Source organism: Hyphomicrobium sp. (assembly GCF_036780825.1).
GTDB lineage: Bacteria > Pseudomonadota > Alphaproteobacteria > Rhizobiales > Hyphomicrobiaceae > Hyphomicrobium_C.
Map to the genome: position 1 here is coordinate 1 of NZ_DAIQCD010000016.1, position 41,001 is coordinate 41,001.

Sequence of the window (41,001 nt, forward strand, 5' to 3'; positions counted from 1 at the left end):
CGTGCGACATGCCGCCCATGGAGCCCGCGGCGATGGTGGAGCCGTGATAGGCGTTTTTGCGTGAGATGATGATGCGGCGGCGAGGCTCGCCCTTGAGTGCCCAATAGTGGCGGATGAGCCGGATGGCGGTGTCGTTCGACTCCGAGCCCGAGGAACCGAAGAAGACCTGGTTGATGTGCGGAGGCGCAAGCTCGGCGAGCCGCTGCGAAAGTGCGATCACCGGTGGATGCGTGGTCTTGAAGAATGTATTGTAGAATGGCAGCTCGAGCATCTGCTCGCGCGCCGCCTCGGCGAGTTCGGCGCGTCCATAGCCGACGTTGGTCGTCCAGAGGCCGGCCATGCCGTCGAGGATGCGGTTGCCCTCGCTGTCCCAGATATAAGGACCATCGGACCTGACGATCACACGGGCGCCGCTTGCCCGCAGAGACTTGTGATCGCTGAAGGGATGCAGATGGTGCAGGGCATCGAGATCCCGCCACACGGTGGTGCTGTTCTTCAGTCGGCTGGTCGCCATGGATGTCTCCGGTGGAGCGGGCGTGGTCTCGAACGGTGCGGTGGGAACCGGCCTGGAAGCCGATGGCTTGCAAAGGGCTCGCGGCGGAGCGTGCGAGCTCAATCCGACGCTGGCGGCGTGAAGCCCACACGGGCGCAGAGCTCGAGAAGCTCCGTCTTGCGCGTCTTGGCGATGCGGCCGGTCGATGTCACTTCGGTCTTCCAGAACGATCGGGCGGCTGGGCGCCGCCTGCGGTAAGCCGCCTCAGACGCTGAGTAGGAGATGCTCGCGCTCCCAGGGGCTGATCACGCGCATGAACTCTTCAAACTCACTGCGCTTGAGTGAAAGGTAAACGTGGCAGAAGCGCCGGCCGAGGATCTCGTGCAGCTCGGCCGAATCCTCGAACGCAGTGAGCGACTCGAGAAGGCCGCGCGGAAGCTGATGGTCGTTGCGGTAAGCATTGCCGATCACGGCTCCCCGCGGCTCGAGCCCCATCTTGATGCCGAGATAGCCACAGGCGAGGCTTGCGGCGATGGCGAGGTAGGGGTTGGCATCGGAGCCTGCGATGCGGTTCTCGATCCGCCGCGCGGACGTAGGCGAGAATGGCACGCGCAGGCCGGCGGAACGGTTGTCCGGTCCCCATTCGACGTTGATCGGCGCGGCCCCTCCCGGCACGAGGCGGCGGTAGGAATTGACATAGGGGGCGAGCAGGCAAGCCGCTTGCGGCAGGAAGCGCTGCTGGCCGGCAAGAAACTGGTAGAAGTATCGGGTCGGCTCGCCGCTCTCGTCGGTGAAGATGTTCCGCCCGGTCTCTGCATCCACCACGCTCTGGTGGATGTGCATGGCGCTGCCCGGCTCGTTGGCGAGCGGCTTGGCCATGAACGTGGCGTAGCAATTGTGCGTGAACGCTGCTTCGCGGATCGTGCGCTTGAACAAGAACACCTGGTCGGCGAGGTCGATGGGATCGCCGTGCAGGAGATTGATCTCGAGCTGTGCGGCGCCGCCTTCCTGGATGATGGTGTCGATCTTGAGATACTGGCGCTCGGCATAGTCGTAGATGTCGTCGACGATCTTATCATACTCGTCGACCGCGCCGAGGCTGTAGGCCTGCCGTCCCGCGCCCGCGCGGCCGGAGCGTCCCGTCGGCGGTTCCAGCGGATAGTCAGGATCCGGATTGGCCTTGGTCAGATAGAATTCGAGCTCGGGCGCGATCACGGGCGTCCAGCCTTCCTTGCGGTAGAGCGCAAGGATGCGTTTCAGGACCGAGCGGGGTGCGATTTCGACGGGCTCGCCGTTCTGCCACGTGGCATCGTGGATGACTTGCGCCGTCGGGCTCGAGGCCCAGGGCGCCGGGCGGATGGTCGAGAGATCCGGCACCATGAGAAGGTCGCTCTCGGCATAGAGGATCTGCTGGTCGCCTTCCTCGAAGCCCACATAGTCGCCGGTGATGGTCTGGTGGAAGATCGAGATCGGAAGGTGCACGGGGTCAAGTCGGGCAAACTTCTCGGCCGGCATGGTCTTGCCACGGGCGACGCCGGCGATATCCGGGACCGCGCAGTCGACCTCTTCGATGCGATGATGCGTCAGCCAGGCGCGCACCGTGTCCGGCGTTGTGCCGGCGCCGAACGTTCCGCTCGTCAGGCTGGCCATCGCTCCCGTGTCGGCTGACATTATCCACCTTGTTGACTAGAGTGCTTCCGGAAAAGTGGGAACCGGTTTTCCGGTAAGAAGCACGAAGAAACAAAAGCGTAGAGCCGTTCCCCGATTCCACTTAAAGCGGAACGGCTCTAGGCCCGGCGCTGGCCTGGAAAAACCGGGTGCGGCAGCCTTGATGCTCTGCATGCCAGTGCGCCACCTGTCCGCCGCGGCGGCAAGTATACCCGGCAAAAAACCTCTGCAATGTGATCACAAAAGGCGTGTAAACTCAAGCATCGGCTGGCTTTGCTTCGCGCCGGGCATCCGTTTGCCCGGAGCACAAAATGAGCTTCGGTGGGCGGTTCGCGTCCCTGCAGCGGCGTCGCCGGTGAGCCCATGGCTTGGCTCGCCTGAGCTGAGGCCGAATGCCCGCCACGAGCGCCAGGAGGGGGTTCGCTCGGATGCGGGAGCAAAGGCGCGTCGGGGGCGCGCATCGTACGAAGCGGCGCCCCATCCGGGAGGATCCGCACCGGGGCCTTTCCAAGCTCCGGCTTTTCAACTTAGAACACGGCCATGGCGGCCCCGCACATCAGCTCCTATTACGCAGCCACGATCAATGACGACACGCAGTATCCGGCGCTCGAAGGCACGGTTTCGGCGGACGTCTGCGTCGTTGGCGGCGGCTTCTCCGGCATTTCGACGGCGCTCTCGCTCGCCGAGCGCGGCTATCGTGTCGTCGTGCTCGAGGCGCAGCGCGTCGGCTGGGGCGCCTCGGGGCGCAACGGCGGGCAGGTGATCGCCGGCATCAGCGGGGAGCACCGCCTCGAGGCCCAGCTTGGCGATGCTGGGCGGCGTCTCCTCCGCGACATCCGCTATCGCGGCCATGACATCATCGAAGAGCGCATCGCGCGCCATGGCATTCAATGTGATCTGAAGCACGGGTGGATGGAGGTCGCCGCACGCTCGCGCCATATGGCGGCGATGCGCGCCTATGTGGAAGCGCGCCGCGCGGACGGGGACGGCGCTCACCTCGAGATTGTCGAGCCGGGCGGTATGGACCGCGTGATCGGCTCGCGCCTTTACCATGGCGCGGTGATCGATCGCCGCAGCGGGCATCTGCATCCGCTGAACCTCTGCCTCGGCGAGGCGCGGGCGGCGGCCGCGATCGGCGTGCAGATCTTTGAGGGCTCGCCCGTGACGGCGCTGGGCGGCGGCGCGAAGCCCTTTGCTAAGACAGCGAGGGGGCGTGTCACGGCCGCATCCATCGTCATCGCCGGAGCCATGGACCGGGCCGTGCAGATGGGGCCGCTGCGCGGGCTCGTGTTTCCGACCGGAAGCTACATCGTCGCCACCGAACCGCTGCCCGAGCCCGTCGCCCGTGAGATCAGCCCGCAGGATCTGGCCGTCGCCGACAGCAACGTTGTCGTCGATTACTTCCGCCTCTCCGCCGACCGGCGGCTGCTTTTCGGCGGCCGGTGCAATTATTCGAACCGTGATCCGCGCGACATCCGCGCCACGCTGAGGCCGCGGATGGTGAAGGTCTTCCCGCAACTCAAGGGCATCGGCCTCGACTACGCGTGGGGCGGCAAGATCGATATCGTGCTCACGCGCGTGCCAGCTATCGGGCGGGCCGAAACCAACGTCTACTACATGCAAGGCTACTGCGGCCACGGCGTCAACGTCACGCACTTCGCTGGCGAGGTCGTGGCGGACGCCATTGCCGGGACAATGGAGAAGCTCGATCTATTCGAGCGGATCCGGCATGTGCGGCTTCCGATCGGGCAATTCCTCGGCAACCAGCTTCTGGCGCTTGGAATGCTGTATTACCGCCTCAAGGATCTCCTGTGAGACCCGAACTTAGCGTTTGACGTCTCCCGTCGCGTATTCTTCGGGAGGCCAGAACGCCAGCGGGGGGATCCGGGTGTTCCCGATATCCGCCCCGCCTCATTCCACACGCATCACGCTGCGGCGGCAACCTTTTCGAGAATCCTGGAGATCGCCTGCTCGATCTTGGCGATCGCTTCGTCGCACGCGATGTAGGCCGGGGTCGCGGCGCTCCAGTTCTGGCTGCGCACCTCGTCGATCATCTTCGCGGCTTGCGTCTGCGCGGCTGAGAGCGCCGATGAGAGGTCTGCCGCCAGCGCCGAGCTTCCTGCCGCGCGGCAGGTGGCTTCGGCCTCAGCCATCACGCCCGCCTGGGGAAGCTGGGGCGCGGTCGCAGGGGCCGGAACGGCGCCGAGAAGGATCTGGGCGAGCTGGCGCTTCCAGGAAATGGCTTCCGCGCCGAAGCGGATCAGGGCCGGGCAGCGCACTGGCAACTCCGCCGTATCGAACGCCTTGCGCAGCAGGCCTTCGCAATCCTCGAGGCGCTTGCCAATCTTATGGACCTCGTCCTTGCTCTTCGTCGCCTTCTCCGAGATGCGCACCACGTTATGGGTGATCTCGGCCGTTGCGGCGCGCTGCTGCTCGAGCACGTTCGAAAGGCCGCGGATGCGCTCGGCCACTTCCGCCACCTCGTCGCCCATGCTCTCAATGATGGTCCCGACCTGCGTCACGACTGAGCTGCCGGAGGTGACGGACTTGAGGCTGTCGGTCACGGCATTGCGGATCTCGCGCATCTCGCGGGTCAGCGCTTCAACGCGGGAGCGGATCTCCTGGGTCGCCTTGCCGGTCTCGACCGAAAGTGTCTTGACCTCGGCGGCTACGACAGCGAAGCCGCGGCCGGCCTCTCCTGCGCGTGCTGCCTCGATGGTGGCATTGAGCGCCAGCAGGTTGGTCTGCCGGGCGATGGAATCGATCGAGGTCGCCATCTCCCCGATCTGGTCCACGGCCGCCTGCAGCAGGGAGACCTGATCCCCGATCTTGCTCGACTGGCTCTGGATATTGGTCATGGCTTCGACGGCGGCGCGGCTGTCGTTGATGCAGCTCCGCATAGTGTCGCGCGCGTTCTCGGTCTGGTTGGCGCTCTGCGCCGAGACGGTGGACAGCTCGGCGATGGAGGTCGCCATCTCCTCGACCGCGCTCGAGATCGAGACCGTCGATTGCGCGACCTCGCTGAAGTCGTGCGACAGCCAGCCGATGTTGACGGCCGCCTCGCAGGCTTCCTTGCCGAGGTCGTCCATCAGCATCATCTGCTTCGTGTTGGCTTGCGTGACGAGCCCGACGAGACGGGTGAGGGCGTCACCCAGAGCGCCTTCGACTGCAACCCCGGCCTGGAGCTTGCTCTGGATCAGGGCTTCGAGCGCGGCGACGAGCTCTCGCTCAGAAGCGGGCGGAGTCGTCTGGGTGGCGGCGACGCTCGTTTGCGGGCTGCCCGCATGGCGCATGGCAAACACTGGTATCCTCCTTGGCGACGGGATAGTCCGCCCGTTTGCCGCCCTTCGCCTCAAAAGAAGAGCAAAGCGGCCCCGGACGTTAGTTTGTGAGTTCACTGTTTCCCAAAGTTAGAAAGAAATGCGTTAAAAGCGGCTTAAGGGTCCTCTATCGTGTACAATCCATCCTATTGCGGAAGGGTTGCCGGCGCCTTTTTAGGGCTTGGGCGGCCGTTGCGGCCGGCTGCTAAAGAGAGCCTCGGCCCGCCGGGCCACGCGGCCGGATGCGCGCATCCGCTTCTTGACTCCGCGCCGCCTTCGAGCGCATGAACCGCCTCATAAATTCTTACGCCGCTTCGTACGTGGCGAGTGAGAGGAGACAGTATTATGCACGCACCCCAGCCAATTTCCGCGTCCTCCGAGATCACGCTGACATTTCCCGACGGTAACAGCCGCCGCATTCCGGCCGGCACGACGGGCCTCGAGGTCGCCAAATCCATCTCGCCTTCGCTCGCCAAGCGCACGGTGGCCATGAGCCTTGACGGTGTCCTGGCCGACCTGGCGGATCCGATCACCAAGGATGCCGCCATCAAGTTCGTCTCGCGCACGGATCCCGAAGCCCTTGAGCTCATTCGTCACGACGCGGCCCACGTCATGGCCGAGGCCGTGCAGGAGCTCTGGCCCGGCACGCAGGTGACGATCGGCCCGGTCATTGAGAACGGCTTCTTCTACGATTTCGCGAAGGAGGAGCCTTTCGAGCCGGACGATGTGCCGAAGATCGAAAAGAAGATGGCGGAGATCATCGCCCGCAACGCGCCCTTCACGAAGGAAGTGTGGGATCGCGAGGAGACGAAGCGCTTCTTCCGCGATAAGGGCGAGCTGTTTAAGGTTGAGCTGGTGGACGCGATCCCCGCCGACCAGCAGATCAAGATCTACAAGCAAGGCGAGTGGCTTGATCTCTGCCGCGGCCCCCACATGGCCTCGACGGGGCAGATCGGCAACGCCTTCAAGCTGATGAAATTCGCGGGCGCCTACTGGCGCGGCGATTCCAACAACCCGCAGCTTCAGCGCATCTACGGCACGGCTTGGGCCACGCAGGACGAGCTCAAGGCCTATCTCCACCAGATCGAGGAAGCGGAAAAGCGCGACCACCGGAAACTCGGCCGCGAGATGGACCTGTTCCATTTCCAAGAGGAGGCGCCGGGCTCGGTGTTCTGGCACCCGAAGGGCTGGAGTCTCTTCCGGACGCTCATCGACTACATGCGCCGCGCCCAGCAGAATGCCGGCTATATGGAAGTGAACTCTCCCGACATGATGGAGAAGCACTTCTGGGAGCTCTCCGGCCACTGGGAGAACTACGGCGAGAACATGTTCACGACCGTCCTTCCGGACGAGCGCGTGTACTGCTGCAAGCCGATGAACTGCCCCGGCCACGTGCAGATCTACAAGAACGGCCTTAAGAGCTATCGCGACCTGCCCTTGAAGATCGCCGAGTTCGGCAAGGTGCACCGCTACGAGCCGTCGGGCGCGCTGCACGGGCTTTTGCGCGTGCGCCATTTCACGCAGGACGACGCCCACATCTTCATCACCGAAGATCAGATCATGGAGGAATGCCTCAAGATCAACGATCTGATGCTGGCGATCTACAAGGACTTCGGCTTCGAGGACATCTTCATCAAGCTCTCGACGCGGCCCGAAAAGCGCGTCGGTTCGGATGACCTGTGGGACAAGGCCGAGAAGGCGCTGGGCGATGTGCTCGACGAGGTGAAGCGCCGCTCGAACGGCCGCATCAAGACGGCGCTGCAGCCGGGCGAGGGCGCGTTCTACGGCCCCAAGCTCGAATATGTGTTGAAGGATGCCATCGGCCGCGAGTGGCAGTGCGGCACGACGCAGGTGGACTTCAACCTCGCGGGCCGGCTCGGCGCGTTCTACATCGACGAGCATTCGCAGAAGAAGACGCCGGTGATGATCCACCGCGCCATGTTCGGCTCTCTGGAGCGCTTCACGGGCATCCTGATCGAGAACTATGCCGGTCATTTCCCGCTGTGGCTCTCGCCGGTGCAGATCGTCGTGGCGCCGATCGTCTCGGACGCCAACGACTACGCGCTCGAGGTGGTGCAGAAGGCGGAAGCCGCGGGCTTGCGCGTCGAAAGCGACCTTCGGAACGAGAAGATCAACCTCAAGGTCCGCGAGCATTCGCTGGCCAAGGTCCCGGTGATCCTCGTCGTCGGCAAGCGAGAGGCGGAGGAGCGCAAGGTTTCGGTCCGCCGCCTCGGCTCGCAGGCGCAGACGGTGCTGAGCCTTGACGAGGCTCTCGCATCGCTTGCTGCGGAAGCGATGCCTCCCGATCTGCGCTGAGCTGCCGCTGGCTGAGCCATTGCTACCTGTTCGCTCTGCGTCTCTCCTTCCGTGAGGGCGCAGAGCGGCTGCTGCAACCTGTGGCCAGCAGCTTGCGCTTTCGCATCAAATTGTCAGCACGCTGTAATGCCGGCCTTAAGCGGGGCTAGGCATACTCCGCTTCAGAGGCCAGCGTCCGTCTGGGTCTCGAAATCGAGCTATGCAGGTCCTGAGGGAGACACCAGAATGTCGTTTGCCAAATCCGCACTCGTCGCCGTGCTCGTCGCCGCGACCGGGCTGGGGGCCACCATGACGACGGCCGCCGCCGGCAGCAAGAAGCACAAATACTACGGCCATCACCACCACCATCATCATCATCGTCACAGCAAGGCTCGCAACTTCGCCTATGGAGCGATTGTCGGCGCTGCTGTGGTGGGCGCGATGAGCTACGAGAGCTGCAAAAAGTGGAAGCATCGCTACAATCGTACCGGCAACCCGGCGTTCCTGGACCGCTATTACGCCTGCCGCTACTAGAGCCTGGTCATTCGAGATACGGGCACGCTTTTTTGCTTGCTGCGAAAGCGTGACCCAGCCTCTCTAGAGCCTGATCGTTTGAGGCGGATGCGGACACGCATTCACCGAGAACGTGAATCAGTCTCTCAAATAAAGACTTAGAGCGCGGTCACGCCGCACAATCCGATTCCAATAACAGTGAACGCGCTCTAACAGCACGACATAGTAAAGGCCCGGCCCCCGTGAAGGGACCGGGCCTTTGCTGCTTCGGAGACCGCCGAGGCAGCGCGACGTGGCTCAACGCCGCTTCTTATTCCAACGCTTGTGGTGATGATGGCGGTTGTGGTGCCGATAGTTCGGCGGTGCGCAGCGCTGACGGCCCCAGATGTAGGAGCGATGCCAGCCGCGATGGTCGCGCTTGCAAGACGCATGCAGGCCGTGAACCTGAATGACCTCGGAGGTAAGGCCGGCGGTCGCAGCGGATCCTGCCGCACCGAGCGGAGCGGCTTGTGCGCCGGATGCGAGAAGTGCGAAAGAGAGCGCGCCGGCCAGACCGGCGAGAGTTCTTTTCATGGTCGTCACCTCCAAGAAACATGGGCCGGCTGGGCAGACCTATGATCGCTGCTTTCGCCTGGGCCGGTTGAGCAACATGGCCGAGCACGCCGAAATCATTGCTAATGGCTGGCGTGCCGCACGGTTGTTGTTTGCCAAAGTCCATATTAATCGGAGATGAATGTCGATCTCGAGCCGCCAGGATGCCAAGTGGAACAGAGCAATCTCCGAGCCGCCGTCATTGGAGGAGGCCCTGCGGGTCTCATGGCTGCGGAGACGCTGGCCAGCGGCGGCGTTTCCGTCGCGCTCTATGAGCGCATGCCCCGCGTCGCGCGCAAGCTTCTGCTTGCGGGCCGTGGCGGTCTGAACCTCACCCACAGCGAGCCGCTGCCGGCGTTCCTCTCGCGCTACCATGCGGACGGGCCGCAGTTTCTCTCCGCGATCGAAGCCTTTCCGCCCGCGGCGCTGAGAGCTTGGTGCGAGGCGTTGGGACAGGAGACGTTCGTCGGCTCGAGCGGTCGCGTCTTTCCGCGCGCGATGAAGACTTCCCCCCTGTTGCGGGCGTGGCTCAGGCGCTTGGAAGGCCTGGGGGTCGAGGTCAGGCTCGGGCATCTCTGGCGCGGCTGGGATGCCGAAGGCCGGCTTATGTTCGACACGCCCGAGGGACAGGTCGCCGTCGCGGCGTCATGCACCGTCCTGGCACTCGGCGGTGCGAGCTGGCCGCGCCTCGGCGCCGATGGCAGCTGGACCGCACCCCTTGAGAGAGACGGCGTCCGCATCGCGCCTCTTGCGCCTTCCAATTGCGGCGTGCACGTGTCTTGGAGCGAGATGTTTGCCTCGCGGTTCGCAGGCACGCCCTTGAAGCGGATCGCTGTGACGATCGGCCAGAAGACGGCCCGCGGCGAAGCCTTGATCACCGCCGACGGTCTCGAGGGCGGCGTGCTCTATGCGCTCTCCGCGCCGATCCGGAAGGCTCTAGCTGCGAGCGGCAGCGCCGATCTCCTTCTCGATTTGCGCCCCGACCAGACGTTGGATGAACTCACGCAGCGTCTCGGCAAGCTGCGCGGCAAGCAGTCGCTCGCCACATGGCTTCGCAAATCGCTGCGTCTCGACGCTGCCGCGGTAGGCCTCCTTCAGGAGGCCGCGCACAAGGCAGAGGCTCCGCTCGCAGGCATGAGCGCCGAGGATCTCGCCAGCCTGATCAAGGCTGTTACGATCCCTGTTACAGGGCTCGCGTCCATCGAGCGGGCCATTTCGACGGCCGGCGGTGTTCGGCTCGACGAACTGGACGAAACCTTCATGCTGCGCGCGCGGCCAGGAACCTTCATGGCCGGAGAGATGCTCGACTGGGATGCCCCTACGGGCGGTTATCTTCTGCAGGGCTGCTTCGCTACCGGTCGCGCTGCCGCGCTCGGCGCGCAAGCCTACGTCGTCCAGAGGCAGCGTGATGCGTTGCCAGCCGGCTTGAACGCGGAGACTTCGTAAGCCACTGCGAAAGAGGCGCGCCGAGGCGCTGCTCTAGCTCTTTGTTTGAGAGACTGATGCACGTTCTCGGTGGGTGCGTGTCCGTGCCCACCGAGAACGATCAGGCTCTATCCTTCGATCTCATTGCGCAGGATCTCGAGCTCGAGCCATCGCTCCTCGGCGGCCGCGAGTTTCGCCTGCACGTCGGCAAGCGCATCGGAAAGCTCCGTGAACGCCTGGCGGTCGCGGGTGTAGAGGTCGGGCGCCTCGAGCGTCTTCGAGATTTCGCTTTGCTTTGCCTCGAGCGCCTCGATCTCGCGCGGCAGCGTCACGAGCGCGTGCTTGTCCTTGTACGACATCCGCCGCCGGGCGGCCGGTGGCGGCTCCTCGATCCTGTCCGCCTTAGGCTTCGGATCGGGCGCCGCTTTCGCGCGCGCCTCGCGGGCGAGATCGCCGCCGCGCTGCGCCAGCATGTCCTGATAGCCGCCGGCATATTCCGTCCAGCGCCCGTCGCCCTCCGGCACGATCACGCTCGTCACGATGCGGTCGAGAAAATCACGGTCATGGCTGATGAGGAGCACCGTGCCCTTGTAGTCCGCAAGCGTCTCCTCAAGCACGTCGAGCGTCTCGAGGTCGAGGTCGTTCGTCGGCTCGTCGAGCACGAGAACGTTCGACGGTGTCGCGAGCGCCCGCGCCAGCATCAGCCGCCCCCGCTCGCCGCCCGAGAGCGCGCTGATCGGCGTCAGGCGCTGCTCGGGCGCGAACAGGAAGTCCTTCATGTAGGCGACGACATGCTTCCGTTCGCCGCCGATCGAGACCGTATCTCCGCGCCCCCGCGTCAGCGCCTCCGCGAGTGTCCAGGCGGGATCCAGGCTCTCGCGACCCTGGTCGAGCGACGCCATCTCGACGCTGGCGCCGCGGCGGACCTCGCCAGCATCCGGCTCGAGCGTGCCCGCGAGCAGCGAGACGAGCGTTGTCTTGCCGGAGCCGTTGGGCCCGATGATGCCGAGGCGGTCGCCGCGCATGAGGCGGAGCGAGAGATCGCGCACGATGGCGCGCTCGCCGAACGATTTCGAGATGCCTTTGGCCTCGATGACGAGCGCGCTCGAGGTCTCCGCCTCGGCGATCGATAGCGTTGCTTTGCCCTGGACGCCGCGATAGTCGCGCCGCTGCTGGCGAAGTTGCCGAAGCTCCGCCATGCGCCGCACGTTGCGTTTGCGCCGCGCGGTCACGCCGCCGTGCACCCACTGCTCTTCTGCGACGATCTTGCGGTCGAGCTTGTGTTGGCGGGTCTCCTCGTCGGCGAGCTCCTGGTCACGCCAGGCCTCGAAGTCGCGGAAGGGCAGCTCCACACGCCGCGCGCGCCCCCTGTCGAGCCACACCGTGGTACGCGAGAGCTTTTCGAGGAAACGCCGGTCGTGGCTGATGATCACCATGGCCGACCGCGACTGCATAAGCCGCTCTTCGAGCCATTCGATGGTGGGAAGGTCGAGGTGGTTCGTCGGCTCGTCGAGCAGCAGGATGCCAGGGTCGGACGCGAGCACGTGCGCCAGCGCCGCGCGCCGCGCTTCCCCGCCGGAGAGATGCTCGGGTGCCTCGCTGCCATCGAGGCCAAGTTCCTCCAGAAGCTGGCGCGCCTGATAGGTATCGTCGCTCGCGGCGAGGCCGGCCTCCACATAGGCGAGCGTCGTCGCATAGCGCGAAAGATCCGGCTCCTGCGGCAGATACCGCACCAGCACGCCCGGCTGCACGAAGCGCCGCCCCCTGTCAGGCTCGACCGTTCCGGCGGCAATACGCAGCAGCGTTGATTTTCCGGATCCGTTGCGGCCGACGAGGCAGATGCGCTCGCCCGCGCCGACCGCGAGATCGACGCCGTCGAGCAGCGGTGCGCCGCCGAACGTGAGCGCAATGTCGGCAAGCTGGAGGAGGGGAGGGGACATGGTGAGGCGGCGAGGAGTTTCCGGTTATGAGGGTGCAAAGACCATGATCGCTTCGGACCCTATCAGTCCGAAGCGTGAATCATCGGTCTCATCAAAGACCATGATCGCTTCGGACCCTATCAGTCCGGAGCGTGAATCATCGGTCTCACCAAATAGCTAGCGCGTCTATACAAGGTTCGCGCCGCCGATGGCCAGAGGCATCCCGGAAACCGCTTCTCTGAACGCCCGCTACCACGAGCGGCCGCGTGGCGCCCTCGCTCTCTCGCTCGCGTGTGCTAGCTCGAAACTGTCTTGCCACCGAGCAGGCGAACCATCCTGCGGCGGAGATCTGCCGGCAGGATTGCGAACCCTTGCTTCAGGGCCGCCCGGGCATGCCCGAGATAAAGCATCGCATACACACGCCCGAGCGTCGATCGCGCGACGGCCCAGTCGCGCACCGGCATCGCGCCATCGGCCCACTCCATCTTGTAGCTGTCGCCGGGAGCCAGGAGATCGAAAACGGCCGTGCCGTTGTCCGTCGCCTGCCGGATGCTGTCCTCCAGCAGCAGGGCGCCGACGGAGATCTTCTCGAAGCCGAGATCGTAGGCGATGACGTGTGCGGCGGCCCGCCCTTTGCAATGCATGCAGATCATGGTCGCGGCGGGACGATCGCCGCATGAGAGACCGATCACGTAGCAGCCGGCTGGACGGGTCGCGTCGCGTAGGACGTCGGCGAAGAACTGAGCCGTTCTCGGGTCGGTAAGGGCAGGGGCCAGAATTCCGCGCGTCTTGAGCCAGTGACGTTTGAGGCGGAACGTCTCGGCTGCAAGCGCTTCGGCTTCGGCGCCCTGCGTAGGCGAGACGAGCGTGACCGCGCCACGCTCGGCGAGCTTGCGCCGCAGCCGCCCGCGCTTACGGCGCGCGCTCCCCGAGTAACGCGTTTCATACACGGCGAAGGAAGGCGCGCTCGCGAGATCGAGGAATGGTGCCGTCTGCTCCGCCGTCACCGCGGCGCCGATGGATGCGAGAAATGGATGCACGACCGCATCCTCCCGCACCCGGCGCAATCGTACGGCGGCGGCTCCGCTTTGCATGGTCACGAGGTGCCACGCCTGCTGGAGTATGGCTAGGCCGTCAGGGCGCTCCTCCATGAGCACGTCGCCATACTGGCTCACGGGATCGCCCATCCAGCTCAGCACTTTCATCGGGCCGGCGCGCTCGACCACAAGCGGCCAGACCATGACCAGGCGGTCGCCCGCGTGCGCTGTGACGATGGCCAACTCGGGGCCGGAGGCGCCTGGCGTGCCCAGGAAGTGATTGGCCCAGTGCCAGAGCCAGTTGAAGGCCTGGAAGAGCTGTGTGTTGCGGCCGCTGCGTGCGAAAAGGTCGTTCCACGATGCTTCCAATGCATCGAAGCCTTCGCGGGTCGTGATCAAGTCGAGCGTGACCTCGTCCGTCGAGACAGACGGAAGCCGCGGTCGCACGTCGGCGCATTCGGGTAGAAACATAGAAAACGATCTCTAACGCACGGGGGAAAATGCCACCGAAAGCGGATCTTCAGTGCTCCGGCGCCATCCTCACAGAAAAAGGATAACGATTTGTCAGGCCAGGGGAGATGCCGAGCCGAGTGCCGGTCCGTCCACTGACAGGACCGCCTTGGGCAGACAGTTGACGCCCGGTGCCGGGGTTGGGGGCGTCGCTCAAGCCGAGCGGTAGCCCGCTGCTTTGCCTAGCTTCAGTCTACATTGTACCTTATCTGAGCACGGTACCGGGCCGCTGAAAGGTAGGCGTCACTGCGTATGGGGAGGGGGATCACGTGGCCACCGTCGTCACCGTCCATGGCACGTTCGCCAATACGGGTGGAACCGCTGAAGCGCTCAATATAGCGGAAGCCGATCCGCAATGGTGGCAGCTGCAAAGCGAATTTGACGCCGATCTCAAAGCGCTGGTCGGCAGCGCCGATGGCGGCCCCGTCACCCTCGCGCCATTCTCCTGGAGTTCCCTCAACAGCGAGCTAGACCGGCGCGCGGCAGGCTCAGAGCTGCTCAAGATGCTGCGCCGCCTCGATGAGCAGGGCGAGCCCTACTGCGTCGTCGGCCACAGCCACGGCGGGTCCGTGGTCGCCTCGGCGCTGATCGAGAGCGCCGCGAAGAAAAAGCCGCTGAGGCATCTCAAGCGCTGGATCACGGTCGGCACGCCGTTCGTCGGCATGCGCAAGGAGCGCTTTCTCTTCACGCGGCTCACCTTGGCGCGCAAGGTCGTCTTCGTCGCGTCGTTCATGCTCTTCATGATGTTCCTGTTCTATGTCGGCGCCGAAGTCATCGACGGTCCGCGCCGCTTTGCAAGCGAGCGCTTCTTCACCGCGCTGCTGTTCTCCGGCACCATGATGTCGCTGCCGATGGCGTTCTTCTACATCGTGTTCCGCTATCTCGACCGGCGCGAACTCCTGGGATATGGCCGCGGGGCGATCGCACGCGCCCGGGAGCACTACGCCGACAAATGGCTGCCGCTCGTCCATAAGGATGATGAGGCCGTGCAGGGTCTGCGCTATCTGCCGAAGATCGATCTGCGCTTCTTCGAGAAGGATTTCGCCGCCTCCACGCTGACCAAAGCCTCGATCATCGCGCTGCCGCTGCTCTACCTGTTCGCCGTTACGTCGCCGCCGGTCATGCTCGCGATCTCGGATTTCCTGCAGACTCGGGTTTACGGGGTGCAGGAGTTCGCCGGCGACGAGGCCGCCGTGACCCGCTCCCGTGAGGAGTTGCGCACGCTCGGCCAGCGTCTGCGTGAGGCGCGGGAGGAGGCGGATAGCGAAGGCCTCGAGCCGCTCGTTGCGGAGGATGCGCGCCGGCGGGTGGGCGAGATCCGCCGCGAGCTGGCTGCGAAGCGCCGTCAGCTCGACGAAGCCTTTCCCCGCTTCGCCGACGCCGAGCGCGCTCAGCGCTTCAAGCGGCGCTTCCTGATGCGCGACCGGAAGCTGTGCGAGGGGGGCCGGCTATGCGGCGGCGGGCATGATTACGCGCTGAACAGCAAGCTTCTCTTCCACGTCGTCACCGACGAACTGTCGGCGGCTGTGGTCGATGAGGAGTTTCTGGGCGGCGTGTTCGGCGGCGTGCTCCGCCTCATCGTGCCCATCGTGCTCGTGCCGGTGGTCTTCGCACTCATCGCCCTCGGCACGCTCGCCGTCATTCAGTACATCGCTGCGCTTCTCAGCGCGCTGCTCAGTCGGCTCCTTAATTGGCTGACGCTCGCCGAGGTGAAACGGTCGACGTTCGGCAACGATACCGAGGGCGAGATCGTCGTCGGCGCGGACTATGCTCCATCATGGCTCGATCCGGTGACATGTCTGCTCCCCGCCGAGGTGAGCGATGCGATCACCGATCATAGCAATGCCATGGCCGCGCAATCGCTCTCCAAATTCCGTAATGCCATCAGCACGTTCGCTTTCTCTGAAGGCGAGGCTGAAAAAGGCGGGCTGATTTCGAACTACCTGTCGTGGAAGGAGCTGGTGCACACCTGCTATTTCGATGTGCCCGCGTTCCGCAAGATTGTCGCGCTGGCGGTCAGCGAAGCCGAAGGTTTCGCTCCAACGTCGGCCTTCCTGCGCGACGCGGCCTTCGCCCGCACGGCGCAGTGGGTGGCCGTGCTCGGGCAGCGGGCCGAGAACGGGCTTGCGGCCGATATCGCCGGCGCGGCGCATCCGCCCCCCGAGCGGCCGCTGGTGCTTCCGGCGTAGAATGCTTGGCGTGTGCGGCGCCATTGTCACGCGACACGCCAACGTAGAAGAAGTGGATATTTGCGTGGGTCCCGGCCTTCGCCGGGATGACGCTGCGGGGAGGCCGCCGCAGGGTGCACAACAGTAGTCTCACAAAAAAACGTCATCCCGACGGAGGTCGGGATCCACGCCAGCCTCCACAACCGCGACGTTTGCGAGATCTCGTACAACAGCCGCAAACGAGCCGAGCTAGCGCAGATCCCATTTGGGCGGTATCGCCCGAATGGGTGAAGATGCTCACTCAAACAAAAAACTAGAGAATTTGCAGTGAGCGCAAGCGAACGGAAAACGCGCCAGTTTGCGCCCACCCGATCGCTTACGTCTTGATCTCGAGAAACTCGATCTCGGGATTGCGCCCCGCGTTGTAGTTGAGCGTGAACACGGAGGACGGCAGGTAGACATGATCGCCGTCGAGATCGGTCGCGATCGACGAGCGGTTGGCTTCGACGAAGCGCTTGAGGGCGGCCGGATCCTTGGAGCGGATCCAGCGAACCGCTTCGCAGGGCGCCGGATCGAAGTCCGTTTTCAAGCCGTACTCGTGAACCAGGCGATCGGCCAGAACGTCGAGCTGCAGCGCACCGATAACGCCCACCACCGGCTGGGTGCCGTCGAGCGGGTTGAACACCTGCACCACGCCTTCCTCAGCCATCTCGCGGATGGCGTCCTTGAGCTTCTTGGCCTTGATCGCATCCTCGAGGCGGATGCGCCGCAGGATTTCCGGCGCGAAGCTCGGGATGCCGAGGAACGTCACGTCCTCGCCTTCGGTGAGCGCGTCTCCGATCCGAAGGGCGCCGCGATTCGGAATACCGACCACGTCGCCCGCAAACGCCTCTTCCGCGATCGAACGGTCCTGGGCGAAGAAGAACTGCGGGGCGTTGACCGCCATGGTCTTGCCCGAGCGCACGTGCTTCACCTTCATGCCGCGCGTGAGCCGGCCCGAGCAGACGCGCATGAAGGCCATGCGGTCCCGATGGTTGGGATCCATGTTCGCCTGGATCTTGAACACGATGCCCGTCATGGCAGGCTCGCTCGCCTCGATCTCACGCGTTGAAGCGCGCTGGGAGAGCGGCGGCGGAGCGAAGACGCGAAGTGCATCGAGCACGTCGCGGACGCCGAAATTCTTCAGCGCCGAGCCGAAATAGACCGGCGTCAGTGCGCCGTGCCGGAACTTTTCGAGATCGAAGCGGCCGCAGGCTTCGGCAACGAGATCGATCTCCTCGCGCCAGCGGGCGTAGTGGTCGGGCTCCATCAAGCTCGCGATCAGCGGATCGTCGGGGCCGGAGACGGGTTGGCCGCCCGCATCCTCGTCGAGACGGCGCACGCGCGGATGATAAAGGTCATAGGTGCCACGGAAATCGCGCCCCTGTCCGATAGGCCACACCATGGGTGCCGTATCGAGCGCCAGGGTCTTTTCGATTTCGTCCAGGATGTCGAGCGGCTCGCGCGTCTCGCGGTCGAGCTTGTTGACGAAGGTGACGATTGGGATGTCGCGCAGGCGGCAGATCTCGAAGAGCTTCCGCGTCCGCGCCTCGATACCGCGCGCTCCGTCGATGACCATGATCGCCGAGTCGACGGCCGTGAGCGTGCGGTAGGTGTCGTCTGAGAAGTCCTCGTGGCCTGGCGTGTCGAGCAGGTTGAACACGGCGCCGCCGTAGGCGAACGTCATGACGGAGGTGGCGACGGAGATGCCGCGCGCCTTTTCGATCGCCATCCAGTCGGAGCGCGTGGCGCGTCCGTCCTTCTTGGCCTTGATCTGGCCGGCGAGCTGGATGGCGCCGCCGAAAAGCAGAAGTTTCTCGGTGAGCGTCGTCTTGCCGGCGTCAGGGTGGGCGATGATGGCGAACGTGCGCCGCCGCGCGATCTCGTCGGCGAGCTTGCCCTCGGATGGCACAGCGGATTTTGCGGCGGATGCTGGGGTGGTCTCCGCAGCCGCCTCCGCCAAGCTTTCGTTGCTCATGATGTGGTCCGGAATGTCGTTTTGCCGGGTCTATACCACCGTTTGGCGGGGGCGTAACTACCCTGACCGCCGCCTCAGGCGCTCCAGACTTAAATTTTGGTCTCGTGTGAGGGATGTAAAGAGGGCCAGGGGAAACCCGTGAGTGGACCCTATGCCAGCTCCGCGAGAAGGCATTTCAGCACGCCGTAGCCGAAGCGGCCGTCCAAGGCCGCATGGGCGGGGCCGAGCTTGCCGGACTCGAGCGTCCCCAGTCGCTCGAACGTGGCGTGAATCTCATCCAGGTCAACAGGGTCCAGATCGAGCACGTCATCGGCCGCGACGAGGCCCGCCTCGATCGCCTCCGCGAAATGCGTATAGACGGTCGAGATGTCGAGGTTGCGCTCGGTGGCGATGTCCTCCGCCGCGACGCCTGCAAAATGCAGCGCCAGCGTCTGGTTGACGGTCGGCGAAAGGCGGTTGTCGAGGGCCGGATGCGGCACGAAACGGGCGATGGTTTCTAGAAACGCCTTCCCGTAACGGCGGATTTTGCTGGCACCCAGCCCGGTGATGCCGTGCAGCCCGGCTTCGTCCGCGGGACGCTGGGTCGCGAGCTCGGCCAGAGTCTTGTCGTGGCAGATGACATAGGGTGGCAGGCTGGCGGCCGTGGCAAGCTCCAGGCGCAGCGCGCGCAGCCCATCGTAAAGCGGACGGTCGGCACTGGCGACGCTGCTTGCGGCCGTAGCGGCGCCCTTGGCCTTGCTCTTCTTCTCGCGAGGCGGCGCGAGGCGCAGCATGAACCGTTCCTCGCCGCGCAGCAGTGGGCGAGCCTTTTCGGTAAGGTGCACGGTGCCGTGCCCCTCGTCGTCGGTCGCGAGATATCCGAGCGCCGTGAGTTGGCGGAACAGGCTGCGCCACAGGGTGGCCTCGGTGTCCTTGCCGATCCCCCAAACGGAAAGCCGGTCGTGGCCGTTGCGGCAGGCGCGCTCGCTGTCCTTCGCGTGCAGGACGTCGATCAGGGTGCCGATGCCGAAGCGCTCCCCCGTGCGGTAGGCTGTGGAGAGCGCCTTTTGCGCCAGCACCGTGCCGTCCACCGTCTTGGGGGGCTCAAGGCAGTTGTCGCAGTTGCCGCACGGCTCGCCCAGCGTCTCGCCGAAATAGGCGAGGAGGAGCTGGCGCCGGCACGTGGCCGCCTCGCAAAGGCCGACGAGGGCGTCGAGCTTCTGGCGCTGCGTGCGCTTGAACAGCTCCGAGCCGTCGCTCTGGCTGATCCATTGCGTCTGCTGCACGATGTCGGAAAGCCCATAGGCAAGCCATGCGGCCGCGGGCTCGCCGTCGCGTCCGGCGCGGCCCGTCTCCTGGTAGTAGGCTTCCATCGAGCGCGGCAGGTTCAGGTGCGCGACGAAGCGCACGTCAGGCTTATCGATGCCCATGCCGAAGGCGATAGTCGCCACCATGACGACGCCGTCCTCCTTGAGGAAGCGCTCCTGGGCCGCGCGGCGCACCTCGGGATCCAGCCCGGCGTGGTAGGCAAGCGCCGTGCGCCCCTTGCGCGCGAGCCACGCCGCCGTCTCCTCGACCGACTTGCGCGACAGGCAATAGACGATGCCGGCGTCGCTCGGATGCTCGGCTGAGATGAACTGCCAGAGCCGCTCGCGCGCGCTCATGGAGCCCATCTCCGCAATCGTGTAGCGGATATTCGGGCGGTCGAAGCTCGCCACGAACCGGCGCGCGTTTTCGAGCGAGAGCTCGGTTGCGATCTCCTCACGCGTGCGATCGTCGGCGGTGGCCGTCAGCGCGATGCGCGGGATCTTGGGGAAGCGCTCGGCGAGAACCTTGAGCTGGCGATATTCGGGGCGGAAATCATGTCCCCACTGGGAGACGCAGTGCGCCTCGTCGATGGCGAAGAGCGCGATCGAGGTGCGCTCGAGGAGCCGCAGCGTGCGCTCCTGGACGAGCCGTTCCGGCGCGACATAGAGAAGATCGAGATCGCCGGTGACAAGCCGGTGCTCGATGGTTTCCTGCTCGCGCCTGTCCTGGGACGAGTTGAGGAACGCGGCGCGCACGCCGGCCTCCTTGAGCGCGTCCACCTGGTCCTGCATCAGCGCGATGAGAGGCGAGACGACGAGACCGGTGCCATGGCGCACGAGCGCCGGGATCTGGTAGCAGAGCGACTTGCCGCCACCCGTCGGCATCAGGGCCAGCACGTCGCCGCCCGTGATCAGCGTCTCGATGATGTCGGCCTGGTGCGGACGGAAGCGCGTGTACCCGAATACCTCCTCGAGCACCTTCTGCGCTTCGGCAAGGCTTGGCGCAGGCGCAAGTGGGAGCAGGGCGGCTGATGTCCGCAAGGCGGCAGGCGACATTTGAAACCCTCGGCCGGCATCCGGCGGCCGTCACACTATCATGTCTGATACGGCGCGCGCTTTCCGACAAACGCGCTCCGGAAAACCGGAAAAAAGGCCTGATAGAAGGCGGATCTGTGGGGCCAGCCCACATCGGTGGATCGCATCCCCGCTATAGCCCGATTCGGGCCGCGAGAGGGTTCCCTCCCGGTATCGGAGGCCGTGACAATGGGCTACAATAGTCGCGCTGCGCCAGGGGTCCCATTTCACCCCACCCTCCGACGCGCCATTCGCCAGGAGGGGGGTGGCCCGAATATGCCGAATACGGCCGCGGGACTTCTGGCGCGCGCGTCTGACAGCTTGGCGCTATTTGCGTAGGGCTGGCCCCTTCGATCGCGGCGCGACAACCTCGCCGTCCTCCTTCGTGAAGGTCCCGATGTCCGCGTTCGGCAGGATTTCGAGCACGGTCTCGGATGGCCGGCAGAGGCGGACGCCGAGTGGCGTCACCACGATGGGCCGGTTGATGAGGATCGGATTGGCGAGCATCACGTCGATCAGCTCCTCGTCGCTCCATTTCGGATTGTCGAGATTGAGGTCGTCGTAGGGCGTGCCTTTGCGGCGCAGGAGATCGCGGGGCTTGAGGCCCATCTCGCGCAAGAGGCGCACCAGCGTTGCCCGGTCTGGCGGCGTCTTCAGATATTCGATGACCTCCGGCTCCGCGCCACTCTCGCGGATCATCGCCAGCGTGTTGCGCGAGGTGCCGCATGAAGGATTGTGGTAGATCGTGATCGTTGCCATGGCGGACTCCTTGTTGCGGTCACGAATACCATGAAAAACGCCGGCACGGATGAGGTGCCGGCGTTCTTATGGAAGCACTTTGCGGATCAAGCGCGCGCGAGCTTCGCTGCGATTTCCGCCACGTACCGGCCCTGGAAGCGTGCCCCGTCGAGCTCGTTCGTGCTCGGCTGGCGTGAGCCATCGCTGGCGGCGATGGTGCTGGCGCCGTAAGGCGAGCCGCCGGTGATCTCGGAGAGCGTCGTCTGGCCCTGGAAGGAATAGGGCAGACCGGCGATCACCATACCCTGGTGGAGGAGCACGATCTGGGTGGCAAGGATCGTACTTTCCTGTCCGCCGTGCTGGGTTGCGGTGGAGGTGAACACAGAGCCGACCTTGCCGACTAGCTTGCCCTGCATCCAGAGGCCGCCGGTCTGATCGAGAAAGTTCTTCATCTGCGCGGCCATGTTGCCGAAACGGGTCGGCGTGCCGACGATGATGGCGTCGTAGTTGCCAAGCTCTTCGACGGACGCGACCGGCGCCGGCTGGTCGAGCTTGTAGCCGCTCTTTTCGGCGACCTCGCGCGGCACCAACTCGGGCACGCGCTTGACGTCCACAGTTGCGCCGGCTTCGCGTGCGCCTTCCGCGACGGCTTCCGCCATGCGCTCGATGTGGCCGTAGGTCGAGTAGTAAAGAACGAGAACTTTGGTCATGAGCTCACTTCCGCTTTGAGTTTTGGTGATGTTGCAAATGAGAAAACGCACCGGACGGAACGTATGTTGCGCTCCGTCCGGCAGGCGTCAGGCGGTGAGGTCGAAGAGGAGAACCTCGGCATTGTCGTTGGCCGCAAGGCGGACCTCGGCCTCATCCGTCAGCGCCGCGCCGTCACCGGCGGCGACGAATGCGCCGTTGACGGTGACGGTGCCGCGCGTGACCTGCACCCAGGCCTTGCGGCGCGGATGCAGCGTGTGGGTCACCGCATCGCCCTTGGTCAGTGTGGCAACGAAGAGATCGAGATCCTGATGGATCGTCAGCGCGCCGTCGCGTCCATCGCGGGCGCCGACGAGCCGCAGACGGCCCTGCCGCTCCTCTAGGGGAAAGGACTTCTGCTCGTAGCTCGGGGCGAGATCTCGCTCCTCCGGCAGCACCCAGATCTGCAGGAAGTGCACCGGGTCCTTCGTCGATGCGTTGAACTCGCTGTGCGCGATGCCGGTGCCGGCGCTCATGCGCTGCACGTCTCCGGGCCGGATCACCGATCCTGTGCCGAGGCTATCCTTATGGGCGAGGGCTCCGTCGAGCACATAGGAGATGATCTCCATGTTGTCGTGCGGATGCGTGCCGAACCCGGCGCCACCCGCGACAATATCCTCGTTGATGACGCGCAAAGCGCCGAAGCCCATGTTGGCGGGATCGTAGTAGTGGCCGAAGGAAAATGTGTGCTTGCTGTCGAGCCAGCCGAAATTGCTGGCCCCGCGCGCGTTGCTTTTGCGGATGGTGACCATGGCGTGTCTCTCCTTCATCGAGCGGGCAGGACGCCCTGCCGCGTTGAACGGAGATATAGATATGGTCTGTTTTGGGGCCAATATGCGCAATTAGAACAAGATTGGTTCCAAATGCTATCCAATAAAAAGAGGCCCGTGTGAGCGGGCCTCCCTCAAAGTTAGGCCGCCTTGGCGTCGAGGCGCGGATAGTCCGTATAGCCCTCGGCGCCGCCGCCGTAGAACGTCGCCGGCTGCGGCTCGTTGAGCGGCGCGTTGCGGGCAAGGCGCTCCACGAGGTCCGGGTTGGCGATGAAGAGGCGTCCGAACGCGACCAAGTCCGCGGCACCCGTCTCGACAGCGCTAACAGCGCTTGCGCGATCATAGATGTTGTTCGCGAGATAGGCCCCCTTGACGTGCTTGCGCAGCGTCAGGAGATCTGCTCCTTGCGGGAGGTCGCGGGAGTTTCCGGTATCGCCTTCGATCATGTGCACGTAGCCAACGCCGGCGTCATTGGCGCGGTCGATGGCCGCGAGGAAGGTCGCCATCGGATCGCTGTCGGACATATCGCTGAACTTTGAGAACGGGCTGAAGCGCACGCCCACTTGGCTCGCGGGGAACACCGAGGTGAGCGCGGCGAGCACCTCGGCGAGAAGCCGCGTGCGGTTCTCGACGCTGCCGCCATAGGCGTCCGTGCGCTTGTTGGATCCGTCACGCAGGAACTGATCAATCAGATAGCCATTGGCGGCGTGCAGCTCGACGCCGTCGAAACCGGCGGCCTTGGCGTTCTCCGCCGCCTTCCGGTAGTCGGCGACGACACGCGCGATCTCGGAGGTTTCGAGCGCGCGGGGCTCGGACGCATCGGCAAAGCCCGAAGGCGTGAAGACCTTGGTGTCCGCCGTGATGGCGGACGGCGCGACGGGAGCCCGTCCCTCCGGCTGCAGAGAGGTGTGAGAAACGCGGCCCACGTGCCAGAGCTGCGCGAAGATGTGCCCGCCCTTGGCATGGACGGCATCGGTGATCGCCCGCCACCCGGCGACCTGCTCGTCGCTGTAGATGCCCGGAGTCTGGATATAGCCTTTTCCTTCGGGCGAGATCTGCGTTCCTTCGCTGATGATCAGGCCGGCGCTGGCACGCTGGGCGTAGTAGTCCGCCATGAGGGCATTCGGCACGTCGCCCTCAGGGGTGGCACGGTTGCGCGTAAGGGGCGCCATGACGATGCGGTTGGAAAGGGTCAGTGTGCCGATGGTGAGCGGCGTGAACAGCTTTTCAGGCATTCAGGCAAGTCTCCTCGCTGGATGGATGATAGGGCTTTGACGCATATGGGCTGGCGCGGCCCCGATGAAAGGCTCCGCCATGTCGCAGGGCCAGTATCCCGAGAGCGCGTATCGGTTGTAAGAAGGCTTACGAGAGCGCTGTGCGGCTGGATCATGTGGGCTCCTGTTCCAAGGGCGCCGTTCCAACGATTGTGCGAGCGGCAAGTCACCGCTGGACACACGAACCGATCCGCGCGTTGATGGCCGGCGGGCGCCACATCCTGGCTCGAACCATGCCAGCGGGTCCGGGTCGGATGCCAAGCGCTCGGCATGGCGAGCCGAAGCAGGAGATCGAGGTGACGCTCATCGACCGGCAAAACCGTTCCGCCGGGCCGCAAAGGCCGTCTCCCTTGCTTCGCGTATCGGGGGTGGTGAAATCCTACGCCACGCCGCAAGGCCCGCTGCCGGTGCTCAAGGGTGTCGACCTTGCGCTGGCGGCCGGGGAGAGCCTAGCCCTGCTGGGCGAATCGGGCAGTGGCAAGAGCACGCTCCTGCATCTCATCGGCGGCCTCGACGAGGCGGATCGCGGCGAGATCACATTCGGCGGCGTGGCCCTTTCCACCCTCGCGGACGGAGAGCGGGCGGCCCTGAGGCGGGAAGGGATCGGCATTGTGTTCCAGCAGTTCAATCTCATGCCGGGCCTGACGGTGGCGGACAACCTTGCCTTCCAGGCGCGCATCGCCGGCCGTTTCGATCCGGTATGGCGCGATGAGCTCGCGGACCGGCTCGGTCTTGCGAACCTCGGCGGCCGGTATCCGGAAGAGCTGTCGGGCGGGCAGCAGCAGCGTGTCGCGATCGGGCGCGCGCTCGCCGTCAAGCCGCGTCTCGTGCTCGCGGACGAGCCGACTGGCAATCTGGACGAAGCAACGGGAGACGAAGTGCTGCGCCTTGCGCTCGACCTCGTGGCGCGTACTGGATGCGCCTTCCTGATGGCGACGCACAGCACGCGCCTCGCGGCCCGGCTCGACCACCGCGTGAGGCTCGCCTCCGGCGTTCTCGTGGCGCCGTGATGCAGGCCGCGTGGGTCCTCGCTGCACTGCTCGGACATTGGCGGCGCCATCCGCTGAACCTTGCAGCGCTCCTCCTCGGGCTCGCGATTGCAACAGGGCTCTGGAGTGGTGTCCAGGCGCTCAACGAGCAGGCGCGCGCGAGCTATGATCGCGCCGCCGCCGTGCTCGGAGAAACCGGCGGGGCAAGCCTCGTCAGCGCGGACGGTCTGTTCGTAGCTGAGAAGGATTACGTCGCCTTGCGGCGCGCGGGTTGGCTGGTTTCTCCTGTGCTCGACGGAACGGTTCGGATCGGGGCCAAGTCTTATCGCGTGGTTGGCATCGAGCCGCTCACGGCGCCGCGCGGAGCGGCGGCCGGTGTAATCAACTCAGGACAGAGCGGTGATCTCGAAACGTTCATCGGTCCGCCGGGAGAGACGCGCGTTGCAGAAGAGACGCTCGCTGAGCTTGGCGCGTCAGAAGGTGCGAGCCCGGTCACGGAGCGGGGCGAGACGTTGCCACCGCTCGCCGTCGCAGCGGATGGCGTTCCGGGATTGCTCGTCGTCGATGTCGGTCAAGCGCAACGGGTTCTGGGAAGAGAGGGTCAGCTTTCACGCCTGGTTGTGACGGACGGCACGGCTCCCGATGCAGAGGCGCTGGACGCTGTGGCGAAGGGCGCGCTCCGGGTCGAGGCCGCGCACGAAGGAGGAGATCTCGCGCGACTGACGGACAGCTTCCACCTGAACCTGACGGCGTTCGGGCTGCTGGCTTTCATCGTCGGCCTCTTCATCGTGCACGCGTCCGCCGGCCTTGCGTTCGAGCAGCGCCTCGGAACGGTGCGCACGATGCGCGCGATCGGCGTGTCTCTCGGCCTCGTGATTGCCGCGCTGATGGGCGAGATCGTTCTGCTGGCGCTCGTGGCAGGCGCCTTCGGCATGCTCGCGGGCTATGCGCTCGCGGCGGCGCTCCTGCCCGATGTGGCCGCGTCTCTCGGCAGCCTCTATGGCGCGCATGTCGAGAGCACGCTCGCGCTTTCGCCAGGCTGGTGGCTCTCGGGTCTCGGCATGGCGTCGGGGGGAGCGCTGGCGGCCTCGGCGCTCTCCCTTGCTCGGGTGGCGCGTCTGCCGCTGCTCTCGGTGGCAAAGCCGCTGGCCTGGCGCGAGTCGCAGCGCGCTCAGCTCCGCCGGCAGGGGGGGCTGGCCGGGTTCGCGCTTCTGCTGGCGCTTATGGCCTACCTTGCGGGGAGCGGGCTGCTCGCCGGGTTTGCCGTCATCGCCGGCATCCTGCTCGGTGCGGCGCTCCTCCTGCCCATCGCGCTGGCGGCCGTGCTGCGCTTGGGCGAGCGAAGCGCCACGGGAGCCGAGGCGCGCTGGTTCTGGGCCGATGCGCGGCTTCAGCTTTCCGGGCTGTCTCTCGCGCTCATGGCGCTTCTGCTCGCGCTCGCCGCGAACGTCGGCGTTGGCACCATGGTGGAAGGATTCCGCACCACCTTCACCGGCTGGCTCGGCGAGCGCCTCAGCTCGGACGTTTATTTCGACGCGGCAAGCCGAGCCGACGGCGAGCGCATCGCGGCATGGATCGCAACCCGCCCCGAGGTGACGGCGGTGCTTCCGGTCTGGCGCGCGGAGACGCGCATCGGCGGCTGGCCGGTCGAGGTGCTGGGCACGCGCGACCACGAGACCTACCGGACGCATATCTCGCTGATCGCGGCGTCACCTCGCGCCTGGGACGCCATGCGCGATGGACGCGGCGTTCTGGCGAGCGAGCAGCTGGCGCGGCGGATCGGCGCCACTGTGGGCGACCTTCTCGTGATCCCCGTGGCCGACGCGCTGTGGGAGGTGCCGATGGTCGGCATCTATTCCGACTACGGCAATCCCAAGGGCCAGATCCGCGTTGATGTCCGGGAGCTTGTGCGCCATTGGCCGGATGCACGGCGCACGAGCTTCAGTCTCCGGGTTGCAAAGGGCGGAGTGGAGCCCCTGATGCATGCCATGCAGGAAAGGTTCGAAGGCGGGCTGGCGAGCATCGTCGATCAGGTCTCACTCAAGGCGGCTTCCATGCGCATTTTCGAGCGCACGTTCGCCGTCACCGCCGCACTCAACACGCTGACCCTCGTCGTCTCGGGCGTGGCGCTCTTCACGAGCCTGCTGACGCTTGGCAACCTTCGCCTTGCGCAGCTTGCGCCGGCATGGGCGCTTGGCGTGCCGCGGCGGAGGCTCGCGGGACTCGAGATCGGTCGGCTGCTCGCGCTGGCCGGGCTGACGGCGATCCTTGCCATTCCGCTCGGACTGGCGCTCGCATGGTGTTTGGTCGCCATCGTCAACGTGCAGGCGTTCGGATGGCGGCTGCCGTTCCATGTCTTCCCGTCGCAATGGGTGCTGATCGTCATGCTGGCATTGGTGACGGCGTTCGTCGCGTCTCTCGTTCCCGTCCTGCGTCTCTGGCGCACGGCGCCGCAGGATCTGCTCAAGGTGTTCGCCAATGAGCGCTAGAATGCCCCTCGCCGTGGCCTTGATTGCCTCTGTGGTTTTCGGTGCCCGCACGCTGGCCGGCGGCTTCGCCGGCCTCGGTGATGAGGCCGCCGGCTTTGCCGATGTGGTGCCCGGGAAAGCGATCACGTTCCCCGCGGATTTCGCGGCCCATCCGGACTACCGCATCGAGTGGTGGTACGTGACCGCAAACCTCAAGGACAACACCGGAACATCCTACGGCGTGCAGTGGACGCTCTTCCGCCAGGCGCTGGCTCCCGGTCCGCAACGCCAGGGATGGTCCAGCCAGCAAGTCTGGATGGGGCATGCCGCGGTGACGAGCGCAAGCACCCATCGCTTCGCCGAGAAGCTCGCGCGCGGCGGCATCGGCCAGGCTGGCGTTGCAGCCGAGCCGTTCAAAGCTTGGATCGACGACTGGTCGTTTGCGGCCGATCGGAACGCCCATGGGCTCGCCTCCGCAACTCTGGCTGCGAGAGGGGCGGACTTCTCGTACACCCTCGAGCTTTCGACGGACCACAGGCCCGTGCTGCAAGGCGATCGTGGCTACAGCCTCAAGTCGGCACGTGGCCAAGCGTCATATTATTACAGCCAGCCGTTCTTTTCGGTCACCGGCACGCTCACGCTCGACGGTCAGGAGATTGCCGTCACGGGGAACGCATGGATGGACCGCGAATGGAGCAGCCAGCCGCTGGCGTCCGACCAGAAGGGCTGGAACTGGTTCGCCCTCCATCTCCCGGATGGAGCGAAGCTGATGCTCTTTGAACTTCGCAGCGACACAGATCCGCCATTCCGCTCGGGAAGCTGGATTAAGCGCGACGGCTCCCTCACGCCCCTTGGCGGCGACGACATCGTGCTCGTGCCGAGCAACTGGCGCACCGTAGCGGGGCGAAAGATTCCCGCATCCTGGCGGGTCGAGGTGCTCAGCCAGGGCCTCGAAATCACGACGGAAGCACTCAATCCCGAGAGCTGGATGGCGACGACGGTCGCCTACTGGGAAGGCCCGATCCGCTTCGGCGGCACGCACACGGGCGTGGGATACCTCGAGATGACAGGCTACTGATCCCGGCCTTCGTCGTGGATCGGACGCTATGAATGATAATCGCTTCGGATCAGCCAGCCATGGGGTGGATTACGGCATCACCCATTAGGCACCTGGCAGGATCTGGATGGCGTAACGTTGCCCGTCCCGTTCGCGATAGATGATATGGACACGTTCCCCTTTCCGCAGGTTGGCGCCCATCCGGTGGGGATCGTAGCGGTACTGCTGATGCCCAATGGTCAGGTTGTGCTGCTTTGTGTCGAGCGCTTTGATCCGCCCGAAGGCGTCATGGGCGGGCTCGGCGGCCGATGCGGCGCCTGCAACGCCGACCACGAGCGCAACGGCGGTTATGATCTTCGTAAGTTTCATGGCACGGTCCTCGTGTGATAACCGGCGTGCGGCCGGAAGTGGCGGCACGCCGGCTGTTCAGTTACTTTGTCGGCGTAATTTTCGAGGCCACCATCTTGCCGCCCTTCATCTCGTAGGTGACGGCGACCTTCTCACCGGTCTTGAGCGTGTTGAGCTTTACGCTGCTGCCGACCTGGAACGTGTCCCCGTTGGAGAGCGTGAGCTCGTGCTTGGCGGAATCGGCCGACTTGACGGCGCCGGTCCGGGTGTGAGTGGCGGCGAGCGCAGCCGTCGAGGCGACGGCGACCGCCGCGATGAAAATGGGCGCGATGGTCTTAATGGACATCTGAAGCTCCTTCTCTGATGTCTAAGCCTTCCAGCCCGTGTGCGGGCCTGTGCCCTCCATATGCGCCCGCAAGTTTGCCGCCGCTTGGCCGCCAACATACGGATTCGTAAGGCGGCCTATTTCTGCAAGAGCCTGGTCGTTGGAAATGCGAGCCTTCTTGCTGAAGGTGAGAAAAATAACGGCGCACTCGCATTGAGAACGTGGATCAGTCTCTCAAATAACGCGGCCCGCTTCGGGAAATAAGACCGACACCTTAAGGCCTGGAGCGTGATCCTCGAGGAGGATGCGCGCATTGTGCAGATCGGCGACGGCGGCGACGAGGGTGAGGCCAAGCCCGCATCCCGGCGTCGAGCGGGCGCGCTCGAGCCGGTAAAGCCGCCGGAACACCTTTTCGCACTCGCTCTTCGGGATGCCCGGTCCATCATCGGCGAGCACAGCGCGGAAGCCGCCCGGCTCGCCATGCAGCGCGAGAGCGATATGGGTTCTCGCGGGGCAATGGCGGATCGCGTTCTCGATCAGGTTGGCGAACATCTGGGTCAGGAGATCCCGGTCGCCCTTGATCAGTGCCGGCTTGTCATCGGTGTTCGCCCAGGTGAGCTGATGGCCGGCATCCTCGGCGACAGCGGCATAGACGTCGGCCACATCGTCGAGCACCGCTGCCAGATCGACGCTCGCGAAGCGCGATTTGCGGGCGCCGGCCTCGAGCTGGGTGATGCGCAGGAGCGCGTCGAACGTCTCCACCATGGCGTCCAGATCACCGAGCGCGTCTTCGATGGCGAGCTTGAAGTCCGCGATCGAGCGCGCGCTGCGGCTGGCGCTGTCCAGGCGCTGGCGCAGGCGGCTGACCGGCTTCTTGAGATCGTGGGCGATGTCCGATGACGACTGGTTGACGCTCTCGATCAGCTTCTGGAGGTGGTCGAGCATGCGGTTGACCTGCGCTCCCACGTGGTCGATATCGTCCCCTGGCCCCGACATGGGAATGCGCGCCTGGATCTTGCCGTCCGATACCGCCGAGAGCGTGTTTGCGAAGGCGTCGATGCGGTGTTGCGTCCGCCTGGCGATGAACGTGCCGCACAGCGCCCCGAGCACGATCGTCGCGGCGAGACCGGCGCCGAGAACCTCGAGCAGGAACGCTTGCGTGTAGCGCAGCTCCCGGTTCGATCGCCCAACGAGCAGGCGCCCTTTCGAGACCGGCCGCCAAATGGCCTGGAAACGGTCGTCCGGCTCGCCGTTCATCCACTCCTGCTCGATGTCCGACCGCTCGAGGCTGAGCCACGTTCTCGCCGGTGCGATGCCTCGGACGTTTCCCGCCACGTGCCGGCCGGCCTCATCGACGAGTTCGATGATGAAATCGGAATCCCGTACCGATCCGGCTTCCGCCGCCACAACCGTAGCGAGATCGTCGAAGCCCTTCTGTTCGTCGACGGCGATGAGCGAGTCCATGCTCTCCTCGGTGCGGAGATGGATCTCCTGGGTGAGGCGGGCCGTGATACCGAAGAAGAGGATGGCAAAGAGGCAGAGAACGGTGGTCGTGAACAGCGCCGTAAAGGTGGCGGCAAGGCGCACGGGCGTCCGCCGCAGCATGGGCGTACCCATGCCGGGTGAAAGCCCGGCTCTCGTGTTTTCAGGAAGAGCTTTTGGGCAGTCTTCGGCCGCATGGTCTCGAGGCCGCCCTTCGCTCCCGCGAGGAGAAGGGCAGATTTTCGTAGGCTCGGATCTAGCTCCGCTCATGGAGGCTATAGCCCGCACCTCGCACGGTGTGAATCAGCTCCTTCGCAAATGGCTTGTCGATTTTACTGCGTAGGCGCGAGATGTGCGTCTCGACCACGCTCGTCCTCGGATCGAAGTGGAAGCTCCACACACGCTCGAGCAGCATGGTCCGCGTGACGACACGGCCGGTGTTGCGCATCAGAACTTCGAGCAGGCGGAACTCTCGGGGCTGGAGATCGATCTCCGTGCCGGCGCGTTGCACTTTGCGGGTGATGAGATCCAGTATGAGGTCGGAAACCTTGAGCCGCGTTTCCTCGCTCTTGAGGTGCGGGCGCCGCGCCAATGCATTGAGCCGCGCCAAGAGCTCCAGGAACGAAAACGGTTTGATGAGGTAGTCGTCGCCTCCGGCTTCGAGACCGTCGACACGGTCGTCCACACCACCGAGCGCGGTCAGGAAAAGGATCGGCATCTTGCGGCCGGCGGACCGGAGCGCCTTGACGATGCAGAGGCCCTCTTGGCCTGGCAGCATGCGGTCAACGATGAGCACGTGATAGTCGTCGGCCATGGCGCGCGCGAGTCCGTCCCGCCCGTCGACGAGGTGGTCGATGGTATGCCCTTCCTCCTCGAGGCCTTTCACGACATAGGCGGCGGTGTCTCGGTCATCCTCGATCAGGAGCACGCGCATCGAAGCCTCGCGCCAAGCAGGACTGCTAAGAGCAATGGCTGAGTTTACGCTTCCGATCTGTTCGTGCGCTTACCGGAGTCTTACGCTTTCGTAATCTTCCGCCGCGTGAGGCAGATCCAAGGGGCAAATGAAGACAGCGAGGGCGAAGCACCTGCACCCGCAGGCCCGGGTGTCGACGCGGCGCCACAGGTGCCGGATCAGACGCCTAGCGCCGTTCCGCTTTAGGCGGGACCGAGGAGCGGCTCTAAGTTTTTGTTTCTCCGTGCGTCTTATCGGAAAACCGGTTCCCACTTTTCCGGAAGCACTTTATGGCGATCCACTTCCAAGGTTGGGCGTCAGTCGGCGGCCGGCCGGACGGCGATCTTGATGTTGTCTTTCGGCACGCCACTGACCTGGATGGTCACCGGGCCGGTGCCGATTTCGAAGCGGACGCTCTTGCGCAGCACATCGCAGTTTGGCGACCCCGTGTGGCTCGTGGATTCGAGCGCGGTTCCGTTCTGTACGACATCCAGCCATCCCGAATCCGAGATCGCGACCTGGTATTGCCCGGCCTCCGGGAATGCCTGGATGGTGACAAAGCCTGCAAACTTCTTGTCGTCGTCCGCCTTTGGCGTGTTCGTCGGCTTGGCGGGGAGTGTCGCCTGCGCCATTGGAACCAATGCGAGATGGATGGCCTTGTCCTGGGGCAGGCTGGCGAGCTCGGTCCCGGATGCCGTCTTTTCGCCTGTCTCGGCCTTGAACCAGGACATCTCGGTGGCGAGCGGCCACACGAATTCGCTGCAACCGGCCCCGTTCTCCGCCAACGCGGTGATGGGCGTGAGGGAGAGCATAAGACAGGCTGCAATCGCAGTAAGGCCGTTTCGCATTGTGTTCCTCATTCAAGCGCGACCATGACGTCCGACGACTTGATGACGGCCGAGGCCGTCATTCCAGGCGCTAGCTTGAGCTCGTCGACGGCTTCGTTCGTGATCGAGGCCGTGATGACGCTTCCGCCGAGGTCGATTTGCACATGCGCCGTGGTGGCGCCCTTCTTCACGTCGACAATCTTGCCCTTGAGAACGTTGCGTGCGCTGATCTTCATATTTGTTTCCTCGCTTCAGAGCGTGACAGCATAGGACCGTCAGTCTAACGCGATCACGCTCTGGTGCCAGAAGAAGTCCTAGAGCCGCTCCGGTTTAAGTGGATGGGGAGGAGCTCTAAGTTTTTGTTCGATCGCGCTTCTTCTCGGAAAACCGGTTCCCACTTTTCCGGAAACACTCTAGAAGCGCACGCGCGCGTTGGCGAAGAACTGGCGGCCGGCCTCCGGGAAGCCTTCCACAAGCTCATAGTTCTCGTCCGTCAGGTTCGTGCCCCCGATCGCGGCACTGAAGTTCTCGTTGAACTCGTATTCGGCCTGGATGTTGAGGAGCGCGTAGGCGCCCGTCTCGATGTAGGCCGGTGTGGCTCCGCTGTTGACGATGCTGTAGCGGTCGCTCGCGAGATTGAGGCTTGGTGTGATGGTGAGCTTGGATGTGGCATCCCAAGCCAGATAGAGGAATCCTGAGTGGCGCGGCGTGCCCTCGGGCTTCATGCCTGGCGACAGGTAATCGTAGCTGCGTTCGAGATAAGAATAGTTTCCGCCGACGCGCAGGCCGGGTGCGAGATCCCAGTCGACCGAGAGTTCCGCGCCGTAGTGCTCCCCCGTGATGTTCTGGTTCTGCGTGAGGAAGCGACCGGGCCTATCGGGGTTCGGGACATACACCGACTGGATTGAATCTTTTATATCGGAGTAGAAAATGGCCGCTGACACACGCGCCTGATTGAAGATCGTCTCCGTTGCGCCGATTTCGTAGGTCGTCGCGCGTTCCGGCGCCAGATCGGGGTTGATGAGGGCGGTTCCGAAGCGCGTGCTGTAGCGCTCGAACACGGTCGGAAAGCGCGTCCGGCTTGACACCGTGGCGTGAAGCTTACCCGTATCGGAGAAGCTATAGATGGCGCCGCCCTGGTAGTTCCAGGCATCGCTCTTGGTTGTTTTATTTTGTGTAATCAGATTGTTGTCGCCGTCCCATTCTTCGGCTTTCAAAACCTCGTGCGTGTCGAAGCTCACGCCTGCGATGATATCGAGGCGGCGCGTGGCGTGGAATGTATTCTCGACCGCGAACGACCACGTTTCCTCGACGTTTGACTGCCAAGGCTCGATGAATGCGTTCAGCGGATCATCGGGTGAGTCGTGATTGCGCTCGTTGTGCGTGTCGCGACGGAAATGGACGACGCCCTTCAGCGTGTTCATGGGAATGAGCTCTGTGCCGAGCTCGACGAACCCGCCGTAAGCATTGTCATCGTAATAGCTGTCGAACTGTCGCGTGGAATAGGTCGGGTTCGTAAATGCTCTCAGGAGGTTGTCGAACGTATTGTAGTAGGCGTTCGTCTTGATGTACGAGGCCTCGCCAATCTGGGTCTTGGAGAGCCACGACAGGCTGTCCACGTCCCATACCGGCCACGTCCAATAGCGGTCGTTTTGGAGCTGTCCCTTGCGCACGTTAAGAGGCGCGCTCTTCTCGCCGCCCTGCGTAGTGTAGTTGATGCTGTATTCGTCCGTGGCGTTCGGGGTGATGCCGATCTTGGCGTTGATGCGCCAGTCCTTGAACTCGGAGTGGTCGCGGTTGCCGCCGTCTTCGTTGGGCAGATAGACGGGCGTGAAATCGTTGGACAGGCTGAAATGATCCTGGTCGACGATGGTGCCGCTCACCTGGGCATAATAGCCCTTCTGGCGCGTGCCGGCGAAGGCGTAGCTGTTCCATTGATTGCGCCCGTCGAGGTCGCCATTCATCACCAGGCCGGCGCGCCCTTCGATCTCGACTTCCTTGGTCGGCTTGCGGCTGACGAGGTTGATCGCGCCACCCATGCCGCCCGGCCCGTTGAGCACGGAGACGTAGCCCTTCTGGATCTGCACCTCGGAGATATCCGGAGTGAGGAAGCGCGCCATGTCGAGGCGGTTGTCGGCCGGCAGGTAAATGCGCACACCGTCCATGGATAGCGGCACGCGGAAGCGGTCGAAGCCGCGCACGTAGATGTCACGCTCGTTGCGGCTGCCGCCCGTAGTGTGCGCGGTGACGCCGGGCGCCATCTCCACCGCCTTGTCGAGCGATTGCGTATTGAAGGTCCACATCGCCTCGTTGGTGATGGCGGAGCCGCCAATCATATCGATCTGGCCGAGTGTGAAGGTGCCGATGGCGGGGCCTTCGCCCCCGAAGGCGAGGGTGCCGTCTCCAACGAGATCGCCGGGGAAGGCCGGCTCGGCGGCGCTCGGTGCGGTCTGCGTCCTTGCCGGACGGCGGCTCGTAATCCGCTCCTTGGGAGCATGCACGACAATGGGAGGAAGAGGGGTCGCCTCGTCTGCGGTAACGTCGCCACCGGCCGTGGCCGTGCTTGCATCCTGTGCGAGCGCCGACGATGCTGCAACACAAAGACCAGCCGCCGTGACGGCAGCGAACACACTCCTGGACATAATTTTTCCCCCACAGATGACGCGGCCGCGCGGCCGCTCTTTCCCCTCCCTCGATATATTCATCAAGATATAACGTAAGCAACACATAATTTCCAATGCGCCAATTGGAATTCTCAATGGAAGTCGCGGTTGCGGACGGGAAGTGAAGTGGTCGACGCTTGCGAAGAGGCGGGGCGAGTGCGGTCTTCGTGTCGCTCCGCGTCTCTGAGAAGTGCGAGTTCGCTGCTCAGATCGACGAAACGCTCGGCGAGAACATGCACGACCTCGCCCGCGCGCTGCAGGCGGCCGTGCACGCCGAGAAAGCGTGCCGACATGACGGTGCGGCGGTTCGCAGCGAACACTTTCGGCCAGATGATGATGTTCGCGATGCCCGTCTCGTCTTCGAGCGTAAGGAAGACGACCTTCTTGCCGCCTGGCATCTGGCGGATCAGAACGAGGCCGGAAACGCTGATTTTTTCGCCATTTTGAATGCACTCTGAATCGTGCAGACGCGCGTTCGGCGTCATGCCGCGCTGCGCAAGGCGGGAGCGCAGGAACGTTATGGGGTGCGCCTTGAGCGATAGCCCCGTCGTTTCGTAATCTTCGGCCACGTGCTCGGAGAGCGCCATCGGCGGCAGGGAAACGGCGGGTTCGGGGAAGAGCTCATCGCCGTCGCGCGCGTCGAGAAGTGGAAGCGTTGTTTCGGCAGACGCAGACTGAGGCCTCGTCTTCGCCGTCTCCGGTCTTGCCTGTGTAAAGCCGATCGATGCCAGCCGGCGGGCCGACCAGAGCGCGGCACGGCGCTCGAGCCTCAACGATCGGAAAGCATCCGCCGCAGCCAGGCGCTCTATCGCACCATGCGAGACGCCGGAGATTCCGGCCAGCCGCTCGATGCTGCCGTAGCCATTGCCGCGGACGGCGACGAGCCGCGCCATCTCCGCCTCGCTCAGGCCATCGATCTGGCGAAAGCCGAGCCGCACGGCGAAGCGATGCGGACCTTCTCTGGCGGGTTCGAGCGTACAGTCCCACTGGCTGAAATTGATGTCCGCCGCGCGCACCTCCACGCCGTGGCGGCATGCGTCGGCCACGAGTTGCGCCGGCTGATAGAACCCCATCGGCTGGCTGTTCAGGATGGCGGCGCAGAAGACATCCGGATAATGGCGCTTCATCCAGGCCGAGGCATAGACGAGCAGCGCAAAGCTCGCGGCGTGGCTTTCCGGGAAGCCGTAATTGCCGAAGCCTTCGATCTGGCCGAAGCAGCGCGCGACGAACTCGGGATCGTAGCCGCGCGCGGTCATGCGGGAGATGAACTGGTCGCGATATTTATGAACGTTGCCGGTGTGACGGAAGGTGGCCATGGCGCGCCGAAGTCCATCGGCTTCATCGGGCGTGAACTTGGCGGCGGTGATGGCGATCTGCATCGCCTGCTCTTGAAACAGCGGCACGCCGCGTGTGCGCTTCAGCACCTCCTTCAATTCGTCCTTGTCGCCATGCTCCGGAGCCGGGGAGGGATAGACGATGGTTTCGGGATCCTGATGGCGCCGCTTCAGGTACGGATGCACCATGTTGCCCTGGATCGGACCGGGGCGCACGATCGCCACTTCGATGACGAGGTCGTAGAACTCCTTCGGCCGAAGCCGCGGCAGCATCGACATCTGCGCCCGGCTCTCGACCTGGAACACGCCGATGGAATCGGCGCGGCTCAGCATCTCGTAGACGTTGTCGGCATCGGGAGTGCCGTCCTGCGGGATGGTAGCCAGCGTCAGCGGCTTCTCGTAGTGCGTGCTGAGGAGATCGAGCCCGCGTCTGAGCACGCTCAGCATGCCGAGCCCCAGCACGTCGACCTTCATCAGACCGAGTGTGTCGATATCGTCCTTGTCCCATTCGATGAAGGTGCGGTTCTCCATGGCCGCATTGGCTATGGGTACCGTCTCGTCCAGGCGCCGGCGCGTCAGGATGAAGCCGCCCACGTGCTGGGAGAGGTGACGCGGAAAGCCCAGAAGCTCGCGCGCCAGCAGGACCGACTGCCGGATCTGCGGATTTTCCGGATCGAAGCCGGCTTCGCGGATGTGCTTGTCGGGGAGGCCGTCCGCATGGCTGCCCCAGACCGTCTTGGCGAGGGCGGCGGTGACGTCGGGTGTGAGCCCCATGGCCTTGCCGACCTCGCGGATGGCGCGGCGCGATCGGTAATGGATGACGGTGGCGCAGATGGCGGCGTACTCGCGGCCGTAGCGCTTATAGATGTATTGGATGACCTCCTCGCGCCGCTCGTGCTCGAAGTCGACGTCGATATCGGGCGGCTCGCCACGCTCGGCTGATATGAAGCGCGCAAAGAGCAGATTGCTGGTCTTCGGATTCACCTCCGTGATGCCGAGGCAATAGCAGACGGCGCTGTTGGCCGCCGAGCCGCGCCCCTGGCAGAGAATTTTCCTGCTGCGCGCGTGATGCACCACGTCATGAACGGTGAGGAAGTAGCGCGCGTAGTTGAGGCTCCCGATGATGTCGAGCTCCTCGGCGATGCGGCCGCGCACGTCGTCGGGAACGCCATCGGGATAGCGGTCGCGGGCGCCGTCCCATGTCAGATCCGCGAGGTGCTGCTGGGCCGTCTTGCCCGGCGGCACTGGCTCGTCGGGATATTCGTTCTTGAGCTGGTCGAGCGAGAAGCGGCAGGCATCCGCGATCTCGAGCGTGCGCGCGATGGCATCGGGAAAGGCCGCGAACAGGCGCGCCATCTCGGCGGGCGGCTTCAGGTGGCGTTCCGCGTTGGCGGCAAGGCGGAAGCCCGCGTCATGAATGGTGCACGTCTCGCGGATGCAGGTGAGCACGTCGGCGAGCGCACGGCGGCCGGGCGTGTGATAGTGCACGTCATTGGTGGCGACGAGGGGCGCGCCAGTGCTCCTGGCCAGCGCATCGAGAAGACCGAGGCGGCGCGGTTCGTCGCCACGATAGGTATGCGCTCCGGCAAGATAGCTGCGCCCCGGTGCGGCGTGCACGAGGCGTTCGAGGCGCGCGGCGAAGGCAGGCGTGAGATCGTCCGGCGGGCTCGCGACGAAAATCTGCCCCTCCGCCGCAGCGAGAACATCCTCGAAGGTGAGGTGGCAGTCCGTATGCTCCTTGTGCGGCACCTTGCGTCGGCCCTCCGTCAGCAGGCGGCAGAGGCGCGCGTAGGCGTCGCGGTCCGTGGGGTAGGCCAGGATCTCCGCGCGATCGAGGGTGACGAGGCGGACGCCGACGATCAGCTTCAAGGCCTTGCATTTCTTCCATTCGTCGAACGCGCGCACGACGCCGGCGAAGCTGTTGCGGTCGGTAATGGCGAGGCCCGAAAGCCCGAGCGCTTCGGCCGCCGCGACCAGCTCACCCGGATGGGAGGCTCCGCGCAGGAACGAGAAATTGGTGGTGACGGTAAGCTCAGCGTAGCGACTCATGCGCGCCTCGCGTTTCACATGGGGGTAAGAGAAGGCGGCATGCGCATTTGGCTGCGTGCTTGCCGTTCATATCGCAGCGTATCTTGTTCGCCTCTCTCGAAGCGCTGGCACTTGCAGGCCGATTGCCGGTGACGTTTCCTCATGACGCCTCTCATGCGAAAAGGCCCTGCACGAACCAGCGGGGCGCCGCCGTCTCGCGGCCCGGAATGCCCTCTCGGTAGAGCCAGAGACGATGGCCGGCGTCGTCTTCGAGGATGTAATAGTCGCGTGTTGGCGCATCGCCCGCCATGCGCCACCACTCGGCGCCGATGCGCTCTGGCCCCTCGGTGTGAGTGACGGTGTGCAAGCGCCCGCGCCAGCGCAGGCGTACCGGCGGGCCATCGGGCATGAGAGCGACGACCTCTGCCGGCTCGGCGTGCGGAAATAGGAGCGGCGGACGCGGGCGCCCGGATGCCGGCAACGGCCAGAGTGAGGCTTCGTGTTTCAGAACCGCCGGCATCGGCCGCGCTTCGATCGGCTTATCACTGCGCTCCGGCCAGTGGCTGGCCACTGGCGAAAGGCGGCGAACTTTCTCTGGCCCGAGCCTCTGGCACAAGGCATCGAGCAGCATGCTGCAGCGCCGCGCCCGCTCGGCGTCCTCGGACGTAGCCGCGAGCGTGTGCTGCCGGGGGCTCATCTTTTCGGCAGCCGTGACGGCGAGGCTCAGGGTCTCGAAGCCGAAGCCCGCTTCGAGAAGGCGCGCGTGATGCGCGAGCTTGAGGCGGATCAGGCGGACGACATGCTCTGGGCTTTGTGTCGGCAATGTCGAACTCACCTCGATCCGATGCGCGGCGCCGTCGACGCGGTAGAGCGTGAGCCGCAGGCTCCGCGCCCCGGCGCCGTCGGCCTCGAGCCGCGGCACGAGATCCTGCATCAGGCGCAGAGCGACGGTAGCGATGGCGTCCTCGGTCGTGATGGGATCGAGCAGCGAGCGGGTCTGCCTGTAGAGCGGCGGCACCATGAGCAGGCTCAGCGGCTCGGGTGCCCGGCCGAGCGCTTGGTCGAGGCGTTCAAGGAGGGCTTTTTCGAAGCGGGCCGCAAAGGGCGCGCGCGGCTTGTCGATCAGATCGCCGATGCGCTTGAAGCCAAGCCGGCGCAGGGCGACGGCCTCGGTGGAGGCAAGGCGCAATCCTTCGACCGGCAGCGGGGCCAGCGCCTTTGCCTCGCCGCCCGTGGGCACGATCGTGATAGAGGCGCGCGCGAAATGCGACACGGCCCAGGCGGCGCCGGGCGTCTCCGCAAGCCCGAGGCGCACCGGCAGCCCGAAGCCCTTGAGGCGCCGCGCAAGATCGGCGAGCAGACCGTCTTCTCCGCCCATCAGATGCGTGGCGCCGGTGACGTCCAGGAAGAAGCCGTCGGCGCCGCTCGCCTCGCGAAAGAGGGCCGTGGAAGGCGTATAGCGTGTGGCCCAGAGGGCGAGGCGTGCGAGCGCCTTGGCATCGGTCTCGGGATCGGCGAGGCGCACCTGCAGCGCGCCGAGACGGGCGCGGGCGTCCGCCAGTGTCTCGCCTGCGGCAAGCCCGCTCGCCGCGGCCGCGGGATTGACAGCCGTGATACGCGGCGCATCCGAGCCATCAGCGAGCACGAAGGGCGCGCCGGGGTCAATCGGCGTGTGCCCCGGCCGCCGCCGCTCCGCTGCCAGCCAACGGTGCACCGGCCACTGCGGCAGCCAAACCGAAACGATGCGTGGCATGATCGAACTCCAATACCCAGTCTCCCGGCTGCCCGTTGCGGCAGCGTTCGAGCGCCGCGTGCCAGCGCCAGCTGGAGAGCAGCCCAAAACGGTCGCGTGCGCCGGGACGTGCCGCGATGCGCCAGCGCGTCGCCGCCGTTGGCACGCCCCCGCCCTCGGAGCGCAGGAGCAGCAGCGGCAGGCGCCCATCACGGGCCGCATGCAGAAGCCGCTGGCCGGTCCTGAGATCGATGCGGCCGCCGAGCACCGCCGCCACCGCGCCTGGCCCGCGGGCGCGCATGGCCTCCTCCGTGGCCCACAGCGCCTCGGTCTCGTCCGCGGTCTCGACGAGGATCAGGCGGGCAGGATCGAGGCCAAGGGCATTGAGGCCATGGCCATACGGACGCCCGCAGCGGGCAAGCTTGCGTGAAGCGAGGACGAGCAGAAGCGGCGCCGGGCCGGGCATGCGGGCGAGCAGGGACAGAAGGAAGGCGAAGGCGGCGGGCAGGTCCGCTTCGCTCGCGGGCGCGATCTCATGGACGGCGCCGAAGGCCAGGCCACCCCGTGGGAGATGGCTGTCGAGGGCGGAGAGGCCGAACGGCAGACAGCCCCGCGCGTCATCCCCCAGTTCCTCGATACGGGCGAGCCGGCGCCGCAAAGCCTCCATCAGCGCGGCGCGGCTGGTTGCCCCGGATTGCGATAGTGCAGACGACATACAAGTCTCTTTCTTGCGTGCGATCGAGCAAGAAAGGTAGAACAAATAGAGAACATTGCAAGGGGGAAGATGCGCTAGGCCGTCGGCGTGGCGGCAGCAGGCTAACGTCCGGCAGCAGCCCGCAAAAGCGGGGAGCGATCGCTCACATCCCTTTAGCGGAGCCGCCGCCGAGCCGTTCCTTTGAAGGCGTCTTGCCCTCTAACCCTGATCCGGGCGGTAGGCCCCCGGCGGGATCA

General features: G+C 65.0%; 31 protein-coding genes. 9 read left to right on the forward strand and 22 right to left on the reverse strand.

The genetic code is table 11. The features are described from left to right. Together V7P99_RS08545 and V7P99_RS08550 are read right to left on the reverse strand one after the other, a co-directional pair. Window positions 1-514, reverse strand: a 514-nt coding sequence (locus V7P99_RS08545) for an aminotransferase class III-fold pyridoxal phosphate-dependent enzyme (RefSeq protein WP_333794383.1), incomplete at its 3' end; no start/stop codon positions are given. 243 nt (window positions 515-757) lie between these two features. After that, window positions 758-2,164, reverse strand: coding sequence for a glutamine synthetase family protein (locus V7P99_RS08550; RefSeq protein ID WP_333794384.1), 1,407 nt, complete (start codon window positions 2,162-2,164; stop codon window positions 758-760). A 537-nt stretch (window positions 2,165-2,701) separates the two neighbouring features. Here V7P99_RS08550 and V7P99_RS08555 point away from each other — a divergent pair. Continuing rightward, window positions 2,702-3,976, forward strand: coding sequence for an NAD(P)/FAD-dependent oxidoreductase (locus V7P99_RS08555; RefSeq protein ID WP_333794385.1), 1,275 nt, complete (start codon window positions 2,702-2,704; stop codon window positions 3,974-3,976). 110 nt (window positions 3,977-4,086) lie between these two features. On the opposite strand, the gene V7P99_RS08560 is transcribed toward V7P99_RS08555, so the two are convergent. Next, a complete protein-coding gene (locus V7P99_RS08560) occupies window positions 4,087-5,454 on the reverse strand; it encodes a methyl-accepting chemotaxis protein (protein WP_333794436.1) in 1,368 nt (455 codons plus the stop codon). Window positions 5,455-5,826: 372 nt separating this feature from the next. Here V7P99_RS08560 and thrS point away from each other — a divergent pair, with 372 nt between their 5' ends. Next, window positions 5,827-7,797: a threonine--tRNA ligase gene (gene thrS / locus V7P99_RS08565; protein WP_333794386.1), complete on the forward strand. Its 1,971-nt coding sequence runs from the start codon at window positions 5,827-5,829 to the stop codon at window positions 7,795-7,797. A 225-nt stretch (window positions 7,798-8,022) separates the two neighbouring features. After that, complete coding sequence (locus V7P99_RS08570) at window positions 8,023-8,310, forward strand: hypothetical protein (protein WP_333794387.1); 288 nt, start codon at window positions 8,023-8,025, stop codon at window positions 8,308-8,310. 276 nt (window positions 8,311-8,586) lie between these two features. Here V7P99_RS08570 and V7P99_RS08575 read toward each other — a convergent pair whose 3' ends face one another. Beyond that, window positions 8,587-8,862, reverse strand: coding sequence for a hypothetical protein (locus tag V7P99_RS08575; protein WP_333794388.1), 276 nt, complete (start codon window positions 8,860-8,862; stop codon window positions 8,587-8,589). On the opposite strand from V7P99_RS08575, the gene V7P99_RS08580 reads away from it, so the two are divergent. Together V7P99_RS08580 and V7P99_RS08585 are read left to right on the forward strand one after the other, a co-directional pair. Continuing rightward, complete coding sequence (locus V7P99_RS08580) at window positions 8,861-9,022, forward strand: hypothetical protein (RefSeq protein ID WP_333794389.1); 162 nt, start codon at window positions 8,861-8,863, stop codon at window positions 9,020-9,022. The genes V7P99_RS08575 and V7P99_RS08580 overlap by 2 nt on opposite strands. Further along, complete coding sequence (locus tag V7P99_RS08585; protein ID WP_333794390.1) at window positions 9,019-10,326, forward strand: NAD(P)/FAD-dependent oxidoreductase; 1,308 nt, start codon at window positions 9,019-9,021, stop codon at window positions 10,324-10,326. Before V7P99_RS08580 ends, V7P99_RS08585 begins: the two co-directional genes overlap by 4 nt. Before the next feature lie 107 nt (window positions 10,327-10,433). Here the strand turns inward: V7P99_RS08585 and V7P99_RS08590 are convergent, their stop codons facing one another. Together V7P99_RS08590 and V7P99_RS08595 are read right to left on the reverse strand one after the other, a co-directional pair. Further along, window positions 10,434-12,245, reverse strand: coding sequence for an ABC-F family ATP-binding cassette domain-containing protein (locus V7P99_RS08590; protein ID WP_333794391.1), 1,812 nt, complete (start codon window positions 12,243-12,245; stop codon window positions 10,434-10,436). A 275-nt stretch (window positions 12,246-12,520) separates the two neighbouring features. Continuing rightward, entirely contained in the window at window positions 12,521-13,732 is a 1,212-nt protein-coding gene (locus V7P99_RS08595; protein ID WP_333794392.1) for a GNAT family N-acetyltransferase, read from the reverse strand. A gap of 308 nt (window positions 13,733-14,040) precedes the next feature. On the opposite strand from V7P99_RS08595, the gene V7P99_RS08600 reads away from it, so the two are divergent. Further along, entirely contained in the window at window positions 14,041-15,960 is a 1,920-nt protein-coding gene (locus V7P99_RS08600) for a hypothetical protein (protein WP_333794393.1), read from the forward strand. Between the two features lie 355 nt (window positions 15,961-16,315). On the opposite strand, the gene V7P99_RS08605 is transcribed toward V7P99_RS08600, so the two are convergent. The 6 genes from V7P99_RS08605 to V7P99_RS08630 form a co-directional block, all read right to left on the reverse strand. Further along, entirely contained in the window at window positions 16,316-17,956 is a 1,641-nt protein-coding gene (locus V7P99_RS08605; protein WP_333794394.1) for a peptide chain release factor 3, read from the reverse strand. A gap of 149 nt (window positions 17,957-18,105) precedes the next feature. Continuing rightward, window positions 18,106-20,298: a DNA helicase RecQ gene (recQ, locus tag V7P99_RS08610; RefSeq protein WP_333794395.1), complete on the reverse strand. Its 2,193-nt coding sequence runs from the start codon at window positions 20,296-20,298 to the stop codon at window positions 18,106-18,108. Between the two features lie 345 nt (window positions 20,299-20,643). Then, window positions 20,644-21,075: an arsenate reductase (glutaredoxin) gene (gene arsC, locus V7P99_RS08615; protein ID WP_333794396.1), complete on the reverse strand. Its 432-nt coding sequence runs from the start codon at window positions 21,073-21,075 to the stop codon at window positions 20,644-20,646. Window positions 21,076-21,161: 86 nt separating this feature from the next. Further along, complete coding sequence (gene wrbA, locus V7P99_RS08620) at window positions 21,162-21,764, reverse strand: NAD(P)H:quinone oxidoreductase (RefSeq protein ID WP_333794397.1); 603 nt, start codon at window positions 21,762-21,764, stop codon at window positions 21,162-21,164. Window positions 21,765-21,851: 87 nt separating this feature from the next. Continuing rightward, window positions 21,852-22,553: a pirin family protein gene (locus V7P99_RS08625; protein ID WP_333794398.1), complete on the reverse strand. Its 702-nt coding sequence runs from the start codon at window positions 22,551-22,553 to the stop codon at window positions 21,852-21,854. 158 nt (window positions 22,554-22,711) lie between these two features. After that, on the reverse strand, window positions 22,712-23,806 hold the full coding sequence (locus V7P99_RS08630; RefSeq protein WP_333794399.1) for an alkene reductase: 1,095 nt from the start codon (window positions 23,804-23,806) through the stop codon (window positions 22,712-22,714). Window positions 23,807-24,195: 389 nt separating this feature from the next. Here V7P99_RS08630 and V7P99_RS08635 point away from each other — a divergent pair, with 389 nt between their 5' ends. The 3 genes from V7P99_RS08635 to V7P99_RS08645 are packed head-to-tail and all read left to right on the forward strand — an operon-like array spanning window position 24,196 to window position 28,380. After that, window positions 24,196-24,855 carry an ABC transporter ATP-binding protein gene (locus tag V7P99_RS08635; protein WP_333794437.1) on the forward strand — a complete coding sequence of 220 codons (660 nt, stop codon included), beginning with the start codon at window positions 24,196-24,198 and terminating at the stop codon, window positions 24,853-24,855. Then, complete coding sequence (locus V7P99_RS08640) at window positions 24,855-27,323, forward strand: ABC transporter permease (RefSeq protein ID WP_333794400.1); 2,469 nt, start codon at window positions 24,855-24,857, stop codon at window positions 27,321-27,323. Before V7P99_RS08635 ends, V7P99_RS08640 begins: the two co-directional genes overlap by 1 nt. After that, window positions 27,313-28,380 carry a lipocalin-like domain-containing protein gene (locus V7P99_RS08645; protein WP_333794401.1) on the forward strand — a complete coding sequence of 356 codons (1,068 nt, stop codon included), beginning with the start codon at window positions 27,313-27,315 and terminating at the stop codon, window positions 28,378-28,380. The genes V7P99_RS08640 and V7P99_RS08645 overlap by 11 nt, the downstream gene beginning before the upstream one ends. An 84-nt stretch (window positions 28,381-28,464) precedes the next feature. Here the strand turns inward: V7P99_RS08645 and V7P99_RS08650 are convergent, their stop codons facing one another. The 10 genes from V7P99_RS08650 to V7P99_RS08695 form a co-directional block, all read right to left on the reverse strand. Then, window positions 28,465-28,728 (reverse strand): hypothetical protein, encoded by a 264-nt coding sequence (locus tag V7P99_RS08650; RefSeq protein WP_333794402.1) that lies wholly within the window; start codon window positions 28,726-28,728, stop codon window positions 28,465-28,467. Window positions 28,729-28,789: 61 nt separating this feature from the next. After that, window positions 28,790-29,053 carry a DUF1344 domain-containing protein gene (locus V7P99_RS08655; protein WP_333794403.1) on the reverse strand — a complete coding sequence of 88 codons (264 nt, stop codon included), beginning with the start codon at window positions 29,051-29,053 and terminating at the stop codon, window positions 28,790-28,792. Window positions 29,054-29,266: 213 nt separating this feature from the next. Further along, on the reverse strand, window positions 29,267-30,649 hold the full coding sequence (locus tag V7P99_RS08660; RefSeq protein WP_333794404.1) for a HAMP domain-containing sensor histidine kinase: 1,383 nt from the start codon (window positions 30,647-30,649) through the stop codon (window positions 29,267-29,269). A gap of 121 nt (window positions 30,650-30,770) precedes the next feature. Next, entirely contained in the window at window positions 30,771-31,448 is a 678-nt protein-coding gene (locus V7P99_RS08665) for a winged helix-turn-helix domain-containing protein (RefSeq protein ID WP_333794405.1), read from the reverse strand. A gap of 335 nt (window positions 31,449-31,783) precedes the next feature. Further along, entirely contained in the window at window positions 31,784-32,314 is a 531-nt protein-coding gene (locus tag V7P99_RS08670; RefSeq protein WP_333794406.1) for a hypothetical protein, read from the reverse strand. Window positions 32,315-32,322: 8 nt separating this feature from the next. Beyond that, window positions 32,323-32,529 (reverse strand): TOBE domain-containing protein, encoded by a 207-nt coding sequence (locus V7P99_RS08675; RefSeq protein ID WP_333794407.1) that lies wholly within the window; start codon window positions 32,527-32,529, stop codon window positions 32,323-32,325. A 177-nt stretch (window positions 32,530-32,706) separates the two neighbouring features. Continuing rightward, window positions 32,707-34,935 (reverse strand): TonB-dependent receptor plug domain-containing protein, encoded by a 2,229-nt coding sequence (locus V7P99_RS08680; RefSeq protein ID WP_333794408.1) that lies wholly within the window; start codon window positions 34,933-34,935, stop codon window positions 32,707-32,709. Between the two features lie 113 nt (window positions 34,936-35,048). Continuing rightward, window positions 35,049-38,339 (reverse strand): error-prone DNA polymerase, encoded by a 3,291-nt coding sequence (locus V7P99_RS08685; protein ID WP_333794409.1) that lies wholly within the window; start codon window positions 38,337-38,339, stop codon window positions 35,049-35,051. A gap of 151 nt (window positions 38,340-38,490) precedes the next feature. Continuing rightward, window positions 38,491-40,071, reverse strand: coding sequence for a Y-family DNA polymerase (locus V7P99_RS08690; protein WP_333794410.1), 1,581 nt, complete (start codon window positions 40,069-40,071; stop codon window positions 38,491-38,493). Next, complete coding sequence (locus V7P99_RS08695) at window positions 39,980-40,765, reverse strand: ImuA family protein (RefSeq protein WP_333794411.1); 786 nt, start codon at window positions 40,763-40,765, stop codon at window positions 39,980-39,982. The genes V7P99_RS08690 and V7P99_RS08695 overlap by 92 nt, the downstream gene beginning before the upstream one ends. Between the last annotated feature and the right edge of the window lie 236 nt (window positions 40,766-41,001).

Excerpts from the sequence above, each read along its gene's own strand:
- V7P99_RS08560 (WP_333794436.1), bottom strand. The coding sequence starts at position 5,454 with ATGCGCCATGCGGGCAGCCCGCAAACGAGCGTCGCCGCCACCCAGACG.
- V7P99_RS08690 (WP_333794410.1), bottom strand. The coding sequence starts at position 40,071 with ATGCCACGCATCGTTTCGGTTTGGCTGCCGCAGTGGCCGGTGCACCGT.
- V7P99_RS08625 (WP_333794398.1), bottom strand. The coding sequence starts at position 22,553 with ATGGTCACCATCCGCAAAAGCAACGCGCGCGGGGCCAGCAATTTCGGC.
- V7P99_RS08655 (WP_333794403.1), bottom strand. The coding sequence starts at position 29,053 with ATGTCCATTAAGACCATCGCGCCCATTTTCATCGCGGCGGTCGCCGTC.
- V7P99_RS08550 (WP_333794384.1), bottom strand. The coding sequence starts at position 2,164 with ATGTCAGCCGACACGGGAGCGATGGCCAGCCTGACGAGCGGAACGTTC.
- arsC (WP_333794396.1), bottom strand. The coding sequence starts at position 21,075 with ATGGCAACGATCACGATCTACCACAATCCTTCATGCGGCACCTCGCGC.
- recQ (WP_333794395.1), bottom strand. The coding sequence starts at position 20,298 with ATGTCGCCTGCCGCCTTGCGGACATCAGCCGCCCTGCTCCCACTTGCG.
- V7P99_RS08660 (WP_333794404.1), bottom strand. The coding sequence starts at position 30,649 with ATGGGTACGCCCATGCTGCGGCGGACGCCCGTGCGCCTTGCCGCCACC.
- wrbA (WP_333794397.1), bottom strand. The coding sequence starts at position 21,764 with ATGACCAAAGTTCTCGTTCTTTACTACTCGACCTACGGCCACATCGAG.
- V7P99_RS08650 (WP_333794402.1), bottom strand. The coding sequence starts at position 28,728 with ATGAAACTTACGAAGATCATAACCGCCGTTGCGCTCGTGGTCGGCGTT.
- V7P99_RS08695 (WP_333794411.1), bottom strand. The coding sequence starts at position 40,765 with ATGTCGTCTGCACTATCGCAATCCGGGGCAACCAGCCGCGCCGCGCTG.
- V7P99_RS08590 (WP_333794391.1), bottom strand. The coding sequence starts at position 12,245 with ATGTCCCCTCCCCTCCTCCAGCTTGCCGACATTGCGCTCACGTTCGGC.
- V7P99_RS08665 (WP_333794405.1), bottom strand. The coding sequence starts at position 31,448 with ATGCGCGTGCTCCTGATCGAGGATGACCGAGACACCGCCGCCTATGTC.
- V7P99_RS08555 (WP_333794385.1), top strand. The coding sequence starts at position 2,702 with ATGGCGGCCCCGCACATCAGCTCCTATTACGCAGCCACGATCAATGAC.
- V7P99_RS08675 (WP_333794407.1), bottom strand. The coding sequence starts at position 32,529 with ATGAAGATCAGCGCACGCAACGTTCTCAAGGGCAAGATTGTCGACGTG.
- V7P99_RS08680 (WP_333794408.1), bottom strand. The coding sequence starts at position 34,935 with ATGTCCAGGAGTGTGTTCGCTGCCGTCACGGCGGCTGGTCTTTGTGTT.
- V7P99_RS08605 (WP_333794394.1), bottom strand. The coding sequence starts at position 17,956 with ATGAGCAACGAAAGCTTGGCGGAGGCGGCTGCGGAGACCACCCCAGCA.
- V7P99_RS08630 (WP_333794399.1), bottom strand. The coding sequence starts at position 23,806 with ATGCCTGAAAAGCTGTTCACGCCGCTCACCATCGGCACACTGACCCTT.
- V7P99_RS08580 (WP_333794389.1), top strand. The coding sequence starts at position 8,861 with ATGGTCGTCACCTCCAAGAAACATGGGCCGGCTGGGCAGACCTATGAT.
- V7P99_RS08570 (WP_333794387.1), top strand. The coding sequence starts at position 8,023 with ATGTCGTTTGCCAAATCCGCACTCGTCGCCGTGCTCGTCGCCGCGACC.
- V7P99_RS08595 (WP_333794392.1), bottom strand. The coding sequence starts at position 13,732 with ATGTTTCTACCCGAATGCGCCGACGTGCGACCGCGGCTTCCGTCTGTC.
- V7P99_RS08645 (WP_333794401.1), top strand. The coding sequence starts at position 27,313 with ATGAGCGCTAGAATGCCCCTCGCCGTGGCCTTGATTGCCTCTGTGGTT.
- V7P99_RS08575 (WP_333794388.1), bottom strand. The coding sequence starts at position 8,862 with ATGAAAAGAACTCTCGCCGGTCTGGCCGGCGCGCTCTCTTTCGCACTT.
- V7P99_RS08640 (WP_333794400.1), top strand. The coding sequence starts at position 24,855 with ATGCAGGCCGCGTGGGTCCTCGCTGCACTGCTCGGACATTGGCGGCGC.
- thrS (WP_333794386.1), top strand. The coding sequence starts at position 5,827 with ATGCACGCACCCCAGCCAATTTCCGCGTCCTCCGAGATCACGCTGACA.
- V7P99_RS08585 (WP_333794390.1), top strand. The coding sequence starts at position 9,019 with ATGAATGTCGATCTCGAGCCGCCAGGATGCCAAGTGGAACAGAGCAAT.
- V7P99_RS08670 (WP_333794406.1), bottom strand. The coding sequence starts at position 32,314 with ATGCGAAACGGCCTTACTGCGATTGCAGCCTGTCTTATGCTCTCCCTC.
- V7P99_RS08685 (WP_333794409.1), bottom strand. The coding sequence starts at position 38,339 with ATGAGTCGCTACGCTGAGCTTACCGTCACCACCAATTTCTCGTTCCTG.